At 59.4% G+C, this 57146-nt stretch carries 52 protein-coding genes and 1 pseudogene (1 of these 53 running past the window's edge); 36 read left to right on the forward strand and 17 right to left on the reverse strand.

Annotation, left to right across the window (positions count from 1 at the left end; all coding sequences use genetic code 11):
* Nucleotides 1-85 precede the first annotated feature (85 nt).
* Nucleotides 86-904: a shikimate dehydrogenase gene (gene aroE / locus ACW9IN_RS08480; protein ID WP_457365457.1), complete on the reverse strand. Its 819-nt coding sequence runs from the start codon at nucleotides 902-904 to the stop codon at nucleotides 86-88.
* Nucleotides 904-1836 carry an oxygen-dependent coproporphyrinogen oxidase gene (hemF, locus tag ACW9IN_RS08485; protein WP_457365458.1) on the reverse strand — a complete coding sequence of 311 codons (933 nt, stop codon included), beginning with the start codon at nucleotides 1834-1836 and terminating at the stop codon, nucleotides 904-906. The genes aroE and hemF overlap by 1 nt, the downstream gene beginning before the upstream one ends.
* Nucleotides 1837-1995: 159 nt before the next feature.
* Between hemF and ACW9IN_RS08490 the strand changes: the two genes are divergently transcribed.
* Nucleotides 1996-2973 (forward strand): quinone oxidoreductase family protein, encoded by a 978-nt coding sequence (locus ACW9IN_RS08490; RefSeq protein ID WP_457365459.1) that lies wholly within the window; start codon nucleotides 1996-1998, stop codon nucleotides 2971-2973.
* A 134-nt stretch (nucleotides 2974-3107) separates the two neighbouring features.
* Here ACW9IN_RS08490 and ACW9IN_RS08495 read toward each other — a convergent pair whose 3' ends face one another.
* The 3 genes from ACW9IN_RS08495 to ACW9IN_RS08505 form a co-directional block, all read right to left on the reverse strand.
* On the reverse strand, nucleotides 3108-3665 hold the full coding sequence (locus tag ACW9IN_RS08495; protein ID WP_457365460.1) for an L-threonylcarbamoyladenylate synthase: 558 nt from the start codon (nucleotides 3663-3665) through the stop codon (nucleotides 3108-3110).
* Nucleotides 3666-3723: 58 nt separating this feature from the next.
* On the reverse strand, nucleotides 3724-4827 hold the full coding sequence (gene dprA / locus ACW9IN_RS08500) for a DNA-processing protein DprA (protein WP_457365461.1): 1104 nt from the start codon (nucleotides 4825-4827) through the stop codon (nucleotides 3724-3726).
* 63 nt (nucleotides 4828-4890) lie between these two features.
* Nucleotides 4891-5667 carry a peptidoglycan-binding protein gene (locus tag ACW9IN_RS08505; protein WP_457365462.1) on the reverse strand — a complete coding sequence of 259 codons (777 nt, stop codon included), beginning with the start codon at nucleotides 5665-5667 and terminating at the stop codon, nucleotides 4891-4893.
* 135 nt (nucleotides 5668-5802) lie between these two features.
* On the opposite strand from ACW9IN_RS08505, the gene def reads away from it, so the two are divergent.
* The 5 genes from def (at nucleotide 5803) to ACW9IN_RS08530 (ending at nucleotide 10431) form a co-directional block, all read left to right on the forward strand.
* Nucleotides 5803-6309 carry a peptide deformylase gene (gene def, locus ACW9IN_RS08510; RefSeq protein WP_016978734.1) on the forward strand — a complete coding sequence of 169 codons (507 nt, stop codon included), beginning with the start codon at nucleotides 5803-5805 and terminating at the stop codon, nucleotides 6307-6309.
* 69 nt (nucleotides 6310-6378) lie between these two features.
* On the forward strand, nucleotides 6379-7332 hold the full coding sequence (gene fmt / locus ACW9IN_RS08515; RefSeq protein WP_457365463.1) for a methionyl-tRNA formyltransferase: 954 nt from the start codon (nucleotides 6379-6381) through the stop codon (nucleotides 7330-7332).
* The gene (gene rsmB / locus ACW9IN_RS08520) at nucleotides 7329-8639 is read left to right on the forward strand and encodes a 16S rRNA (cytosine(967)-C(5))-methyltransferase RsmB (protein WP_457365464.1); all 1311 of its coding nucleotides are present in this window, start codon (nucleotides 7329-7331) and stop codon (nucleotides 8637-8639) included. The genes fmt and rsmB overlap by 4 nt, the downstream gene beginning before the upstream one ends.
* 22 nt (nucleotides 8640-8661) lie before the next feature.
* On the forward strand, nucleotides 8662-10035 hold the full coding sequence (gene trkA, locus ACW9IN_RS08525) for a Trk system potassium transporter TrkA (protein ID WP_457365465.1): 1374 nt from the start codon (nucleotides 8662-8664) through the stop codon (nucleotides 10033-10035).
* An 84-nt stretch (nucleotides 10036-10119) separates the two neighbouring features.
* The gene (locus ACW9IN_RS08530) at nucleotides 10120-10431 is read left to right on the forward strand and encodes a hypothetical protein (protein WP_457365466.1); all 312 of its coding nucleotides are present in this window, start codon (nucleotides 10120-10122) and stop codon (nucleotides 10429-10431) included.
* 131 nt (nucleotides 10432-10562) lie between these two features.
* Here the strand turns inward: ACW9IN_RS08530 and ACW9IN_RS08535 are convergent, their stop codons facing one another.
* Together ACW9IN_RS08535 and ACW9IN_RS08540 are read right to left on the reverse strand one after the other, a co-directional pair.
* Nucleotides 10563-11450, reverse strand: a complete 888-nt coding sequence (locus tag ACW9IN_RS08535; RefSeq protein ID WP_457365467.1) for a lysophospholipid acyltransferase — start codon at nucleotides 11448-11450, stop codon at nucleotides 10563-10565.
* Nucleotides 11451-11490: 40 nt separating this feature from the next.
* Nucleotides 11491-12048 carry a DNA-3-methyladenine glycosylase I gene (locus ACW9IN_RS08540; RefSeq protein ID WP_457365468.1) on the reverse strand — a complete coding sequence of 186 codons (558 nt, stop codon included), beginning with the start codon at nucleotides 12046-12048 and terminating at the stop codon, nucleotides 11491-11493.
* An 81-nt stretch (nucleotides 12049-12129) separates the two neighbouring features.
* Between ACW9IN_RS08540 and glyQ the strand changes: the two genes are divergently transcribed.
* The 4 genes from glyQ to ACW9IN_RS08560 all read left to right on the forward strand — a co-directional run bounded on the left by glyQ (nucleotide 12130) and on the right by ACW9IN_RS08560 (nucleotide 16526).
* Nucleotides 12130-13083, forward strand: a complete 954-nt coding sequence (gene glyQ / locus ACW9IN_RS08545; protein ID WP_022641565.1) for a glycine--tRNA ligase subunit alpha — start codon at nucleotides 12130-12132, stop codon at nucleotides 13081-13083.
* Nucleotides 13080-15134, forward strand: coding sequence for a glycine--tRNA ligase subunit beta (gene glyS, locus ACW9IN_RS08550; RefSeq protein WP_457365469.1), 2055 nt, complete (start codon nucleotides 13080-13082; stop codon nucleotides 15132-15134). The genes glyQ and glyS overlap by 4 nt, the downstream gene beginning before the upstream one ends.
* On the forward strand, nucleotides 15134-15673 hold the full coding sequence (gene gmhB / locus ACW9IN_RS08555; RefSeq protein ID WP_457365573.1) for a D-glycero-beta-D-manno-heptose 1,7-bisphosphate 7-phosphatase: 540 nt from the start codon (nucleotides 15134-15136) through the stop codon (nucleotides 15671-15673). The genes glyS and gmhB overlap by 1 nt, the downstream gene beginning before the upstream one ends.
* Before the next feature lie 82 nt (nucleotides 15674-15755).
* The gene (locus ACW9IN_RS08560) at nucleotides 15756-16526 is read left to right on the forward strand and encodes a lysophospholipid acyltransferase family protein (RefSeq protein WP_457365470.1); all 771 of its coding nucleotides are present in this window, start codon (nucleotides 15756-15758) and stop codon (nucleotides 16524-16526) included.
* Nucleotides 16527-16708: 182 nt separating this feature from the next.
* Here ACW9IN_RS08560 and ACW9IN_RS08565 read toward each other — a convergent pair whose 3' ends face one another.
* The gene (locus ACW9IN_RS08565) at nucleotides 16709-18988 is read right to left on the reverse strand and encodes a CHASE2 domain-containing protein (RefSeq protein WP_457365471.1); all 2280 of its coding nucleotides are present in this window, start codon (nucleotides 18986-18988) and stop codon (nucleotides 16709-16711) included.
* A 3-nt stretch (nucleotides 18989-18991) separates the two neighbouring features.
* A pseudogene (locus tag ACW9IN_RS08570) lies at nucleotides 18992-19180 on the reverse strand (hypothetical protein); the annotation flags it as partial.
* Between the two features lie 317 nt (nucleotides 19181-19497).
* Between ACW9IN_RS08570 and ACW9IN_RS08575 the strand changes: the two are divergent.
* Nucleotides 19498-20220: a response regulator transcription factor gene (locus ACW9IN_RS08575; RefSeq protein ID WP_457365472.1), complete on the forward strand. Its 723-nt coding sequence runs from the start codon at nucleotides 19498-19500 to the stop codon at nucleotides 20218-20220.
* A 100-nt stretch (nucleotides 20221-20320) separates the two neighbouring features.
* On the opposite strand, the gene gyrB is transcribed toward ACW9IN_RS08575, so the two are convergent.
* From gyrB to dnaA, 4 genes are read right to left on the reverse strand one after another with little or no spacing between them, the layout of a single operon-like run.
* Nucleotides 20321-22738 carry a DNA topoisomerase (ATP-hydrolyzing) subunit B gene (gene gyrB, locus ACW9IN_RS08580; protein WP_457365473.1) on the reverse strand — a complete coding sequence of 806 codons (2418 nt, stop codon included), beginning with the start codon at nucleotides 22736-22738 and terminating at the stop codon, nucleotides 20321-20323.
* Between the two features lie 4 nt (nucleotides 22739-22742).
* On the reverse strand, nucleotides 22743-23846 hold the full coding sequence (recF, locus tag ACW9IN_RS08585) for a DNA replication/repair protein RecF (RefSeq protein ID WP_457365474.1): 1104 nt from the start codon (nucleotides 23844-23846) through the stop codon (nucleotides 22743-22745).
* 20 nt (nucleotides 23847-23866) lie between these two features.
* Nucleotides 23867-24970 carry a DNA polymerase III subunit beta gene (gene dnaN / locus ACW9IN_RS08590; protein WP_457365475.1) on the reverse strand — a complete coding sequence of 368 codons (1104 nt, stop codon included), beginning with the start codon at nucleotides 24968-24970 and terminating at the stop codon, nucleotides 23867-23869.
* A gap of 38 nt (nucleotides 24971-25008) precedes the next feature.
* The gene (dnaA, locus tag ACW9IN_RS08595; protein ID WP_457365476.1) at nucleotides 25009-26508 is read right to left on the reverse strand and encodes a chromosomal replication initiator protein DnaA; all 1500 of its coding nucleotides are present in this window, start codon (nucleotides 26506-26508) and stop codon (nucleotides 25009-25011) included.
* Between the two features lie 586 nt (nucleotides 26509-27094).
* On the opposite strand from dnaA, the gene rpmH reads away from it, so the two are divergent.
* The 5 genes from rpmH (at nucleotide 27095) to mnmE (ending at nucleotide 31023) form a co-directional block, all read left to right on the forward strand.
* Nucleotides 27095-27229: a 50S ribosomal protein L34 gene (rpmH, locus tag ACW9IN_RS08600; RefSeq protein ID WP_003213577.1), complete on the forward strand. Its 135-nt coding sequence runs from the start codon at nucleotides 27095-27097 to the stop codon at nucleotides 27227-27229.
* Between the two features lie 13 nt (nucleotides 27230-27242).
* Complete coding sequence (gene rnpA, locus ACW9IN_RS08605; RefSeq protein WP_457365574.1) at nucleotides 27243-27650, forward strand: ribonuclease P protein component; 408 nt, start codon at nucleotides 27243-27245, stop codon at nucleotides 27648-27650.
* Nucleotides 27643-27888, forward strand: coding sequence for a membrane protein insertion efficiency factor YidD (gene yidD, locus ACW9IN_RS08610; protein WP_003213574.1), 246 nt, complete (start codon nucleotides 27643-27645; stop codon nucleotides 27886-27888). Before rnpA ends, yidD begins: the two co-directional genes overlap by 8 nt.
* A gap of 2 nt (nucleotides 27889-27890) precedes the next feature.
* Nucleotides 27891-29573 (forward strand): membrane protein insertase YidC, encoded by a 1683-nt coding sequence (gene yidC / locus ACW9IN_RS08615; RefSeq protein WP_457365477.1) that lies wholly within the window; start codon nucleotides 27891-27893, stop codon nucleotides 29571-29573.
* 79 nt (nucleotides 29574-29652) lie between these two features.
* Nucleotides 29653-31023, forward strand: coding sequence for a tRNA uridine-5-carboxymethylaminomethyl(34) synthesis GTPase MnmE (gene mnmE, locus ACW9IN_RS08620; RefSeq protein WP_457365478.1), 1371 nt, complete (start codon nucleotides 29653-29655; stop codon nucleotides 31021-31023).
* A 19-nt stretch (nucleotides 31024-31042) separates the two neighbouring features.
* On the opposite strand, the gene ACW9IN_RS08625 is transcribed toward mnmE, so the two are convergent.
* From ACW9IN_RS08625 to ACW9IN_RS08635, 3 genes are all read right to left on the reverse strand, one after another.
* Complete coding sequence (locus ACW9IN_RS08625; RefSeq protein WP_457365479.1) at nucleotides 31043-33481, reverse strand: TonB-dependent siderophore receptor; 2439 nt, start codon at nucleotides 33479-33481, stop codon at nucleotides 31043-31045.
* Between the two features lie 91 nt (nucleotides 33482-33572).
* Entirely contained in the window at nucleotides 33573-34517 is a 945-nt protein-coding gene (locus ACW9IN_RS08630; RefSeq protein ID WP_457365480.1) for a FecR domain-containing protein, read from the reverse strand.
* On the reverse strand, nucleotides 34517-35023 hold the full coding sequence (locus ACW9IN_RS08635) for a sigma-70 family RNA polymerase sigma factor (protein WP_457365481.1): 507 nt from the start codon (nucleotides 35021-35023) through the stop codon (nucleotides 34517-34519). The genes ACW9IN_RS08630 and ACW9IN_RS08635 overlap by 1 nt, the downstream gene beginning before the upstream one ends.
* Nucleotides 35024-35579: 556 nt before the next feature.
* On the opposite strand from ACW9IN_RS08635, the gene mnmG reads away from it, so the two are divergent.
* The 20 genes from mnmG (at nucleotide 35580) to ACW9IN_RS08735 (ending at nucleotide 56264) form a co-directional block, all read left to right on the forward strand.
* Nucleotides 35580-37472, forward strand: a complete 1893-nt coding sequence (gene mnmG, locus ACW9IN_RS08640; protein WP_457365482.1) for a tRNA uridine-5-carboxymethylaminomethyl(34) synthesis enzyme MnmG — start codon at nucleotides 35580-35582, stop codon at nucleotides 37470-37472.
* Nucleotides 37469-38113 (forward strand): 16S rRNA (guanine(527)-N(7))-methyltransferase RsmG, encoded by a 645-nt coding sequence (gene rsmG / locus ACW9IN_RS08645; protein WP_457365483.1) that lies wholly within the window; start codon nucleotides 37469-37471, stop codon nucleotides 38111-38113. The genes mnmG and rsmG overlap by 4 nt, the downstream gene beginning before the upstream one ends.
* Nucleotides 38114-38131: 18 nt before the next feature.
* A complete protein-coding gene (locus ACW9IN_RS08650) occupies nucleotides 38132-38929 on the forward strand; it encodes a ParA family protein (RefSeq protein WP_457365484.1) in 798 nt (265 codons plus the stop codon).
* Nucleotides 38930-38938: 9 nt separating this feature from the next.
* Nucleotides 38939-39811, forward strand: coding sequence for a ParB/RepB/Spo0J family partition protein (locus tag ACW9IN_RS08655; protein ID WP_457365485.1), 873 nt, complete (start codon nucleotides 38939-38941; stop codon nucleotides 39809-39811).
* A 148-nt stretch (nucleotides 39812-39959) separates the two neighbouring features.
* On the forward strand, nucleotides 39960-40367 hold the full coding sequence (locus ACW9IN_RS08660) for a F0F1 ATP synthase subunit I (RefSeq protein ID WP_457365486.1): 408 nt from the start codon (nucleotides 39960-39962) through the stop codon (nucleotides 40365-40367).
* Between the two features lie 16 nt (nucleotides 40368-40383).
* Nucleotides 40384-41253 carry a F0F1 ATP synthase subunit A gene (gene atpB, locus ACW9IN_RS08665; RefSeq protein WP_457365487.1) on the forward strand — a complete coding sequence of 290 codons (870 nt, stop codon included), beginning with the start codon at nucleotides 40384-40386 and terminating at the stop codon, nucleotides 41251-41253.
* Nucleotides 41254-41386: 133 nt separating this feature from the next.
* On the forward strand, nucleotides 41387-41644 hold the full coding sequence (atpE, locus tag ACW9IN_RS08670; RefSeq protein ID WP_002555987.1) for a F0F1 ATP synthase subunit C: 258 nt from the start codon (nucleotides 41387-41389) through the stop codon (nucleotides 41642-41644).
* 57 nt (nucleotides 41645-41701) lie between these two features.
* Nucleotides 41702-42172 carry a F0F1 ATP synthase subunit B gene (locus ACW9IN_RS08675; protein WP_457365488.1) on the forward strand — a complete coding sequence of 157 codons (471 nt, stop codon included), beginning with the start codon at nucleotides 41702-41704 and terminating at the stop codon, nucleotides 42170-42172.
* Nucleotides 42173-42184: 12 nt separating this feature from the next.
* Complete coding sequence (locus tag ACW9IN_RS08680) at nucleotides 42185-42721, forward strand: F0F1 ATP synthase subunit delta (protein ID WP_457365489.1); 537 nt, start codon at nucleotides 42185-42187, stop codon at nucleotides 42719-42721.
* A 21-nt stretch (nucleotides 42722-42742) separates the two neighbouring features.
* Entirely contained in the window at nucleotides 42743-44287 is a 1545-nt protein-coding gene (atpA, locus tag ACW9IN_RS08685) for a F0F1 ATP synthase subunit alpha (protein ID WP_101273699.1), read from the forward strand.
* Nucleotides 44288-44337: 50 nt separating this feature from the next.
* Nucleotides 44338-45198 (forward strand): F0F1 ATP synthase subunit gamma, encoded by an 861-nt coding sequence (gene atpG, locus ACW9IN_RS08690; RefSeq protein WP_457365490.1) that lies wholly within the window; start codon nucleotides 44338-44340, stop codon nucleotides 45196-45198.
* 27 nt (nucleotides 45199-45225) lie between these two features.
* Nucleotides 45226-46602, forward strand: a complete 1377-nt coding sequence (gene atpD, locus ACW9IN_RS08695; protein ID WP_457365491.1) for a F0F1 ATP synthase subunit beta — start codon at nucleotides 45226-45228, stop codon at nucleotides 46600-46602.
* Between the two features lie 44 nt (nucleotides 46603-46646).
* Entirely contained in the window at nucleotides 46647-47063 is a 417-nt protein-coding gene (locus ACW9IN_RS08700; protein ID WP_457365492.1) for a F0F1 ATP synthase subunit epsilon, read from the forward strand.
* A gap of 122 nt (nucleotides 47064-47185) precedes the next feature.
* Nucleotides 47186-48553 carry a bifunctional UDP-N-acetylglucosamine diphosphorylase/glucosamine-1-phosphate N-acetyltransferase GlmU gene (gene glmU, locus ACW9IN_RS08705; protein WP_457365493.1) on the forward strand — a complete coding sequence of 456 codons (1368 nt, stop codon included), beginning with the start codon at nucleotides 47186-47188 and terminating at the stop codon, nucleotides 48551-48553.
* Between the two features lie 229 nt (nucleotides 48554-48782).
* Entirely contained in the window at nucleotides 48783-49550 is a 768-nt protein-coding gene (locus ACW9IN_RS08710; RefSeq protein ID WP_457365494.1) for a DeoR/GlpR family DNA-binding transcription regulator, read from the forward strand.
* A gap of 10 nt (nucleotides 49551-49560) precedes the next feature.
* Nucleotides 49561-51393 carry a glutamine--fructose-6-phosphate transaminase (isomerizing) gene (gene glmS / locus ACW9IN_RS08715; protein WP_457365495.1) on the forward strand — a complete coding sequence of 611 codons (1833 nt, stop codon included), beginning with the start codon at nucleotides 49561-49563 and terminating at the stop codon, nucleotides 51391-51393.
* 162 nt (nucleotides 51394-51555) lie between these two features.
* The gene (locus tag ACW9IN_RS08720) at nucleotides 51556-53097 is read left to right on the forward strand and encodes an AMP-binding protein (protein WP_457365496.1); all 1542 of its coding nucleotides are present in this window, start codon (nucleotides 51556-51558) and stop codon (nucleotides 53095-53097) included.
* Between the two features lie 116 nt (nucleotides 53098-53213).
* Entirely contained in the window at nucleotides 53214-54419 is a 1206-nt protein-coding gene (locus tag ACW9IN_RS08725) for a Fic family protein (RefSeq protein ID WP_457365497.1), read from the forward strand.
* Nucleotides 54420-54519: 100 nt separating this feature from the next.
* Entirely contained in the window at nucleotides 54520-55101 is a 582-nt protein-coding gene (locus ACW9IN_RS08730) for a LemA family protein (RefSeq protein ID WP_457365498.1), read from the forward strand.
* A complete protein-coding gene (locus ACW9IN_RS08735; protein ID WP_457365499.1) occupies nucleotides 55098-56264 on the forward strand; it encodes a hypothetical protein in 1167 nt (388 codons plus the stop codon). Before ACW9IN_RS08730 ends, ACW9IN_RS08735 begins: the two co-directional genes overlap by 4 nt.
* Here ACW9IN_RS08735 and pbpC read toward each other — a convergent pair whose 3' ends face one another.
* On the reverse strand, nucleotides 56265-57146 hold the final stretch of the coding sequence (gene pbpC / locus ACW9IN_RS08740; protein WP_457365500.1) for a penicillin-binding protein 1C. The gene runs 1416 nt beyond the window's last position; only the last 882 of its 2298 coding nucleotides appear in the window; its start codon lies beyond the right edge, outside the window — the gene reads right to left on this strand; its stop codon occupies nucleotides 56265-56267.

Genomic DNA, 57146 nt, shown 5'->3' on the forward strand with positions numbered 1-57146 from the left:
GTATCAGCCCGCTCATTGGGTACTGACACACCGCTATCGCAGGCAAGCCAGCTCCCACATTGACCGTGCCCACATCAGGTTGGCTTCAAGCCAACTGGCGACGCAGTTCGGCGAGCACCGGTGCCGACTCCGGGCGCACCCCCCGCCACAGGAAGAACGCTTCCGCGGCCTGCTCAACGAGCATCCCCAAACCATCCATCGCCACGGCTGCACCTTGCTCAGTGGCCCAGCGGCAAAACGCGGTGGGTTCCTTGGCGTACATCATGTCGTAGCAAAAGGTCTTGCCCGGCTCGATAAGGCTGCCGGCAATCGGCGGTACATCGCCTGACAGGCTGGCGGACGTGGCATTGATGATCAGGTCCACCGGCTCGCTCAGCCAATCGAAACCGCTGGCCGACACCGGGCCCAGGTCGTCGAACAGTCCGGCGAGCAATTCGGCCTTTTCCACCGTGCGATTGGCGATGATCAGCGAACCCGGCTGCTCGGCCAGCAGTGGCTCCAGCGCACCACGTACCGCGCCGCCCGCGCCCAGCAACAGGATGCGTTTGCCTTGCAGGTTCAATCCGGCGTTGACGGTCAGGTCGCGCACCAGGCCGGCACCGTCGGTGTTATCACCGAGCAGGCTGCCATCGGCCCGCTTGCTCAGGGTGTTCACCGCACCGGCACGTTGGGCGCGCTCCGTCAGGGTGTTGACCAGGCGATAGGCCTCCTCCTTGAACGGGACTGTGACATTGGCGCCACGGCCTTGCTGAAAGAACTCACGGGCACAGCCGGTGAAATCCTCCAGCGGCGCCAGCAGCGTGCTGTAGTCCAACTGCTCGCCGGTCTGCTGGGCAAACAGGCGGTGGATCAACGGCGACTTGCTGTGGCCGATGGGGTTGCCGAACACGACATAACGGTCCATCAGACAGCCGCCTTGGGCGCGGCGATGCCCAGCCAGTCGCGGTCCTGCAGGAAATAATCGGTGAGACGCGCCTCTTCGCTGCCGGCTTCGGCTTTCCAGTCATAGCTCCAGCGCACTTGCGGTGGCAGCGACATCAGGATCGACTCGGTACGCCCGCCCGATTGCAGGCCGAACAGGGTGCCCCGGTCGTAGACCAGATTGAACTCGACATAGCGTCCGCGCCGGAACTCCTGGAACTCGCGCTGCTGCTCGGTATAAGCCATGGCCTTGCGGCGCTGCACGATGGGCAGATAGGCGTCGATGTACGCGTCGCCAATGGCGCGGATGAAGGCGAAGCAGGTGTCGAAGTCCCATTCGTTCAAGTCATCGAAGAACAGGCCGCCGATGCCACGGGGCTCATTGCGATGCTTGATATGGAAATAGGTGTCGCACCAGGCCTTGTAGCGCGCATACACGTCCGGGCCGAACGGCGCACACGCCTGCTCGGCCACGCGGTGCCAGTGGATGCAGTCTTCTTCGTTGCCGTAGTAGGGCGTGAGGTCGAAACCGCCACCGAACCACCACACCGGCTCTTCGCCGTCTTTTTCGGCGATGAAAAAGCGCACGTTGGCGTGGGATGTCGGTACATGGGGGTTGTGCGGGTGGATCACCAGCGACACGCCCAGGGCTTCGAAGCCACGACCGGCCAGTTCAGGTCGATGGGCACTGGCGGACGGCGGAAGACCGCTGCCAAACACGTGGGAAAAGTTGACGCCGCCCTTTTCAATCACCGAACCATTCGCGATCACACGGGTGCGGCCACCGCCGCCGGCAGGCCGGGTCCAGGCGTCTTCGATAAAGCGAGTGTCCGTCTCGAAGGTTTCCAGGGCGCTGCAAATGCGGTCTTGCAGGTCAAGCAGGTAGGCCTTTACAGCCTCGGTGCGGGTAGTCATGGCATCACCTTGAATCGGGCAAAGCTACACGAGGCCATCGGGCGTCGGCGGCAAATGGGCGCACAGGATACCACCGCACCGGGCGCCACCACAGTTGACGAAGATCAAGCTTAGGAGTCCGATAGGGGGCTTCGCGACATTGACCCAAGGAGAGAGCAGATGGCCAAACGTATCCAGTTCCGTGCCCATGGCGGCCCCGAAGTGCTTGAGTACGTGGACTACACACCGGCCGAACCGGGCCCGCAGCAGGTTCGCGTGCGCAACGAGGCGATCGGCTTGAACTTCATCGACACCTATTTCCGCAGTGGCCTGTATGCACCGCCGGCGTTGCCATCGGGGTTGGGCGCAGAGGGCGCGGGTGTGGTCGATGCGGTGGGCAGTGACGTCACCCGGTTCAAGGCCGGCGATCGCGTCGCCTACGGCAGCGGTCCGCTGGGCGCATACAGCGACCTGCACGTGCTGCCCGCTGCCAACCTGGTGCACTTGCCGGACGATATCAGCTTCGAACAAGCCGCCGGCGCGATGCTCAAGGGACTGACCGTGCAGTACCTGCTGCGCCAGACCTATGAGCTCAAGGGCGGCGAGACCATCCTGTTCCACGCCGCCGCCGGTGGCGTAGGTTCCCTGGCTTGCCAATGGGCCAAGGCCCTCGGCGTGAAGCTGATCGGTACGGTGAGCTCGCCGGAAAAGGCCGCGCTGGCCAAGTCCCTCGGTGCCTGGGAAACCATCGATTACAGCAAGGAAAATGTCGCACAACGCGTGCTGGAACTGACCGACGGTAAAAAGGTACCGGTGGTGTATGACGGCGTCGGCAAGGACACCTGGCTGACCTCCCTCGACAGCGTCGCGCCACGGGGACTGGTGGTGAGCTTCGGCAACGCATCGGGTGCGGTGGACGGAGTGAACCTGGGGATTCTGGCCGCCAAGGGCTCGCTGTACGTCACCCGCCCGACGCTGGCGACTTACGCCAGCAACCCGACGGATCTGCAACGGATGGCCGACGATCTGTTCGCGATGATCCAGAGCGGCAAGGTGCGCATCGATATCAACCAGCGCTACTCGCTGGCAGACGCGGCGAAGGCGCAGACGGAGTTGTCGGGGCGGCGGACGACCGGATCGACCATTTTGTTGCCGTAAGACAATGGATATCTGGAGTCTGTAAGAGCCTCTTCGCGGGCAAGCCCGCTCCCACATTTTGATTTATGAACACAATCAAGTGTGGGAGCGGCGGTTCGACGCTTCGACTTGCCCGCGATGGCAGCGCCTCGGTCTTAAGAAGGCCGCACCACATCCCCGGTCGCCAGGTCGCGGATCAGGCTCGGGTTCTTGCGCCCGCCCAGGGCGCCGCCCAATACCAGGTCCAGTTGGCCACGGAAATATTGCTCCACCCGCAACCGAGAGCGCGCGGCGGGGCGGCCCTGGGGGTTGGCCGACGTGGAAATCAGCGGGCCGACCTCGGCGCACAAATCCCGCACCAAAGGATGATCACTGACCCGCAGGGCCACGGTGTCATGCACCCCGGTGACCCATTCCGGCAGCAGGTTCTGGTGCGGCACCAGCCAGGTATTCGGCCCTGGCCAGGTGCTGGCCATGCGGTCGATCCAGGTGTCCGGGAAGTCTTCGAACAGGAAATCGAACTGGCGGATGTTGTCGGCGACCAGAATCAGACCCTTGTCCACCGAACGGTTCTTGATCGCCAACAGACGGTCCACGGCTTCTTCATTCCAAGGGTCGCAGCCCAGGCCCCACACTGCCTCGGTTGGATAGGCAATCACCGCGCCCGCGCGAATTTCTCGCGCGGCTTCAAGCACACGCCACCTGTTGACCATTGTTCACTCTCCGGAATAAAGCTCTGCGCAGTTTACCGATCTTCTCTACAAAACCCAGTTACAAAAGCTCGCTGCGTGCAAGCCAGCGCCCACCTTCGCAGATCACCTGACCCTCCAGTTCAAGCTCGGTCAGGGTCGCCAGCACCTGGGACAAGGGTCGACCACTGGCAATCGCCAATCCTTCACTGGTGTGGGGCGCCGCGTGCAACAGCGCCACCAGCGGGTGTGTCACCGGTATCGGTGCTGGCCGGGACGCTGCTTGCCAGCCGCGCAGGCCTTCCAGAATGTGCTCGATGGTTTCCACCAGCGTGGCGCCTTCGCGGATCAATTGATGGCAGCCTTTGGCACCGGGGTGGTGGATCGAGCCCGGGATGGCATACACCTCGCGCCCTTGTTCGGCCGCAAGCTTGGCCGTGATCAGCGAGCCACTGGCCATGCTGGCCTCGACCACCAGCACCCCCAACGACAAACCACTGATGATGCGGTTGCGCCGGGGAAAGTTGCCGGCCTGGGGCGGAGCATCCAGTGGAAACTCGGAAACCACGGCGCTGCCTTGGTCGATCATCGCCGCCGCAAGCCGTCGATGGCGTTGTGGATAAAAATTTTCCAGCCCGGTGCCGAGTACGCCAATTGTCTGGCCACCCACGTCGAGTGCCGCCTGGTGTGCCGCGCCATCGATGCCCAAGGCGAGGCCGCTGGTAATGACAAAACCGGCGCTTGCCAGGCTGCGGGAAAAGGCCGCGGCGGTGTCCATGCCAGGGCGTGATGCACGACGGCTGCCGACCATCGCCAGTTGGGGTTTTTCCAGGATATCTGGCGCGCCGGCGACGAACAAAAGCGGTGGCGCGTCGTCGATCTGGGCGAGCAACGCGGGGTACTCCGGTTGGTCCCACATCAGCAAATGCTGGGCCGGACGGGCCAGCCATGCCAGTGCCTGACCGGCACCCTCGCGCACTTCATGACTGCGCCGCGCCTCTGCACTGATGGCAGGCAACCCAAGGGAGCGCCAGGCTCTGGCGGGTGCGCTGATGGCCTTCGACGCGCTGCCGAACGCCTCGATCAGCAGACGAAAACGCTTCGGACCCAACTCCGGCAGCCTGTGCAAGCGTAGTCGCGCTTCCAGCTCTGCCGGGGAAATTTCACTGCTGTTTATCGGATACATCGGATCATCCTTGACCGGAACAAGCTGTGGATAACTCTGTTGGTAACTTGTTTAGCCACCTACTTATTGCGTTTGATGGGCGGTCTCGAATCGGTCCATCACCGCCAGCGGCTGTGAGGCGCTGAGGACCAGGCCGTAACTGAGCTTTTCGTAGGTGCGAAACACCAGCAGCGTGCCCGCACGCACGTCCGGAAATTTCACCGGGACGCCGGTGAGGGTGTCGCGAACGCTGGCGCCCGCCTTGATGACCGCCAATAACTGGCCTTCGACAAGGCCGTCGCGGCGTCCTTTGTTCAAGGTCACGGCGTCCAGCACGCCGATCTGGGTGACGCCCTTGGGAATATCGATGATGTGGCCCGAGAGCGCAGGCGTGACGTTCGCGGTTGCCGGCTCTGCCAGCGTCACAGGTGGCTCGGCTCGCAACAGGCGGTCGCCAGGGCGTATTTCCTGGGTGACCCGCTGCACCGCCAGGGTGGTGACGTCGCCAGCCATGACGAAGCGCGCGGTACCGATGTCGTCGACGTTGATGCCGAGCAGCTCGCGGGTTTGCGGGTCAACGTAGGCCTTGCCCCGGCGGAAGATCCCGTAACTCGCTTGTACCGGGTCCAGGTTGCCCCGCGCGTGTACGCGGTCGCCGTTGGCGCCCAGCACGCGGCCTGTATCGGCCGCAACGATGTAGGGCGCGTGGTCCAGGTCCTGGGGGCTATCGAGAATACGGTTGTGCAGTAAAAAACGCTGGATGGCGTGTTGCGTCGGTTGATCCAGACGCTGAAGGGGTGGGGGTAGCAGGGCCGAGGCGAGCGGCGCCCACAACAGCAAGACGAGTAGCGATTTCCTCATGGGGTGAATCTCCTTTATTATGTGCGTTCGCGTGAAATGCCCGTGCCTTCGTGGCTTTTAGGCGTTTCACACCGGCTGTCTGGGTCCATCCCAACGCCGATTTGCCTCTACCTCACATGTGCAGCAATTACGCTTATGGCTATTTTGAACATCCTCGAATTCCCCGACTCGCGCCTGCGCACGATCGCCAAACCGGTGGCCGTAGTGGACGACAAGGTTCGTCAGTTGGTCGATGACATGTTTGAAACAATGTATGAAGCCCCGGGCATTGGCCTCGCCGCCACCCAGGTCAACGTGCATCAGCGCGTCGTGGTCATGGACCTTTCGGAAGATCGCAGCGAGCCGATGGTGTACATCAACCCCGAGTTCGAACCGCTGACCGACGAGATGGGCGAATACCAGGAAGGCTGCCTGTCGGTGCCGGAGTTCTACGAGAACGTCGAACGTCCGCTGCGCGTGAAGATCAAGGCCCTGGACCGCGACGGCAAACCGTTCGAACTGATCGCCGAAGGCCTGCTGGCGGTGTGCATCCAGCACGAGTGCGACCACCTCAACGGCAAGCTGTTTGTCGATTACCTGTCCACGCTCAAACGTGACCGGATCAAGAAGAAGCTGGAAAAAAAGCATCGCCAGCAAGCTTGATGCCCTCCTTCCAAAGGCTTGCTGCGGCAAGCCTTTTTCTTTTGTGACTGCTTTTAACCGAGACCTCCCATGACCGAGCCACTGCGCATTGTTTTTGCCGGCACTCCCGAATTCGCTGCCGAACACCTCAAGGCGCTGCTTGCCAGCCCTTATGACATCGTCGCGGTGTACACCCAGCCGGATCGCCCGGCCGGTCGCGGGCAAAAACTGATTCCAAGCCCGGTCAAGCAGTTGGCGCTGGAGCACAACCTCCCCGTGCTGCAACCGCCGACCCTGCGCAACGCCGAAGCTCAGGCCGAACTGGCGGCCTTGAAGCCGGACCTGCTGGTGGTGGTGGCCTACGGCTTGATCCTGCCGCAAGCCGTGTTGGATATTCCGCGTCTGGGTTGCATCAACAGCCATGCTTCGCTGCTGCCACGCTGGCGGGGCGCGGCGCCGATCCAGCGCGCCGTGGAAGCCGGCGACCACGAAAGCGGCGTGACCGTGATGCGCATGGAAGCGGGCCTGGACACTGGCCCGATGCTGCTCAAAGTCACCACCCCAATTACCGTCGACGACACCGGCGGCAGCCTGCACGACCGTCTCGCCGAACTCGGCCCGCCTGCCGTGGTACAGGCCATCGCCGGCCTGGCCGCCGGTACCCTGGAAGGCGAAGTGCAGGACGACAGCCTGGCCACCTATGCGCACAAGCTGAACAAGGACGAAGCGCGCATCGACTGGCAGCGCCCGGCCGTGGACCTGGAACGTTTGGTGCGTGCTTTCAATCCATGGCCGATCTGCCACAGCACCCTCGACGGCGAAGCCTTGAAGGTACTCGCCGCCGCCCTGGCAGAAGGCACAGGTGCCCCGGGTGAAATCATCGGCGCCAGCAAGGAGGGCCTGGTGGTCGCCTGCGGTGAGCAGGCGCTGTGTCTGACCCGTCTGCAATTGCCCGGCGGCAAGGCGCTTAATTTCAGCGACCTGTTCAACAGCCGCCGTGAGAAATTTGCCTTGGGCACAGTTCTCGGAGCACCCGCTCAATGAATCCACGTCTGGCCGCCGCCAAGGCCCTCGCCGCAGTCCTCAACGGCAAGGCGTCGCTGAACAGTTCGTTGCCCACGCAGTTGGACAAGGTCGAAGACCGCGACCGCGGCTTTACCCAGGACCTGGCGTTCGGCACCGCGCGCTGGCAGCCGCGGTTGTCGGCGCTGGCGGCCAAGCTGCTGCAAAAACCATTCAAAGCCGCCGATGCGGATGTGGAAGCGCTGTTGCTGGTGGGCCTCTATCAACTGCTCTACACCCGCGTACCGGCCCACGCAGCCATCGGTGAGACCGTCGGTTGCGCCGACAAGCTGAAAAAGCCCTGGGCCAAGGCCTTGATCAACGCCGTACTGCGCCGCGCCCAACGTGAAAACGAAGCGCTGCTGGCCGAGTTGGAACGCGATCCGGTGGTGCGTACCGCTCACCCGCGTTGGCTGCAGAAGTCGTTGAAAGCGTTCTGGCCCGAGCAATGGGAAGCCATCTGCGCCGCCAACAACGCGCACCCGCCGATGATTTTGCGGGTCAACCGCCGCCATCACCGCCGCGACGCCTACCTGCAACTGCTCACTGACGCTGGCATCCAGGCCACGCCCTGCGTGTACAGCGTCGACGGCATCGTGCTCGAATCCGCCACCGACGTGCGCAGCCTGCCGGGCTTTGCCGAAGGCTGGATCAGCGTGCAGGACGAGGCTGCGCAACTGGCTGCCGACCTGCTCGACCTCGCCCCTGGCCAGCGCGTGCTCGACGCGTGCTGCGCACCCGGCGGCAAGACATGTCACATTCTGGAAGTCGAAAAAGACCTGGCCGGTGTGGTCGCCGTCGACCTCGAAGCCAAGCGCCTGGTGCGCGTGCGCGAGAACCTGGCGCGCCTGGGCCTCAGTGCGGAGCTGATCGCTGCCGATGGTCGTGACACTGCCACCTGGTGGGACGGCAAGCCGTTCCAGCGCATCCTGCTCGACGCGCCGTGCTCGGCCACCGGCGTGATCCGCCGCCACCCGGACATCAAACTCACGCGCCAGCCCGATGACATTGCGGCCCTGGCCACACTGCAAGGCGAACTGCTCGACGCAATGTGGCAGACCCTGGAAGTGGGCGGCATCCTGCTGTACGCCACCTGCTCGACCTTGCCCACCGAAAACACCGAGGTCATCGACGCCTTCCTCGCCCGCACCAGCGGCGCACGGGAGCTGGACCTCGCCACGCAAGCCGGTATCAAGCAGCCCCACGGTCGCCAGTTGCTCGCACAGGAAGGCGGACACGATGGCTTCTACTACGCCAAACTGATCAAGATCGCCGCTGCGCGCGGCTGAACGGGTTTAAGGGAGTGACCGGATGAAAATCATCATCCTTGGGGCAGGGCAAGTCGGTGGCACCCTGGCCGAACACTTGGCCAGCGAAGCCAACGACATCACGGTGGTCGACACCGACAGCGAGCGCCTGCGCGACCTCGGTGACCGCCTGGACATCCGTACGGTTCAAGGCCGTGCGTCATTCCCGACCGTGCTGCGCCAGGCCGGCGCCGACGATGCCGACATGCTGGTAGCCGTGACCAACAGTGACGAAACCAACATGGTCGCCTGTCAGGTCGCGCACACTTTGTTTCATACCCCGACCAAAATCGCCCGCGTGCGCGAAGCGGCCTACCTGACCCGCGCCGGCCTGTTCGACAACGACGCCATCCCGGTGGATGTACTGATCAGTCCCGAGCAGGTGGTCACTCACTACATCAAGCGCCTGATCGAAATCCCCGGTGCCTTGCAGGTGATCGACTTCGCCGACAGCAAGGCGCAACTGGTCGCGGTCAAGGCCTATTACGGCGGCCCGCTGGTGGGCCAGCAACTGCGCCAACTGCGCGAACACATGCCCAATGTGGAGACCCGCGTCGCGGCGATTTTCCGACGCGATCGGCCGATCCTGCCCCAGGGCGACACCGTGATCGAGGCTGACGACGAAGTGTTTTTCATCGCCGCCAAAGCCAACATTCGCGCGGTGATGAGTGAAATGCGCCGGCTCGACGAAAACTACAAACGTATCGTGATCGCCGGTGGCGGGCAGATTGGCGAGCGCCTGGCCGAGGCCATCGAGAGCCGTTACCAAGTGAAGATCATCGAGATGAACCCGGCGCGCTGCCGGTATTTGTCCGACAACCTCGACAGCACCGTCGTACTTCAAGGCAGCGCCTCGGACCGCGATTTGCTGCTGGAAGAAAACATCGCCGACGCCGATATCTTCCTGGCCCTGACCAACGACGACGAGGCCAACATCATGTCTTCGCTGCTGGCCAAGCGGCTGGGGGCAAAGAAGGTGATGACCATCATCAACAACCCGGCCTACGTGGATCTCATCCAGGGCGGTGATATCGACATCGCCATCAGCCCGCAACTCGCCACCATCGGCACCTTGCTGGCCCACGTGCGCCGTGGCGATATCGTCAGCGTACACTCCCTGCGCCGGGGCGCGGCGGAAGCCATCGAGGCGATTGCCCACGGTGACGCCAAGTCGAGCAAGGTGATCGGCAAAGCCATCCGCGACATCGGCCTGCCACCGGGCACCACGATTGGCGCGATCATCCGCGATGAGGAGGTGATCATTGCGCATGACGACACGGTCATCGCTACCGGAGACCATGTGATCCTGTTCCTGGTGGACAAGAAACATATCCGCGATGTGGAGAAGTTGTTCCACGTGGGGCTGAGTTTTTTCTGATCGAAGCTCTTGAGTGCCTGTGCGGATCTCATCGCGGGCAAGCCCGCTCCCACAGGGGATCGTATTTCAGAGGGAGGGCTGACGATGCTGGAATCGCTGGAAAAAATGCTCGCCAAGGGTGTGGATAATTCGCTGCTGCGCTTTGGCCTGGGCAAGGGTTATCTGGACCTGAAGGACAACGCCAGGGCGGCGGAGCATTTGCGCAAGTGCGTGGAATTCGATCCAAAGTATTCGGCGGCCTGGAAGCTCTTGGGCAAGGCGCAGTTGGGGCTGGAAGACCGCGCAGCAGCGCGGTTGGCGTGGGAGCAGGGCATTGAAGCGGCCCAGGCCCACGGCGACAAGCAGGCCGAAAAAGAGATGACGGTGTTCCTGAAGAAACTCGACCGCCAGCCCTGAGCGGATCCCCTGTGGGAGCTGGCTTGCCTGCGATGGCATCACCTCGGTATGAATGAAACACCGAGTTGCCCGCATCGCAGGCAAGCCAGCTCCCACATTTGACCTCCGTTGTCAGGGAGATCAGCGGTCAATCAATACCAGCGCGCCTCGCCCGGCGGGCGTTTCTTGAAGCGCTTCATGCTCCACATGTACTGGCTCGGGTAGGCGCCGACGTAGCGCTCGACCACCTTGCTCATCGCCGCGCAGGACGTGGCGGTGTCGGTGCTGTACATATCTTCCGGCGCCGCTTCCAGGATCACTTTGTAACCCGAACCGTCCGGCAGCCGCAGCGCATGCAAAAACACGCCCACCGCCTTGCCACCTGCGAGCATGTTCGGCACGAACTTGCTGGTGAGCGCCTGGGTGGCGAAGAACGGCACGAAGATCCCCGCCGATTCAGCCGGCTCAGGGTCAGCCGGGATGCCCACTTGGCCACCTTTACGCACTTCCTTGATGACGCTGAGGATGCCTTCTTTGGTGGACGCCGCCACGCGGTTACCCAATTGCACGCGCTGTTTTTGCAACAGCTCATCCACCGCCTTGAGCTTGGGCGGGCGGTAGAAAATGATCGGTTTGCATTGGTTGCAATAGAAGTGGTTCAACACTTCCCAGTTGCCCAGGTGGCTGGTGATGCCGACCACGCCTTTGCCTGAGGCCAGCGCTTCGTGCAGCACTTCCAGGCCTTCGACTTCGCGCACCAGGTCGATGGAGCGCTGCGCCGGCCAGATCCAGGCGCAGGCGCTTTCGGTGAGGGACTTGCCGATGTCCATCAGGCTCTGGCCGACCAGACGCTCGCGCGCAGTCGGGTCCATGTCCGGGAAGCACTTGGAGAGGTTGATCCGCACCGTGTCGCGTGAACGGTTGGGGGTTTTCCACATGATCCAGCCGATGGCCGAACCCACTGCTTGCACCGCGCGCCAAGGCAACAGGGCAAACAACCGGAGAGCGCCTACCAGCAAGGCGCCTTTAAACTTTTCCACAGGTCACTCCTGATCGTGTGTGGTGCGCAAAGCCGGCATTCTAACCGGCGTGGGCCAGGTCCGCGTAACGGTCGCAGTCCTGAGTGTGATCCATGACCATGCCGGAGGCCTGCATGAAGGCGTAGCAAATGGTCGGGCCGACAAAGGTGAAACCGGCTTTTTTCAGCGCCTTGCTCATGGCTTCGGCCTCGGACGTGATCGCCGGGACTTCGCTGCGGTCCTTGAAGTGATTGATCTTCGGTACACCGCCTACGAACGACCAGAGCAACCCCACCGGATCCTCCAGCGCCAGCCAGGCAGCCGCGTTGCGACGGGTGGCGTTGAGTTTCAAGCGATTGCGCACGATGCCCGGGTCGAGCATCAGCGCGTCGATCTCGGCGTCGGTCAGGCGCGCCAGGCGCTGGGCGTCGAAACCGAACAGGACCTTTCGGTAATGCTCGCGTTTGCGTAAAACGGTGATCCAGGAAAGGCCCGCCTGGAACCCTTCAAGCAAAAGCAACTCGAACAAACCCTGCGCGTCGCGCAGCGGCGTTCCCCACTCCTGATCGTGATAAGCCATGTACAGCGGATCTTCAGAACACCAAAAGCAGCGTGGCATAAGGCTCCAGGGGATGGTGGCGCGGCCGAATCGGGTATACTCCCGCTCTTTAAATCGCAGCCCAAGTAACAGGTGAATTTCGTGAGCCAGCCTACGCCAGCCGTGCGTACCTTCCAAGACTTGATCCTCGCCCTCCAGCAATACTGGGCCGAGCAAGGTTGTGTGGTACTTCAGCCCTACGATATGGAAGTAGGCGCCGGCACTTTCCACACCGCGACCTTCCTGCGGGCCATCGGTCCGGAAACCTGGAACGCCGCCTATGTGCAGCCAAGCCGCCGCCCAACCGACGGCCGCTACGGCGAAAACCCCAACCGCCTGCAGCACTACTACCAGTTCCAGGTGGTATTGAAGCCGAACCCGGAAAACTTCCAGGAGCTGTACCTGGGCTCGTTGAAACACGTCGGCCTGGACCCGCTGGTCCACGACATCCGTTTCGTCGAAGACAACTGGGAATCGCCGACACTGGGCGCCTGGGGCCTGGGTTGGGAAGTGTGGCTCAACGGCATGGAAGTGACGCAGTTCACTTACTTCCAGCAGGCGGGCGGCATCGAGTGCTACCCGGTGACCGGCGAAATCACCTACGGCCTGGAACGCCTGGCCATGTACCTGCAAGGCGTGGACTCGGTCTACGACCTGGTGTGGGCTGACGGCCCGTTCGGCAAAGTCACCTATGGCGATGTGTTCCACCAGAACGAAGTGGAACAGTCCACCTACAACTTCGAACATGCCAACGTCGACAAACTGTTCGAACTGTTCGACTTCTATGAAAGCGAAGCCAAGCGCCTGATCGAACTCGACCAGCCGCTGCCGTTGCCAAGCTATGAAATGGTGTTGAAGGCCTCCCATACCTTCAACCTGCTGGACGCCCGCCGCGCCATCTCGGTGACTGCGCGTCAGCAATACATCCTGCGTGTGCGCACCCTGGCGCGTTCCGTTGCGCAAGCCTACCTGCTGGCGCGCGCCAAGCTGGGCTTCCCGATGGCGACCCCGGACCTGCGTGATGAAGTGTTGGCTAAGCTGGAGGCTGCACAATGAGTGCTCAAGATTTCCTGGTTGAACTGGGCACCGAAGAGCTGCCACCCAAGGCACTGAACACCCTGGCCGATGCGTTCCTGGCCGGTATCGAAAAAGGCCTGCAGACCGCCGGCGTGAAATTCGCCGCCAAGAAAGTCTATGCCGCGCCACGTCGTCTGGCGGTGTTGCTGACCGCGCTGGAAACCCAGCAGCCGGACCGCAGCATCAACCTCGACGGCCCGCCGCGTCAGGCGGCTTTCGATGCCGAAGGCAATCCGACCCAAGCCGCGCTGGGCTTCGCCAAGAAGTGCGGCGTGGAACTGAGCGAAATCGACCAGAGCGGCCCGAAACTGCGCTTCAGCCAGGTGATCCAGGGCAAGCCGACCGCGAGCCTGCTGCCGACCATCGTTGAAGATTCCCTGAACGACCTGCCGATCCCCAAGCGCATGCGCTGGGCCGCGCGCAAGGAAGAGTTCGTGCGCCCAACCCAATGGTTGGTGATGCTGCTCGGCGACCAGGTGGTGGACTGCACCATCCTCGCTCAGAAGGCCGGTCGCGATTCCCGTGGCCACCGCTTCCATCATCCGCAAAGCGTGCGCATCACGTCGCCCGCCAACTACCTCAGCGACCTGCGCGCCGCCTATGTACTGGCCGACGCCAATGAGCGTCGCGAGCTGATCAGCAAGCGCACCGAAGAACTGGCGCGCATGCAGGAAGGCACCGCGATCGTGCCACCCAGCCTGCTGGACGAAGTGGCCGCGTTGGTGGAATGGCCGGTGCCGTTGGTGTGCTCGTTCGAAGAGCGTTTCCTCGACGTGCCGCAAGAAGCCCTGATCACCACCATGCAGGACAACCAGAAGTACTTCTGCCTGCTGGACGTGGACGGCAAGCTGCTGCCGCGCTTCATCACCGTGGCCAACATCGAGAGCAAGGACCCGCAGCAAATCATCGCCGGTAACGAGAAAGTCGTGCGCCCGCGTCTGACCGACGCCGAGTTCTTCTTCAAGCAGGACAAGAAGCAGAAGCTGGAAGACTTCAACCTGCGCCTGCAGAACGTGGTGTTCCAGGAAAAACTCGGCAGCGTCTACGACAAGGCCGTGCGGGTATCCAAGCTGGCCGCCTACATTGCCCCGCGCATTGGCGGCGACGCGGCCTGGGCGGCACGTGCGGGCCTGCTGTCCAAGTGCGACCTGGCCACCGAGATGGTCGGCGAGTTCCCGGAAATGCAGGGTGTTGCGGGCTACTACTACGCTCTCAACGACGGTGAGCCGGACGATGTGGCCCTGGCGCTGAACGAGCAGTACATGCCGCGCGGTGCCGGTGCTGAATTGCCGAGCACCTTGACCGGCGCAGCCGTAGCCATCGCCGACAAGCTGGATACCCTGGTGGGTATCTTCGGTATCGGCATGTTGCCTACCGGCAGCAAAGACCCCTACGCGCTGCGTCGTGCCGCGCTGGGCGTGCTGCGTATCCTGATCGACAAACAGCTGGACCTCGACCTGACCCAGGCCGTGGTGTTCGCAGTCGGCCAGTTCGGTGCCAAGGTCAAGCAAGCCGGCCTGGCCGAGCAAGTGCTGGAATTCATCTTCGACCGCCTGCGTGCGCGTTACGAAGACGAGGGCGTGGACGTGTCGGTGTACCTGTCGGTACGTGCCCTGCAACCGGGGTCGGCACTGGACTTCGATCAGCGTGTGCAGGCCGTACAGGCTTTCCGCAAGCTGCCGGAAGCCGAAGCCCTGGCCGCAGTGAACAAGCGTGTGTCGAACCTGCTGAGCAAGGCTGAAGGCCTGGGCAATGCCGAAGTCGACCCGGGCCTGTTTGCCGATGCCAAGGAGTTTTCGCTGAACTCGGCCATCGCCAAAGCTGAAAACGCGGTGAAGCCGCTGATCGCCGAACGTAACTATGCCGAGGCGCTCGCACGTCTGGCCACCCTGCGTGAACCGGTGGATGCGTTCTTCGAAGCGGTGATGATCAATGCCGAAGATGCCGGCGTGCGGAAAAACCGCTACGCCATGCTGGCGCGTCTGCGCGGCCTGTTCATCAATATCGCTGACATTTCCGTACTGGGCTGATCATGTTGAAACTGCTGATTCTCGATCGGGACGGGGTGATCAATTACGACTCCGACGCGTATATCAAGTCAGTGGCGGAGTGGGTGCCACTGCCCGGCTCGATCGAGGCCATCGCGCAGTTGAGCAAAGCCGGCTGGACGGTGGCCATCGCCACCAACCAGTCCGGCATCGCCCGCGGCTATTACGACATCGCTACCCTGGAGGCCATGCACGCGCGTCTGCGCACGTTGGTGGCCGAGCAGGGCGGCGAAGTGGGGCTGGTGGTGTATTGCCCTCACGGACCGGATGAAGGCTGCGATTGCCGCAAACCCAAGCCTGGCATGTTGAAAACCATTGCAGAACATTACAAGGTGCCGTTAGCTGGGATATGGTTCGTCGGGGACAGCCTCGGTGACCTGGAAGCGGCCAAAGCCGTCGACTCTCAGCCCGTTTTGGTAAAGACCGGAAAAGGCGAAAAGACCCAGGCGAAAAACCTGCCGGTTGGCACTTTGATTTTTGACGATCTGGCGGCGGTTGCCGCAGAACTTATCAACAACTAGCCGCCCTCGACTTCCTGAACAAGGATTGCTCGGGAGTGCGCTTTTAGCAGGCGGGCCGTGTCCCGCAACGGTAAATGCCGCCATGTCGATCTTGCAGGCCATCAGAACCTTTTTCTTTTACCTGCTGCTGGGCACCAGTTCGTTTCTCTGGTGCACCCTGAGCTTTTTTATTGCGCCGTTCCTGCCGTTCAAGGCGCGATATCGTTTTATCAACGTCTATTGGTGCCGCTGCGCGTTGTGGCTGACCAAGGTATTCCTCAACATTCGTTTCGAGGTCAAGGGCGCAGAAAACGTGCCTGAACAACCCTGCGTGATTCTGTCGAACCACCAGAGCACCTGGGAAACGTTCTTTCTGTCGGCGTACTTCTCGCCCTTGAGCCAGGTGCTAAAGCGCGAGCTGCTGTACGTGCCGTTCTTCGGCTGGGCGATGGCCATGCTGCGTCCGATCGCCATCGACCGCGACAACCCCAAGGCAGCCCTCAAGCATGTGGCCAAGAAAGGCGACGAGCTGCTCAAGGACAATGTCTGGGTGCTGATCTTCCCGGAAGGAACACGCGTGCCTTACGGCAGCATCGGCAAATTCTCACGCGGCGGCACGGCCTTGGCGGTCAATGCCCACTTGCCTGTGTTGCCGATTGCCCATAACGCCGGCAAGTTCTGGCCAAAGACAGGTTGGGCCAAACGTGAAGGTGTTATCACGGTGGTGATTGGTGAGCCCATGTACGCCGACGGTGATGGGCCGCGCGCCATTGCTGCGCTCAATGACCGGGCTGCGGCCTGGAACGAAGCGCAACAACGGGCTATGGGTTCGTTGCCACCACAACCCGTGGTGGTGGACACACCGGTGGTTTGAGCATCTGTGGATAACCTGTGTACGGTTTGTTGGCGAATTGCCGTTTTTGATCCATAAGAAGCTGATTTACTTACATATTTCCCAAGTTCATAAATTTCCGGAAAAGGTGCATAAGTTTTTTCCGCATAAAAAAACCGGTCTTTGTGACCGGTTTTTTGTGCACTGTGCAAACGTCGACTTTTTCAGTCATCCAACAGAGGCAATTCGAGCGTAAATGTCGTGCCTTTGCCCACGACACTCTTGCAACTGATACGCCCCGCATGGCGTTCGACCACCGCCTTGACCATGGTCAGCCCCAATCCCAATCCTTCACTGCCCTGAGCGGAGTCAAAGCGCCGATACTGGCTGAACAGCTCCGGCAAGTCTTGCGCGGCGATGCCAGGGCCCTGATCGCTGATATGGCACTCCAGCCATCCTTGTACGCTCGCGTGTCGCAAGCGCACGGTGGTACCGGACGCTGAATACTTGATCGCATTCTCCAGCACGTTGAACAACGCCCGCGTCAGCAGCGATTGATCTGCCGAGACCATGGCTTCATCGGCCTCATCCAGGTCATGCACCAGATGGATACCCTTGAGTTGGGCCAGCACCGCGACCTGGTCGAACGCATCCATCACCAGCATGGCGAACAGCGTGGGCTGGAAGCGATAACCGTCGGCCTCGGCCTTGGCCAGTTGCACGAAGGATTCGGTCAGGCTCAAGGCACGCCGTACCTGTTGCTCGATCTGGGCAAACACCGGTGATTCGCCGCTGTGCACGTCCAGCAGCGCCAGAATCGCTGAATGGGGTGCACGCAGGTCGTGGGACAGGAAGCGCAGCATGGTTTCACGGTGCTGCTGGGCATCACGCTCCTTGCTCAGGTCGGTGAGGCTTAGCAGCCAGCCGAGCGCGACATCGCCTTCGGCCGGCAGCAGGGGAGCGAGCTCCATGCGCAGGCTGCGTTGGTGGATGTCACGGAACTCAACCAGCTCCAGCGCCGAGAGAGTAGGGCGCACGCCGTTGTGCAGCGGCGGGTAACCCAGGTCAGCGAGTTGCTCCAGCAGGTTTTGCGCTACCAGCTCATTGCCAAATACCTCGCGGGCAATGCGGTTGGCCAGCAGGACATTGCCCTGAGGGTCAGTGATCAAGGTCGCCACCGGCAGACATTCCAGACCATCGGCCATGAAGCGTCGGGTGTCACGGGTGCGGCTGACGGCCTGCTCCAGGGCGAAGATGCGTCCCTGCAGAATATCGCCCTTGCTGGCAGGCGCACGGCGGCGTTCCGGGAGCACTTTGGGTTCGTTATCCAGGCGGGCCAGCTCCCAGCCGAAGTAGGACAGAATCACGCTCAGGCGGCGCCAGTTCCAGATCAGGTAACTGAGCAACAAACCGATCAGGCAGGCTGCCGGCGACCACCAGTGACCCAGCCGTAACAACGCCCATGAGCCCAATAGCGCGGCCACCATGCAGCTCAAGGTCATCCACAACGCGTAACGCGGACGGTACAGCAGTAAACCGAGCAGCAAGGCCACCAGGGACGTTGCCATTAATGCGGCCAGCCAGCCGGGCAGGTCGACAATCGTGCGACCTTGCAGCAGGCCGTTGAGCACGTTGGCCAGGATCTCGACCCCCGCCGTCGTACCCGCAAAGGAGGAGAGTGGCGTGACGGAACGGTCACCCATGCCGGATGCCGTAGCCCCCACCAGAATCAAGCGGTCGCGCAAGGCTGAGGGAGGTACCTCACCGCGTAATACGCTGACGTACGACACACTGGGAAAATGCGTGTGGGCGGCGATAAAGGGAATGCGAATAGCGTGCTCTCGATGCCATTGCGCGCCTGACGACTCCAGGGGCTCTCCCGGCATTGGCGATGGCTGATCTGTCATCTCATAGGCCAGCCAGGCCAGCTGGGGAGCCGGAGCGTCGGCAGGCCCTTCGCGCATGTAGAGGCTGCGTACGACGCCGTCGCTGTCTGCTTCAACGTTGATATGCCCCATACCTTTGGCACATTTGAGCAGCGCCGCCATTTGCGCACCGGGTTGGCTGTAGCTTGCAGAGCCTTCACGCAACAGAGGTAACAGCACGTTGCCGGCATTGCAGACCGAGTCGGCCAGGCGTTTGTCATTGGCCGGATCACCGGGCTCGCTGAAGATCACATCGAACAGGATGCCAGCCGGTTGGGCAGCGCTAAGACGGTCGATGAGGTCGGCGTGCAAGCTGCGCGGCCACGGCCATTGCCCGAGCTTCTTGAGGCTGGGATCGTCGATGGTCACCAGCAGGATGCGCGGGTCGACCGGAAGGGGAGTGAGGCGGCGAAGGCTGTCGTACAGCGGGTTGTTCAGGGCCAGGCCCGGGCTCAGGGACATGTAAGCGGTAATGGGCAGCAACAGCAAACCGATCCACAGCCATTCGCGCACGAGGCCATGGAACAGGCGCTGGGCGTGGGTGGGTTGGCGTTTCTCGGTCTTGCGCCAGAGCGTCATCGGTCAACCACCGCTCGCCTGCGCCTGGGTTGCAGGCGGGTAGTAGAAAATGTCATAGACCCCGTTTTTTTCCTCCAGACCCTGCTCGTCGCATGCAGACAGCCGCACGTGATAGAACGACGCCTTCAGCCCAGTGAAGCTCATTTTGGGCTCGCTGGAAAAGTTTTCCTGTTTGATGTTCATAAAGGCCGCCGAGTCCGAGTTTATTGCGACCAGGGAGCGATGCGGAGGAGATGTCATGGGGTTCATCAAGGCAGTGGATTCCAGAGGGCTTCTGACATCACCGCGCATGCATTTACGTCAGCATGCGTCGACTGATCCTTTTCCTTACGCGCGGGAGCCGGTATCTTTCCCACATAGTTTCCCACACAGGTATCGAGGACTTTCAACGGGCCATTGCCCTTGAGCATCAGCGTACCGAGAGAACCAGGGAGTCACTGATTCTGCGCACAATTCTTCAGAATCGATGACTGATGGCTGTCGTACTCTTCAAGTAGAAGGACCCACTCATGCGTGTCGCAATACTGGATGACGAACCCGCTGAACTGCGACGGGTGGAACAGACACTGCGACAAATCCCCAGCACCGCAGAGCAGCCCTGGACCCTGCATTGCTTTGAGCGCGGTGAAGACCTGCTGCGTCAATTGCGCCGCGAAACCTTCGACCTGTTGATCCTTGATTGGCAACTGCCCGACATTACCGGCATCGCCCTGCTGCGCTGGACTCGCGAACACATGGAGGTTCCGCCTGCGGTCATCATGCTCACGAGTCGGGATGCCGAGAGCGACATCGTCACCGCACTGAACAGCGGCGCCGATGATTACGTCAGCAAACCCTTTCGTCCCAACGAACTCAAAGCACGGGTAGCTGCCGTGCTACGACGTCACGGCCTGCAGAAATCGGCCACCCACGACGTGCAGAGTTTTAATGACCTGACCTTTGATGATGCCGAACTGACCGTAACCCGCGCAGGCAAACCCATCAACCTGACAGAGCGCGAATACCGCTTGGCCAGTTGTTTGTTTGCCAATCTGGCGCGCCCGTTGTCGCGTGAGTATCTGTATGAGCGGTTCTGGACCCACGAAGAAATGGTGTCATCACGCCCGCTGGATACGCATATCTATCGACTGCGCAACAAGCTTGGGCTGACGGCGGATCGGGGTTGGCAGTTGCTGACGATCTATGGATATGGGTATCGGTTGGAGAGTGTGGCAGTGCCCTCTTCCAACTGAAATCGATGATGTTCCACGTGGAGCATTTAGAAATTCGAGCAGTACACCCATAAAAAAGGCCAACGTTAACGTTGGCCTTTTTGTGCGGCGGGTTCCGGGATCAGAAGTCCAGGTTGGACACCGCCAGGGCATTGCTTTCGATGAAGTCACGGCGAGGCTCGACCGCATCACCCATCAGGGTGTTGAAGATCTGGTCTGCGCCAATGGCGTCTTCGATGGTCACACGCAGCATGCGACGCTGGTCTGGATCCATGGTGGTTTCCCACAGCTGGTCAGGGTTCATTTCACCCAAACCTTTGTATCGCTGGATGGTGTGGCGCTTGGTACTTTCGGCCATCAGCCAGTCGAGGGCTTCCTTGAACTCCTTGACCTGCTTCTTGCGTTCGCCACGCTGGATGTAAGCACCTTCACCAAGCAGGGTGCTCAGTTGAGCGCCCAGGGTGACGACAGTTTTGTAGTCATTGCTGCCGAAGAAGTCGCGGTTGAAGGTGACGTAGTTCGACAGGCCGTGGGAGATCAGTTCGACCTCTGGCAGCCACACGTTACGTTCACGGTCTTCACGCAGGCTGGCTTTGTAAACCAGACCAGACTTTTCAACAGTGCGCAGGCGTGCATCGTACTGGGCCAACCAATCCTGCATTGCGGCGTGATCGCTCAGTTGTTCCAGGCTGACAGCCGGCAGGTAGATGAAGTGCTCGGTCAGCTCCTGAGGGTACAGGCGCGACAGACGCTTGAGGGTCTTCATGACCATGCGGAAGTCGTTCACCAGACGCTCCAACGCTTCGCCGGAAATGCCCGGCGCTTCGTCGTTCAGGTGCAGGCTGGCGTCTTCCAGGGCCGACTGCGTCATGTACTCTTCCATGGCGTCGTCGTCTTTGATGTATTGCTCTTGCTTGCCCTTTTTAACTTTGTACAACGGCGGCTGGGCGATATAGATGTAGCCACGCTCGATCAGCTCGGGCAACTGACGGAAGAAGAAGGTCAGCAGCAGCGTACGAATGTGCGAACCGTCGACGTCAGCATCGGTCATGATGATGATGTTGTGATAACGCAACTTGTCGATGTTGTACTCTTCGCGGCCGATACCGCAGCCCAGCGCCGTGATCAAGGTGCCGACTTCCTGAGAGGAAATCATCTTGTCGAAGCGTGCCTTTTCAACGTTGAGGATCTTGCCCTTCAACGGCAGGATGGCTTGGGTGCGACGGTTACGACCCTGCTTGGCGGAACCGCCAGCAGAGTCACCTTCCACCAGGTACAGTTCGGAGAGGGCAGGGTCCTTCTCCTGGCAGTCCGCCAGTTTGCCCGGCAGGCCTGCGATATCCAGTGCGCCCTTGCGGCGGGTCATCTCACGCGCTTTACGCGCCGCTTCACGGGCACGGGCGGCGTCGATCATCTTGCCGACCACCAGCTTGGCTTCGTTGGGGTTCTCCAGCAGGAAGTCGGAGAAATACTTGCCCATTTCCTGTTCGACAGCAGTCTTCACTTCGGAAGACACCAGCTTGTCTTTGGTCTGGGAGCTGAACTTCGGATCCGGCACCTTCACCGAAATAATGGCAGTCAGGCCTTCACGGGCATCGTCACCGGTGGTGGCGACCTTGTGCTTCTTGGCCAGACCTTCAGCTTCGATGTAGTTGTTCAGGTTTCGGGTCAATGCAGAACGGAAGCCCACCAAGTGAGTGCCGCCGTCCCGTTGTGGAATGTTGTTGGTGAAGCACAACAGGTTCTCGTTGAAGCTGTCGTTCCACTGCAGGGCGATTTCCACACCGATGCCATCTTCACGCTGGATGTTGAAGTGGAACACCTGGTTGACCGCGGTCTTGTTGGTGTTCAGGTATTCAACGAACGCGCGTAGGCCACCTTCGTACTTGAACAGCTCTTCCTTGCCGCTGCGTTCATCTTTCAGGAAGATGCCGACGCCGGAGTTGAGGAAGGAGAGTTCACGAATCCGCTTGGCCAGGATGTCCCAGCTGAAGTGGATGTTCTTGAAGGTTTCGGCAGATGCCTTGAAGTGGATCTGGGTACCGGTGGTTTCACTGTCACCCACGATCGCCATCGGTGCCTGAGGCACGCCATGAACGTAGGTTTGCTCCCAGATCTTTCCGCTGCGACGCACGGTCAGAACCAGCTCTTCCGACAGGGCGTTCACTACCGACACACCTACGCCGTGCAAACCGCCGGATACTTTATAGGAGTTGTCATCGAACTTACCGCCGGCGTGGAGCACGGTCATGATGACCTCTGCTGCCGAAACGCCTTCTTCTTTATGCACATCTACCGGAATACCGCGACCGTTGTCGCGCACGGTGATGGATTCATCCGGGTGGATGATGATGCTGATGTCGTCGCAGTAACCGGCCAGCGCTTCGTCGATAGAGTTATCGACCACCTCAAACACCATGTGGTGCAGACCGCTGCCGTCATCGGTATCGCCGATGTACATACCGGGACGTTTGCGTACGGCATCCAAACCTTTCAGCACCTTGATGCTGTTTGAGTCGTACGTTTGTTCTTCGCTCATGCCTTCACTCCCGATGGTCGTGGGTCTGGGTGATACGGCCCTGTTCCACGTGGAACAAAGCGACTGGCGTTTCCGTCTGCCAGCCTTCCCTCAATAATTCGTGGTCTACACAGGTAATGAACACCTGGCAGCGTAAGTCTTCCAACAAGCGGCATAGCGCCCGGCGATGTTGATCGTCCAACTCGGACGGCAGGTCATCCACCAGATAAATACATTGACCGCGGCGGGCCTGGCTAACCAGATGCCCCTGCGCGATACGCAACGCACACACCACCAACTTCTGTTGGCCTCGGGACAAAATATCCGCGGCGTTGTGCGCACCCAGTCTTAGACGCAAGTCCGCTCGCTGGGGGCCGACCTGGGTATGACCCATCTGCTGATCCCGTTGCAAGGAAGCGGCGAGTACTGCACTCAGTTCCCGGTCCTTGTCCCAACCACGGTAATAACTCAGCGTCAGCCCCTCGAGGTCCAATAACTCACTCAAGGTCTGCTCAAAGACTGGTTTCAAGGCTTTGATGTAAGCGCGGCGGTATTCATCTATCTCATCGCTGGCGAGGCACAGTTCCCGGTCCCAAGCCGCTTGCGAAGCGGCGTCAAGTGTACCATGCCGTAGCCACGAGTTCCGCTGCCGCAGGGCCTTCTGCAACCGCTGCCAAGTGGCCATGAACCGTGGTTCCACGTGGAACACTCCCCAATCGAGGAATTGCCTGCGAATTTTTGGAGCACCTTCCAACAGCCGGAAACTGTCGGGGTTGATCAGTTGCAATGGCAGGATTTCGGCCAATTGCGCAGCACTGCGGGCGTTCTGCCCGTCGATGCGAATTTGAAATTCCCCGCCGCGATCACGGGATATCCCCAGATTACTGTGCCCTCCCTCGGCCAACTCGACCTGGCCAAATACCGTGCATGCCAGCTGTTCGTACTGAATCACCGGCAAAAGACGAGTACTACGGAAGGAGCGGGCAAGACCCAGCAGATGAATGGCTTCCAGCACGCTGGTTTTGCCACTGCCATTGGCGCCATGGAGGATATTGATGCGGGGGGAGGGGGAGAAGGTCACCGGGTGCAGATTGCGCACCGCGGTGACCGAGACGCGACTAAGGGACATCTAGGTTCTGCTGAGCATGATTACAGGCGCATCGGCATGACAACGTACGCCGAATCATCGTTGTCGGATTCCTGCACCAGGGCGCTGCTGTTGGAGTCGGACAGAATCAGGCGAACCTGCTCGGTAGTCATCACACCCAGTACGTCCAACAGATAGCTCACGTTAAAGCCGATCTCCAGCGAGCCGCCGTTATAATCGACACCCACTTCTTCCTCAGCTTCTTCCTGCTCCGGGTTATTCGCCTGGATCTTCAACTGACCGTTGGCCAGTTGCAGACGGATGCCACGGTACTTTTCGTTGGACAAAATTGCGGTGCGGCTGAAGGCTTCGCGCAACGCTTGGCGATCGCCCAGCACCAGCTTGTCACCACCTTTTGGCAGAACACGCTCGTAATCCGGGAATTTGCCGTCGACCAATTTGGAAGTGAACGTGAATTCACCGGTGGTCGCGCGGATATGGTGCTGGCCCAACACGATGCTGACGTTGCCATCGGGCTCGGTCAGCAAACGCGCCAGTTCCAAAATACCCTTACGTGGAACGATCACCTGGTGACGATCAGGCTGACCGATATCGGCCTGCATCGCACACATCGCCAAGCGGTGCCCATCGGTGGCCACGGCGCGAATTACACCGGCGGACACTTCCAACAGCATGCCGTTGAGGTAGTAACGGACGTCCTGTTGCGCCATGGCAAAGCTGGTGCGCTCGATCAAACGACGCAGTTTGCTCTGCTCCAGGCTGCAGGTCAGCGAGCCAGGACCTTCTTCCACGGTAGGGAAGTCATTGGCCGGCAAGGTGGAGAGGGTAAAACGGCTACGACCCGCCTTGACCACCAGCTTCTGCTCGTCAACCTTGATGTCGATCAGTGCATCATTCGGCAAGCTCTTGCAGATGTCCATCAGCTTGCGCGCGGGCACGGTGATCTCGCCAGGCTCGGCGGGCTCTTCCAACTGCACACGACCGACCAGTTCGACTTCGAGGTCGGTACCGGTCAAGGACAACTGCTGGCCTTCGACAACCAGCAATACGTTGGAAAGCACCGGCAAGGTCTGTCGGCGCTCGACGACGCCTGCGACCAGTTGCAGGGGTTTCAACAGGGCTTCGCGTTGAATGGTGAAATGCATGGTCTAGTCCCTTGCCTTAATAAGCTGCGCTGGTGTCATCACGTAGTCAGAGTACGCAGCAGGTTCTTGTAGTCCTCGCGAATATCCGCGTCGGATTCCTTAAGTTCGCTGATCTTGCGGCATGCGTGCAAGACCGTGGTGTGGTCACGGCCACCAAAGACATCGCCGATCTCCGGCAGGCTATGGTTGGTGAGTTCCTTGGAAAGCGCCATGGCCACCTGACGCGGACGAGCCACCGAGCGCGAACGGCGCTTGGACAGCAGGTCGGAAATCTTGATCTTGTAGTATTCGGCAACAGTGCGTTGGATGTTATCCACACTCACCAGCTTGTCTTGCAGTGCCAGCAAATCTTTCAAGGATTCGCGAATCAACTCGATGGTGATGTCGCGGCCCATGAAGTGTGAGTGCGCGATGACCCGCTTGAGTGCGCCTTCCAGCTCACGCACGTTGGAGCGAATGCGCTGGGCAATAAAGAACGCCGCATCGTGTGGCAGCTCGACTTTTGCCTGGTCGGCCTTTTTCATCAGGATCGCGACGCGAGTTTCCAGCTCCGGAGGTTCCACCGCGACGGTCAGACCCCAGCCGAAACGCGACTTCAGGCGCTCTTCCAGGCCTTCGATTTCCTTCGGATAGCGGTCACTGGTCAAGATGACCTGCTGGCCGCCTTCGAGCAGAGCGTTGAAGGTGTGGAAAAATTCTTCCTGGGAACGCTCCTTGCGAGCGAAGAACTGAATGTCATCGATCAGCAGCGCATCAACCGAGCGGTAGAACCGCTTGAATTCGTTGATGGCGTTGAGCTGCAGTGCCTTGACCATGTCGGCCACGAAGCGCTCCGAGTGCAGGTACACAACCTTGGCATTCGGGTTCTTCTTCAAGAGATGGTTACCCACAGCGTGCATCAAGTGGGTTTTACCCAAGCCAACGCCGCCATACAGGAAGAGTGGGTTGTAACCGTGCTTGGGGTTGTCGGCGACCTGCCAGGCGGCCGCACGAGCCAGTTGGTTGGATTTACCTTCGACGAAGTTTTCAAAGGTAAAGGTGCGGTTGAGGTAGCTGGTGTGCTTGAGGGCACCTTCAACCTGCACGGTGCGCTGTTCGGCGCGTACCGGGGCCTGCTGGGAGCTGGCCCCGGCCATTGGGTCGAAGCTATCGCGGGACGGCTCTTCACTCTCGGGCGTGCTGTTCTGTGGCGTGGGCGCAGGCGCGGCAACCACCGGAGCTGCAGCAACCTGGGCTTGGGACGCCGCCGCGGCCGCCAACGGTGCGTTGGGTGCGGCACGAGGTGCCGAGCTGCGTTTGCTGCCTATTAATAAGGAGAGTACCGGGGCGAGACCGTTGCCATGCTCATCAAGCAATTCGAGAACGCGGCTCAGGTACTTTTCGTTAACCCAGTCGAGAACAAAACGGTTGGGCGCATAGACACGCAACTCGTCGCCTTCGGCTTCGACCTGTAGCGGACGGATCCAGGTGTTGAATTGCTGGGCAGGCAGCTCATCGCGCAATAGCTCCACGCACTGCTGCCAAAGTTCCACTGACACGGATATCCCCTAAGTTGAAAGCCGGTGAGGCAAAAACAAGCCGCCATTGTAGCGGCCAAGCGGCCACTTATCCACATGTAGGTTGCTGACAGACCACCCAAAATCAATGCTTTAACCGCTAAAAAAGCGACCGATGGTCTGTGCATAAGCTCTGTGGATAAACGTGCATGAGCTCATTGTACAAGTGGACTCGAAAGTCTGTGGGTAACCTGGCTGTGGATAAACAGCCCTTCCACACACAGGTTATCCGACAGTGCAGCACAGGCAAGACACCGTTTCTCCCCGAGGTTGTCATTCTCTGTACAGTATGTGAAACAAGGCCTTCAGCTACTTATCCACAGATTGATGGCTGTATAGCTTTTATAAGCTTTACAGAAAAGCTTTAAATAAGGTTTTTCTTTATTTTTATATCTGCGTCCGGATTCATGGAAAGACGGCGAACAGAAAAAGTACCGGCGTCTATAGAAGAGCGTTCAAAGGAAAAGCTGGTTGGAAATTGACCTAGAGGCTTGCTTTCTCTAGAATCGCCGGTCTCTTAAAACGGGGGCCATTCCGGCCCGTTGTCGACGAACCAGGTAACAACGCCATGAAACGTACTTTCCAACCCAGCACCATCAAACGCGCCCGCACCCACGGCTTCCGTGCTCGCATGGCTACCAAGAACGGCCGTGCCGTCCTGTCGCGTCGTCGCGCCAAAGGTCGTGCGCGTCTGGCAGTTTGATAATCCGGCACTGGTGGTGAGTCAGGACTTCAGTCGGGAAAAGCGTCTGCTAACCCCCCGGCATTTCAAGGCAGTCTTTGACTCCCCCACCGGCAAGGTTCCGGGGAAAAATCTCCTGCTCCTTGCGCGTAACAACGATCTGGATCACCCCCGTCTAGGGTTGGTGATCGGCAAGAAGAGCGTAAAGCTCTCCGTTGAGCGCAATCGCCTCAAGCGTCTTATGCGCGAATCGTTTCGCCTCCACCAGGACACTCTGGTCGGCTGGGATATTGTTATCGTCGCGCGCAAAGGCTTGGGTGATGTAGAAAACCCCGAATTGATTCAGCATTTCGGCAAACTCTGGAAACGTTTGGCGCGTACCCACAAGCCAGCACCAGCAGTGAGTCCCGAAACTGTAGGGGTAGACAGCCTTGATGCGTAAACTGGCCCTCGTTCCGATCCAGTTTTACCGCTATGCCATTAGCCCTCTGATGGCCAATCACTGTCGTTTCTACCCCAGTTGTTCCTGCTACGCGTTAGAGGCCATAGAAAATCATGGTCTTCTGCGCGGTGGCTGGCTGACCTTTCGTCGTTTAGGTCGCTGTCATCCGTGGAATCCCGGTGGTTATGACCCGGTTCCGCCTATCCCTACCTCCCGTTCTTCTTCGATGGCCGAGTAATCATGGATATTAAACGCACGATCCTGATCGTCGCCCTGGCAATCGTGTCCTACGTCATGGTCCTTAAGTGGAACCAGGACTACGGCCAGGCTGCCCTGCCGACTCAGAATGTTGCTACCAACCAGGCCGCGCCGGCCATTCCGGACGCGCCGCTGGGCACCAATGGTTCTGCCAGTGCCGATGTGCCTAGCGCGAATGCCGATACCAGCGCCCCTGTAGAAACCCCGGTGGTCACCAATAAAGACCTCATCCATGTAAAAACGGATGTGCTCGACTTGGCTATCGACCCGCAAGGTGGTGATATCGCGCAACTGAAACTGCCGCTGTATCCACGTCGCCAGGACCATCCGGATGTACCGTTCCAACTGTTCGATAACGGTGGTGAACGTACTTATCTGGCGCAAAGCGGCCTGACCGGAACCAATGGTCCGGATGCGCGTGCTACCGGTCGTCCGGTTTACTCGACCGAACAGAAGGTTTATCAACTGGCTGATGGCCAGAACCAGTTGAATGTCGACCTGAAATTCAGCCTCGACGGCGTCAATTACATCAAGCGCTTCAGCTTTACCCGTGGCTTGTACGACTTGAAGGTCACTTACCTGATCGACAACGAAAGCGACAAACCCTGGACTGGCAACCTGTTTGCCCAGCTCAAGCGTGATAACAGCTCCGATCCTTCTTCCAGCACTGCTACCGGTACCGCGACTTACCTGGGCGCCGCCCTGTGGACAAGTAGCGAGCCGTACAAAAAAGTGTCGATGAAAGATATCGACAAGGGCTCGCTGAAAGAAACGGTACAGGGTGGCTGGGTTGCCTGGCTGCAGCACTACTTCGTGACCGCCTGGATCCCCGCGAAAGGTGACGCGAACCTGGTGCAGACCCGCAAGGACAACCAAGGTAACTACATCATTGGTTTCACGGGTCCATCGCTGACTGTAGCGCCGGGTGCCAAGGCTGAAACCAGCGCTACCCTGTACGCCGGTCCGAAAAGCCAGGCTGTTCTCAAAGAGTTGTCCCCAGGCCTGGAACTGACCGTTGATTACGGCTTCCTGTGGTTCATTGCCCAGCCGATTTTCTGGCTGCTGCAACATATCCACAGCATCGTCGGTAACTGGGGCTGGTCGATCATCTTCCTGACCATGCTGATCAAAGGCTTGTTCTTCCCCCTGTCGGCTGCAAGCTACAAGTCGATGGCACGTATGCGTGCGGTGGCGCCAAAACTGGCCGCCCTGAAAGAACAGCATGGTGATGACCGGCAGAAAATGTCGCAGGCCATGATGGAGTTGTACAAGAAAGAGAAGATCAACCCGCTGGGTGGATGCTTGCCGATTCTTGTACAGATGCCGGTTTTCCTGTCGCTCTACTGGGTACTCCTGGAAAGCGTGGAAATGCGTCAGGCACCGTTCATGCTGTGGATAACTGACCTGTCGATCAAAGACCCGTTCTTTATCCTGCCGATCATCATGGGCGCGACCATGTTCATTCAGCAGCGCCTGAACCCAACGCCTCCGGATCCGATGCAAGCCAAGGTGATGAAAATGATGCCAATCATCTTCACCTTCTTCTTCCTGTGGTTCCCGGCAGGTCTGGTGCTGTACTGGGTGGTCAACAACGTCTTGTCGATCTCTCAACAGTGGTACATCACACGTAAGATCGAAGCGGCTACCGCAAAAGCCGCTGCGTAATTTACTCTGTGGATAACCACTCAAAACGCCCCTTCGTGGGGCGTTTTGCTTTCCGCCACCTTTGTTCTGGAACCTGCTGATGAGTGCTCCCCGTGAAACCATCGCTGCTGTCGCTACCGCTCAAGGTCGCGGCGGTGTCGGTATCGTTCGTATCTCCGGACCGCTTGCCGGTAAGGCTGCCGAGGTCATCAGCGGTCGTACTTTGAAGCCACGTTACGCCCACTACGGGCCATTTCTGGATACCGATAACAGCGTGCTGGATGAAGGGCTGGCGATCTATTTCCCTGGGCCGAATTCATTCACCGGCGAAGATGTCCTGGAACTACAGGGACATGGCGGTCCTGTCGTCCTGGACATGTTGCTGCAGCGGTGCCTGCAATTGGGCTGTCGTCTGGCACGCCCGGGAGAGTTCAGCGAACGGGCATTCTTGAATGACAAGCTCGACCTCGCCCAGGCCGAAGCCATCGCTGACTTGATCGAGGCCAGTTCAGCACAGGCGGCGCGCAATGCATTGCGTTCGCTGCAGGGGGCGTTCTCCCAGCGTGTGCATCATTTGACCGAGCAATTGATCAGCCTGCGCATCTATGTCGAAGCGGCCATTGACTTCCCGGAGGAAGAAATCGACTTTCTTGCCGACGGGCATGTGCTGGCGATGCTCGACAACGTACGCAATGAGTTATCCACAGTGCTGCGCGAAGCCGGCCAGGGGGCATTATTGCGGGATGGCATGACTGTGGTGATAGCCGGTCGACCCAACGCCGGTAAATCCAGCCTGCTCAATGCACTCGCCGGGCGCGAAGCCGCCATTGTGACCGAGATCGCCGGTACGACCCGGGATATCCTGCGCGAACATATCCACATCGATGGTATGCCGCTGCATGTGGTGGATACGGCCGGTTTGCGTGATACCGACGACCAGGTGGAAAAAATCGGCGTGGAACGTGCGCTCAAAGCCATCGGTGAAGCTGATCGGGTGCTGTTGGTCGTGGATGCCACCGCACCCGAGGCTGTGGATCCTTTTGCGCTGTGGCCGGAATTCCTCGAGCAGCGACCTGACCCGGCCAAAGTGACCTTGATCCGCAACAAAGCCGACCTTACGGGTGAAACCATCGCGATGGAAACCAGCGCGGATGGCCATGTCACCATCAGCCTGAGTGCCAAGGCGGCGGGAGAAGGCTTGGAGTTGCTGCGCGAACACCTCAAGGACTGCATGGGCTATGAGCAGACCTCGGAAAGCAGCTTCAGTGCACGTCGCAGGCACCTTGAGGCACTGCGTCATGCAAGCGCGGCATTGGAGCACGGCCGCGCGCAGCTGACCCTGGCGGGCGCAGGGGAGCTGCTGGCTGAGGATTTACGTCAGGCCCAGCAGCTGTTGGGTGAAATCACCGGCGCGTTCAGCTCCGATGATTTGTTGGGACGCATCTTTTCCAGCTTCTGCATTGGTAAATAAGCGAGTTATCCACAGCGTGTTACCAGTTATAGGACACCGTACCCAGCAGGGTACGGCTATCGCCCCAGTAGCAACGGCCTGCGTCGTTGCAGCCTGATACGTATTCCTTGTCGAACAGGTTTTTGGCGTTCAGGTCGACTGACCAGTGCGTGTCGATCTGATAGCCAACAGCTGCATCCACCAAGGTGACGCTACCTGCATCCAACTTCCCGTATAGCGTTGGCGCGGTGTAGGAAAAGGTACTGTCGAAATAGCGGACCCCCCCGCCAACGGACAAACCTTTGAGATGGCCATCGAGGAAGCGGTACTTGCCCCACACCGAAGCTTGATTGCGGGGAACACCTGTCATCTGATGCCCCTCGACCAGTGAGGTCGCCGAATCCTTGGTAATCCGCGCATCGGTGTAGGTATAAGCCGCAGTCACATTCAAGTTGGGTGTGAGGTTGCTGTTTATCTCGAGTTCCGCACCCTTGGCTCGGCTTTCACCTACCTGGCGGTAACTGTTGGTGGTGGCATCGAGGTAGGTGTCGTCTTCCTTGCGCAGGTCGTATACAGACACAGTCATCGCGGTATCCCACCCGACCGGCTCGTACTTCACACCCACTTCGTACTGGCTGCTGGTGATCGGTTTCAACGGTGAACCGGCATTGGAGATCTGCTGAACCGGAACAAACGCGGTGGAGTAGCTGACATATGGCGTGAGGCCGTTGTCGAACTGGTACATCACACCGCCCTGATAGGTGAACTTGCGGTCTTCGGAGCCTGTGTTGCTGGCCTTGTTCACCTTGTCGCGGAAGTCACTGTCAACCCAGTCCTGACGGCCTCCCAGCAGGAACAACCAATGGTCGTACTTGCTCTGGATCTGTGCATAAACCCCCTTCATCTGCTGCTCCAGCAAGGTGTTTTGCACTGCCACCGGGGTGAGCGGGTCCCGCAGGTATACGGGGTTATACACGTTGATGGTGCCGGCAAAACCTGCGTTCCAATCCTGGTTGAATGAGGTCCGGTCATAGCTGGCGCCAAAGAGAACGGTGTTTTCCAGGCCACCCACCTGGAATTTGCCTTCCAGTTGGTTATCCAGGGAGTAGACCATCGACTTGTTGTAGCGGTCGTAGGCCGTCATGTTCAGTTGAGTACCAAAACCGCCGTTATTGAGCGCACTCGGCCAGGTTTCATGACGGTTGATCCGCGACTGCATGTAGCGCGAGTTTTGGCGGAACTGCCAGTCGTCATTGAAGCTGTGGCTGAACTCATAACCAGCGCTCCAGGCCTCCCGCTCAAAGGTGTTCCAATCCGGGTCGCCGAGCATTGTGTGTTTGGATAGCTTGCCATTGGGGTTTGTAAGCAAGGTACCGGCAGCGGGTAGGCCGAGCTCCAGATTGGTGTGGTCTTTCTGGTAGTTGGCCAACAGGGTGAGCGTGTTGTAGTCGTCGAAATTCAGGGTCAGGGAGGGGGCGAGGTATAGACGGTCGTCCGGGACGTGATCGGTCTGTGTATCGGACTTGCGGCCAAGCATCACTACACGTCCAAGGACAGTGCCACCGTCATTGAGCGGACCCGAGATATCCACACCCATCTGGCGTCGATTGTTCGAGCCATAGCCCAACTGGACTTCACCTTGAGGCGCAGCCGTCGGATGTTTGCTGACCAGGTTGACCAAGCCCCCCGGGGCGTTTTCGCCGTAAAGCAGGGAAGAGGGACCACGGAAGATTTCGACGCGTTCCAGGCCATAGGGCTCACTGGTGGTGTCGTACCGATTACCTTGTACACGCAGGCCATCACGCAGCAGGCCGTAGCCGTAATCTGTGGCATTGAAACCGCGAATGAAGAACAGATCACCCGCAAGGCCATCGCCGGCGGCGAAGGGGGGCGCGAAGATACCGGGCACATAGCCCAGCACTTCAGTCAGGGTCTGGGACTTTTGATCCTTGATGCGCTGGTTCGTAACGATCGATACCGAACGCGGGGTTTCCGACAACGGCGTGCTGGTTTTAGTACCGATGCGGCTGTTTTGCGCCTTGTAACCCACATCGCCGGCGATCTCCTGGTTGAAGCCTCCCTGTTGATAAGTACTGACAGTGGTCGGCGCGAGCGTCAGTTGTCCGGTGGGTGCAGCCTGCAACACATAACTGCCCGGCGCCTGGACCACAGCCTGTAGCCCGGAGCTTTGCAGCAGCAACGCAAAGCCCTGGTCCACTGAATAGTCCCCCTCCAGCCCTGGTGTATTCAACCGTGCGGTTTGCTGGGGAGAGAAAGACAGAATCACATTCGCCTTGGCAGCAAACTGGCTCAACGCACTGTCCAGCGGCCCGGCCGCAATGGAGTAATGCTGCTCCGCACTGGCCGCGATCGCGTGGGTCGATAACAGGACACTGGCGGTGGCTGCCGTGCCAAGCAGTAGGCTGCAGGTCATACCGTGGTAGGAAAATCGCTGGCGAAGCTTGTTGGAAAGGCGCATAGATGGGGAAGCCCTGAAGGTTGCATCGTGATTACCTGTAGGGCCGCGCCAGGCAAAAAAAAGATAACCTCTGCATGTGGAATTTTTGCGATCAACCGATTCGTTTCACCGATACCCAATAACGCGTGAAATACTTCACTTGAATCGGCAGCGTCGCCTGCAAGTTGGCCAGTACCGCGTCGGAAGCATCCAGGCGGAAGGTTCCAGAAACACGCAAGCGCGCCGACGCCAGATCACACTGCAGAACACCAGGACGATAACGGGCCAATTCGTCTATCACATCCCCGAGTCGAGCATCCAACACGACCAATTGCCCTTCGACCCAAGCCACCTGAGCGTTTCGATACACGTGGTTGGGGCCCACCTTTTGACGATCGAAATCAGCGCTTTCACCTGCACCCAGCAACCGTATCTGAGTGGGCTGGTCACCCGGCGATACGCTCACCACGTCCTCCAGCACACCGACACGCGTGGTGTCCGGCAATTGGCGCACAGTAAACCGAGTTCCCAATGCCTGAACGCGGCCCTGGCGTGTTTCGACATAAAAAGGCGTGTGTCCACCTGACGTGCCGGTGTGGATAAGTACTTCACCTTCGCGCAGACGAACGAGACGTTGGTGCCCGTCGAACACTACATCGATCGCCGTGCTGGTATTCAGGTCAATCCGTGTACCGTCAGCCAACTCGACGCGCCGACGTTCGCCTACCGACGTTCGGTAGTCCGCCCATACAGTGCCCAGGCGTGTGTGTTGCTGAACATTCCAGCCCAGGTAGCCGGTACTGCCCATCATCAGCATCCACTTGAGTACCTGGCGACGCTGCTGCGTGGTCGATAACGCGCGCCGGGTCAAATCCCGGGGCAGGGCGCCAAGGCTACGTTGCAGTTGTTCCATCTGGTTCCATGCGGCCTGATGGGACGGATCCCCATCGAGCCATTGTTGCCAGGCCTGGCGTTGGGCAATCGTCGGCGTACAGGACTGAAACTGCACATACCAACTGGCAGCCGCTTCGAATGTCTTGCGATCTGGCATCGCCATTACAGACTGGCCATGATCAGCGAGCATTCAGTCAACGCGCGAATCATGTGCTTCTTCACCGTGGTCAGGGACACTTTCAGTTGATTGGCGATCTGTTGATAAGTCAGGCCGTCGATTTGCGACAACATAAAGATACTGCGCGCGCGCTCCCCCAAGCCTGACAGGGCTTTATCCACAGCCACCAGCGTTTCAATGATGATTGCCTTGTCTTCTTCGCTGACGGCTACCGGTTCAGGCCGCTCGGCCAAGGTTTGTTTATAAGCCTGTTCAATGGCGTGCCGGCGGTAACGATCGATCACCAGGCCCCTGGCGATGGTCGCCAGATAATCCCGTGGCTCAACGATCTGCGCTGCATGCCGTCCCCCAAGAATACGGACGAACGTATCGTGCGCCACATCGGCCGCATCGCTGGCGTTATTCAACCTGCCTTTTAGCCAACCGTGCAGCCAGGAATGGTGTTGCTCGTAAATGATCTGGACTGCAGCCATGTGGGAGGGAGGAGGCATAGGGAATGACAAGGCTGGTTAATGATAATCGCTATTATTAACTACCCTATGGATTTCCCACAACACCTCTCTTTTTTGCCGTACTCATGAGCGAGCAGAAGGATTTTCCATTCCCAGCTCATCGGGAAAACTCACGTTTCTGTGGATTAAGCCCTGTGAATAAACAGCCCTGTGCCCCGTTGATAACAGGGCCTTAAACCTGAGCAAAAACACCTCTGTGGATAACCATTACTTTAATCCACAGGCTTAAAGCACTTATCCAATGGCCTCATCCGCAGATGGCCACAGACTTTTGAAACGCTGTACACAACGTAAAATATGGCTTACAGAACGTTATCCACAGATAGGGGCCTGCCTAAGAATAAACATAAAAACAAAGATTTAATAAATTTCTCTCTTTTTAATTTCTATTGTCCGCAAGTCATCCACAACTGGTTAAATTTTGTGCAAAGGGTTCTTTAGGAGGGGCGAAGTCCCTATACTTGCCCGCAAAGCTGTAAAACCCTTTTCTACAATCAATTCCTGACTACCTACATAAGCAGGCACGAGGTGCGTGGTGGATTTCCCTTCCCGTTTTGAAGTGATCGTCATCGGCGGCGGTCATGCCGGTACCGAGGCAGCACTGGCGTCAGCACGCATGGGTGTAAAAACCCTGTTGCTGACGCACAACGTGGAAACCCTCGGTGCCATGAGTTGCAACCCCGCCATTGGCGGGATCGGCAAAAGCCATCTGGTGAAAGAAATCGATGCCCTGGGCGGCGCGATGGCCATGGCTACCGACAAAGGTGGTATCCAGTTTCGCGTCTTGAACAGCCGCAAGGGCCCGGCCGTACGCGCTACCCGTGCACAGGCCGATCGCATTCTTTACAAAGCGGCCATCCGCGAAACCCTGGAAAACCAGCCGAACCTGTGGATATTTCAACAAGCTGCGGATGACTTGATCGTCGAGCAGGACCAGGTGCGCGGTGTCGTCACCCAAATGGGCCTGCGGTTCCTGGCGGAATCCGTGGTGTTGACCACCGGTACATTCCTCGGTGGACTTATCCACATCGGTCTGCAGAATTTTTCCGGCGGCCGTGCTGGTGATCCGCCGTCAATCGCGCTGGCTCATCGCTTGCGTGAACTGCCTTTGCGAGTGGGCCGCCTGAAAACCGGGACTCCGCCGCGTATCGATGCCCGCTCCGTGGATTTTTCGGTCATGACGGAGCAGGCCGGCGATACGCCGATCCCCGTGATGTCGTTCATGGGTTCCAAAGAACAGCACCCCCGGCAGATCAGTTGCTGGATTACCCATACCAACGCGCGTACCCACGAAATCATCGCCGCGAACCTCGATCGTTCGCCGATGTATTCCGGGGTGATCGAAGGTATTGGTCCACGTTATTGCCCATCGATCGAAGACAAGATTCACCGCTTTGCCGACAAGGAAAGCCACCAGGTCTTCATCGAACCCGAAGGGCTGACCACTCACGAGCTGTACCCCAACGGAATTTCCACGTCCTTGCCGTTCGACGTGCAACTGCAGATCGTGCAATCAATGCGCGGCATGGAAAACGCCCATATCGTGCGGCCCGGTTATGCCATCGAATATGATTACTTCGACCCGCGTGACCTGAAGTACAGCCTGGAAACCAAAGTGATCGGTGGTTTGTTCTTCGCCGGGCAAATCAACGGCACCACCGGTTACGAAGAAGCCGGCGCCCAGGGTTTGCTGGCTGGAACCAACGCAGCACTGCGCGCGCAGGGCAAAGACAGCTGGTGTCCGCGCCGCGACGAAGCGTATATCGGCGTGTTGGTTGACGACCTGATTACCCTGGGCACCCAGGAACCGTACCGGATGTTCACGTCACGTGCCGAATACCGCCTGATTCTGCGCGAAGACAACGCCGACCTGCGCTTGACCGAAAAAGGTCGCGAGTTGGGGCTGGTCGATGATGCGCGCTGGGCTGCGTTCTGCAAAAAACGTGAAGGCATCACGCTGGAAGAACAGCGCCTGAAAAGTACCTGGGTCCGTCCGGGTACCGAGCAGGGCGACGCGATTGCCGAAAAATTCGGCACGCCACTGACCCACGAATACAACTTGTTGAACCTGCTGTCCCGTCCGGAAATCGACTACGCTGGTCTGGTCGAAGTGACCGGCGGCGGCGCAGAAGATCCACAGGTTGCCGAACAGGTCGAAATCAAGACCAAGTACGCGGGCTACATCGACCGTCAGCAAGATGAGATCGCTCGTCTGCGCGCCAGTGAAGACACTCGGTTGCCTGTGGATATCGATTACACCGCGATTTCCGGCCTGTCGAAGGAAATCCAGAGCAAGTTGGGGATAACTCGCCCCGAAACCCTGGGCCAGGCATCCCGTATTCCGGGTGTCACACCGGCGGCCATTTCGCTGTTGATGATTCATTTGAAAAAACGCGGCGCGGGCCGTCAGTTGGAGCAAAGCGCTTGAGTTCGTTGGTCACCTCGCAACACGCCGAAGAGTTATCCACAGGTGCACGCCAGTTGGGCGTCGACCTGACCCCGGTCCAGCACGAATTGCTGCTGGGTTACCTGGCCCTGTTGATCAAGTGGAACAAGGCTTACAACCTGACGGCGGTGCGTGACCCGGACGAAATGGTGTCCCGTCACCTGCTCGATAGTTTGAGTGTGATGCCATTCATCGAAAACGGTCGCTGGCTTGACGTAGGCAGTGGCGGTGGCATGCCGGGCATTCCGTTGGCGATCCTGTTTCCCGAGTCCCAGGTCACTTGCCTGGACAGCAATGGCAAGAAGACCCGCTTCCTGACCCAAGTCAAACTCGAACTCAAGTTGGATAATCTGCAAGTTATCCACAGTCGCGTCGAAGCCTTCACGCCTGAGCAGCCCTTCAACGGAATTGTTTCCCGGGCGTTCAGCAGCATGGAGAACTTCAGTAACTGGACACGCCATCTGGGCGACCACGACACCCGCTGGCTGGCAATGAAGGGCGTCCATCCAAGCGATGAGCTGTTAGCATTGCCGGCAGACTTCCACCTCGATAGCGAACACGCCTTGGCCGTACCCGGTTGCCAAGGCCAACGCCATCTGCTGATACTGCGCCGCACGGCATGATTGGGAACACAAGCAAGAATGGCTAAGGTATTCGCGATAGCGAACCAAAAGGGTGGCGTGGGCAAGACCACCACCTGCATCAACCTCGCAGCATCCCTGGTCGCTACCAAGCGTCGGGTGCTGTTGATCGATCTCGATCCACAGGGCAACGCCACCATGGGGAGCGGTGTGGATAAACACGGCCTGGAAAACTCGGTCTACGACTTGCTGATTGGCGAGTGCGACCTGGCTCAGGCAATGCACTTTTCCGAGCACGGCGGTTATCAACTGCTGCCGGCCAACCGCGATTTGACCGCCGCCGAAGTCGTGCTGCTGGAAATGCAGATGAAAGAAAGCCGCCTGCGCAGTGCGCTGGCGCCGGTCCGCGAAAATTACGACTACATCCTGATCGACTGCCCGCCGTCGTTGTCGATGCTTACGCTAAACGCACTGGTGGCCGCCGACGGGGTGATTATCCCCATGCAGTGCGAGTATTACGCGCTGGAAGGGCTGAGCGACCTTGTGGATAACATCAAGCGTATCGCCGAGTTGCTGAACCCGAACCTGCAAATCGAAGGTCTGCTGCGAACCATGTTCGATCCGCGCCTGAGCCTGATGAACGATGTATCGGTGCAACTCAAGGAACACTTTGGCGACAAGCTCTACGACACCGTGATCCCGCGCAATATCCGCCTGGCGGAAGCCCCCAGCTACGGCATGCCCGCGCTGGCCTACGACAAGCAATCCCGTGGTGCCCTGGCGTACCTGGCATTGGCCGGCGAGATGGTTCGCCGTCAGCGCCGTCCTTCACGCACCGCTGCAGCCCAGCCAACTTAAGGAACCCCCATGGCCGTCAAGAAACGAGGTCTCGGACGTGGACTGGATGCACTGTTGAGTGGTCCGACTGTCACTTCGCTTGAAGAACAAGCGGTGCAGGCTGACGAGCGCGAGTTGCAACACTTGCCCCTGGACCTGATCCAGCGCGGCAAATACCAGCCGCGTCGGGACATGGATCCCCAGGCGCTGGAAGAACTGGCCAACTCGATCAAGACACAGGGCGTGATGCAGCCGATCGTGGTTCGCCCGATCGGCAGTGGACGTTTTGAAATCATCGCCGGCGAACGCCGCTGGCGCGCCAGCCAGCAGGCTGGCAAAGACACTATCCCCGCGATGGTGCGCGATGTACCGGATGAAACCGCCATCGCCATGGCGCTGATCGAGAACATTCAGCGTGAAGACCTCAACCCGATCGAAGAAGCCATTGCCTTGCAGCGTCTGCAGCAAGAGTTTCAGCTGACTCAGCAGCAGGTGGCGGAGGCCGTGGGCAAGTCCCGCGTGACGGTGTCCAACTTGCTGCGCCTGATCGCGCTGCCGGAAGTCATCAAGACGATGTTGTCCCATGGCGATCTGGAGATGGGACACGCCCGTGCTTTGCTCGGTTTGCCGGAAAATCAACAGGTTGAAGGGGCGCGACACGTTGTCGCACGGGGGCTGACCGTTCGTCAGACCGAGGCTCTGGTTCGCCAGTGGCTGAGTGGCAAACCTGCACCGGTCGAAGCGGCCAAACCTGATCCGGATATCGCACGCCTCGAGCAGCGCCTGGCCGAGCGGCTGGGCTCTGCGGTACAAATTCGTCACGGCAAGAAAGGCAAAGGGCAATTGGTTATCGGCTATAACTCATTGGATGAGCTTCAGGGCGTCCTTGCCCACATCCGCTGAAACATTTGCTTATGTAGCGTGCGATCGGAAAAGACTACCCGACAGTTGAATAGGGGCTGAACCGCCCCTATACTCTGCGCGCATTTTGTCGGCACAAATTATGCCAAGTTATTGATTTCCGGCAGCCGACCATTGAGGAGCAAGAGTGATGGAAACCCGCACGCCAAACACGTTGCCGTTCCATCGCTTGGCCGTTTTTCCGGTTTTATTGGCCCAGTTAGTCATTTTACTCATCGCGGCATTGGCGCTTTGGTATTGGCATGGAGTCGTTGCCGGATATTCAGGACTCTGCGGAGGCCTGATAGCCTTGCTGCCCAATATGTATTTTGCTCACAGGGCCTTTCGGTTTTCCGGCGCCCGAGCAGCCCAGGCTATCGTCCGGTCCTTTTATGCCGGCGAAGCGGGGAAACTGATTTTGACGGCAGTGCTGTTTGCACTGACCTTTGCAGGTGTGAAGCCACTGGCACCGCTGGCGGTATTCGGCGTGTTCGTGCTGACCCAACTGGTCAGCTGGTTCGCTCCCCTGCTTATGAAAACAAGACTTTCGAGACCTTAGGGCGTTTGAGGCAACCATGGCAGAAACAACCGCTTCGGGCTATATCCAGCACCACTTGCAGAACCTGACCTTCGGTCAGCTACCCAATGGCGGCTGGGGCTTTGCCCACTCCGCAGCAGAGGCCAAAGAAATGGGCTTCTGGGCATTCCACCTGGATACTCTGGGCTGGTCTGTCGCACTGGGCCTGATCTTCGTCTTCCTTTTCCGCCTGGCGGCAAAGAAGGCCACCTCCGGTCAACCGGGTGCCCTGCAGAACTTCGTTGAAGTACTGGTCGAATTCGTCGATGGCAGCGTGAAAGACAGCTTCCATGGCCGTAGCCCGGTGATTGCGCCGCTGGCACTGACCATCTTCGTCTGGGTGTTCCTGATGAACGCCGTCGACCTGATCCCGGTCGACTGGATTCCTCAGCTGGCCATCCTGATCTCCGGCGATCACCACATTCCTTTCCGTGCGGTTTCCACCACGGACCCTAACGCCACCCTGGGCATGGCCCTGTCGGTGTTCGCGTTGATCATTTTCTACAGCATCAAGGTCAAGGGCATCGGCGGCTTCATCGGCGAACTGACCCTGCACCCGTTCGGCAGCAAGAACATCTTCGTTCAAGCCCTGCTGATCCCGGTGAACTTCCTGCTGGAGTTCGTGACCCTCGTTGCAAAGCCTATCTCCCTGGCCCTGCGACTGTTCGGCAACATGTATGCCGGCGAACTGGTGTTCATTCTGATCGCTGTGATGTTCGGCAGCGGTCTGCTCTGGCTTAGCGGCCTGGGCGTTGTCCTGCAGTGGGCGTGGGCTGTGTTCCACATCCTGATCATCACCCTGCAGGCCTTCATCTTCATGATGCTGACCATTGTCTACCTGTCGATGGCGCACGAAGAGAACCATTAAGACCAGTCTCGACTAGTCTGATGTCCTTCCCGGTGAAACGGGAAGGTGGCCCTTCAGGGCTATGAAACGATTTGTTTTACCGCTTTAAAATCTAAAAAACCTAAACCATACGACGTAAAAGTCGGGAGGAAAGATGGAAACTGTAGTTGGTCTAACCGCTATCGCTGTTGCACTGTTGATCGGCCTGGGTGCTCTGGGTACTGCCATTGGTTTCGGCCTGCTGGGCGGCAAGTTCCTGGAAGGCGCTGCGCGTCAGCCAGAAATGGTTCCAATGCTGCAAGTTAAAATGTTCATCGTCGCCGGCCTGCTCGACGCCGTGACCATGATCGGCGTTGGTATCGCTCTGTTCTTCACCTTCGCGAACCCCTTCGTTGGTCAACTCGCTGGCTAATCACTCGAATTTTCGAGTTGATTGGTGTGATGGACAACGAACGAGCGAGGTGTTGGCGTGAACATTAATGCAACCCTGATCGGCCAGTCCGTTGCGTTCTTAATCTTTGTACTGTTTTGCATGAAGTTCGTATGGCCTCCGGTCATCACTGCCTTGCACGAACGTCAGAAGAAGATCGCGGACGGATTGGACGCTGCCAACCGTGCAGCTCGCGACCTGGAACTGGCCCAAGAGAAAGCGGGTCAGCAACTGCGCGAAGCGAAAGCTCAGGCGGCTGAAATCATCGAGCAGGCCAAGAAACGCGGTAACCAGATCGTCGAAGAGGCCGTTGAAAAAGCCCGTGTCGACGCTGACCGTGTGAAGGTCCAGGCTCAAGCCGAGATCGAACAGGAACTCAACAGTGTCAAAGACGCGCTGCGTGCCCAAGTGGGCTTGCTGGCAGTCGGCGGCGCCGAGAAGATCCTGGGTGCCACAATCGATCAAAACGCGCACGCAGAGCTGGTTAACAAACTGGCTGCTGAAATTTAAGCGAGGGCGATCATGGCAGAACTGACCACGTTGGCCCGACCTTACGCTAAGGCGGCCTTCGAGCACGCTCAGGCCCACCAGCAACTGGCCAATTGGTCAGCCATGCTCGGCCTGGCTGCAGCGGTGTCACAAGATGACACCATGCAGCGCGTGCTCAAGGCCCCGCGACTGACGAGCGCAGACAAGGCCGCCACGTTTATTGACGTGTGCGGCGACAAGTTCGATGCCAAGGCACAGAATTTCATCCACGTCGTTGCTGAAAACGACCGTCTCCTGCTGTTGCCGGAGATCGCCGCTCTGTTCGACCTGTACAAGGCCGAGCAAGAGAAATCGGTAGATGTGGAAGTCACCAGTGCATTTGCATTGAACCAAGAACAGCAAGACAAACTCGCCAAGGTTCTCAGTGCACGACTCAACCGGGAAGTGCGCCTGCAAGCTACGGAGGACGCATCCCTGATTGGTGGTGTTGTTATCCGTGCCGGCGACCTGGTTATCGATGGCTCGATTCGCGGCAAAATCGCGAAACTTGCCGAAGCATTGAAATCTTGAGTTTGAAGGGGCAGCAGAGCAATGCAGCAACTCAATCCTTCCGAAATTAGTGAAATTATCAAGGGCCGCATCGACAAGCTCGATGTGACCTCCCAAGCCCGTAACGAAGGCACCGTCGTCAGCGTGTCTGACGGTATCGTGCGGATTCACGGTCTGGCCGACGTAATGTACGGCGAAATGATCGAGTTTCCGGGCGGCGTCTACGGTATGGCCCTCAACCTGGAGCAAGACTCCGTAGGTGCCGTTGTACTGGGCTCCTACCAGTCTCTGGCTGAAGGCATGAGCGCCAAGTGCACCGGCCGCATCCTGGAAGTTCCTGTTGGTAAGGAACTGCTGGGTCGCGTAGTCGACGCACTGGGTAACCCTGTAGACGGCAAAGGTCCACTGGGCAACACCGAGACCGACGCGGTCGAGAAAGTTGCTCCGGGCGTGATCTGGCGTAAGTCGGTAGACCAGCCTGTACAGACTGGCTACAAGGCTGTCGATGCCATGATCCCTGTCGGCCGTGGCCAGCGTGAGCTGATCATCGGTGACCGTCAGATCGGTAAAACCGCTCTGGCGATCGACGCGATCATCAACCAGAAGAACAGCGGCATTTTCTGCGTCTACGTAGCTATCGGTCAGAAGCAATCGACCATCGCCAACGTGGTTCGCAAGCTGGAAGAAAACGGCGCCCTGGCCAACACGATCATCGTGGCTGCCAGTGCTTCGGAATCGCCTGCGCTGCAATTCCTGGCACCGTACTCCGGTTGCACCATGGGTGAATTCTTCCGCGACCGCGGTGAAGACGCGCTGATCGTTTATGACGATCTGTCCAAGCAAGCAGTGGCTTACCGCCAGATTTCCCTGCTGCTGCGCCGTCCACCAGGCCGTGAAGCTTACCCAGGCGACGTGTTCTATCTCCACTCCCGTCTGTTGGAGCGCGCATCCCGCGTTTCGGAAGAGTACGTAGAGAAGTTCACCAACGGCGCAGTGACCGGCAAAACCGGTTCCCTGACCGCACTGCCGATCATCGAAACCCAGGCTGGCGACGTTTCCGCGTTCGTTCCGACCAACGTGATTTCCATCACCGACGGTCAGATCTTCCTGGAATCGGCCATGTTCAACTCGGGCATCCGCCCAGCAGTGAACGCCGGTGTTTCGGTATCCCGTGTGGGTGGTGCCGCTCAGACCAAGATCATCAAGAAGCTGTCCGGTGGTATCCGTACCGCTCTGGCTCAGTACCGTGAACTGGCGGCATTCGCCCAGTTCGCTTCTGACCTGGACGAAGCGACCCGTAAGCAACTTGAGCATGGTCAGCGCGTTACCGAGCTGATGAAGCAGAAGCAATACGCCCCGATGTCGATCGCTGACATGGCGTTGTCGCTGTATGCCGCTGAGCGTGGGTTCCTGACCGACGTTGAAATCGCCAAGGTCGGCAGCTTTGAACAAGCGCTGATTGCTTACTTCAACCGCGATCACGCCGAACTGATGGCGAAGATCAACGTGAAGGGTGACTTCAATGACGATATCGACGCTGGCATGAAAGCCGGTATCGAGAAGTTCAAGGCCACCCAAACCTGGTAAGCCGCAGCGGGAGCCGCAAGGTTCCCGCTTGCTAACCTGATAGGTGTTACATGGCAGGCGCAAAAGAGATTCGCAGTAAGATTGCGAGCATCAAAAGCACGCAAAAAATTACCAGCGCCATGGAAAAAGTGGCGGTCAGCAAAATGCGCAAGGCACAAATGCGCATGGCTGCTAGCCGTCCTTATGCGGAGCGTATCCGCCAGGTAATTGGGCATTTGGCTAACGCCAACCCGGAATACCGCCACCCGTTCATGATCGACCGCGAAGTGAAGCGCGTTGGTTATGTGGTTGTGAGCAGTGACCGTGGTTTGTGCGGTGGTCTGAATACCAACCTGTTCAAGGCCCTGGTCAAGGACATGGCGGTAAACCGCGAAAAAGGCGTCGAGATCGATCTGTGTGTGATTGGTAGCAAGGGTGCGGCCTTCTTCCGCAACTTCGGCGGTAACGTCGTTGCAGCTATCAGCCACCTGGGTGAAGAACCGTCGATCAATGATTTGATCGGCAGCGTCAAGGTGATGCTGGATGCGTACCTGGAAGGCCGGATCGACCGCCTGTCCGTGGTATCCAACAAGTTCATCAACACCATGACCCAGCAACCTACCGTGGAACAGTTGGTTCCATTGGTTGCGACCCCGGATCAGGAACTCAAGCACCACTGGGACTACCTCTACGAACCGGACGCCAAAGAGCTGCTTGACGGCTTGATGGTGCGCTACGTGGAGTCGCAGGTGTACCAGGCGGTGGTCGAGAACAACGCAGCTGAACAAGCGGCGCGGATGATCGCAATGAAGAACGCTACCGACAACGCCGGTGATCTGATCAGCGATTTGCAGCTGATCTACAACAAGGCGCGTCAGGCTGCGATCACCCAAGAGATCTCGGAAATCGTCGGCGGCGCTGCCGCGGTTTAACGGTTCAAATATTCAGAGGATCCAGCTATGAGTAGCGGACGTATCGTTCAAATCATCGGCGCCGTTATCGACGTGGAATTTCCACGCGACAGCGTACCGAGCATCTACAACGCGCTGAAAGTACAAGGCGCGGAAACCACTCTGGAAGTTCAGCAGCAGCTGGGCGACGGCGTGGTGCGTACCATTGCGATGGGTTCGACCGAAGGCTTGAAGCGCGGTCTGGACGTTATCGACACCAACGCAGCCATCTCCGTACCGGTCGGTAAAGCGACCCTGGGCCGGATCATGGACGTGCTGGGCAACCCGATTGACGAAGCTGGCCCGATCGAGACCGAAGAGCGTTGGGGTATCCACCGCGCTGCGCCATCGTTCGCTGACCAGGCAGGCGGCAACGACCTGCTGGAAACCGGCATCAAGGTTATCGACCTGGTTTGCCCGTTCGCCAAGGGCGGTAAAGTCGGTCTGTTCGGTGGTGCCGGTGTAGGCAAGACCGTAAACATGATGGAACTGATCCGTAACATCGCCATCGAGCACAGCGGTTATTCCGTGTTCGCCGGTGTGGGTGAGCGTACTCGTGAGGGTAACGACTTCTACCACGAGATGAAGGATTCCAACGTACTGGACAAGGTTGCTCTGGTATACGGCCAAATGAACGAGCCACCAGGAAACCGTCTGCGCGTAGCGCTGACCGGCCTGACCATGGCCGAGAAGTTCCGTGACGAAGGTAACGACGTTCTGCTGTTCGTCGACAACATCTATCGTTACACCCTGGCCGGTACCGAAGTATCCGCACTGCTGGGCCGTATGCCTTCGGCAGTAGGTTACCAGCCGACCCTGGCTGAAGAGATGGGCGTTCTGCAAGAACGTATCACTTCGACCAAGGAAGGTTCGATCACCTCGATCCAGGCCGTATACGTACCTGCGGACGACTTGACCGACCCGTCGCCAGCGACCACCTTCGCCCACTTGGACGCCACCGTCGTTCTGTCCCGTGACATCGCTTCCCTGGGTATCTACCCAGCGGTAGACCCACTGGACTCGACTTCCCGTCAGCTGGACCCGAACGTGATCGGCAACGAGCACTACGAAACCGCTCGCGGCGTTCAGTACGTGCTGCAGCGCTACAAAGAGCTGAAGGACATCATTGCGATCCTGGGTATGGACGAGCTGTCGGAAACCGACAAGCAGTTGGTAGCCCGTGCTCGTAAGATCCAGCGCTTCTTGTCGCAGCCGTTCTTCGTGGCTGAAGTCTTCACCGGTGCTTCGGGTAAATACGTTTCCCTGAAAGACACCATTGCTGGCTTCAAAGGCATCCTCAACGGTGACTACGACCACCTGCCAGAACAAGCGTTCTACATGGTCGGCGGCATCGAAGAAGCGATCGAGAAAGCCAAAAAACTGTAATCCAGGCGCCCGGAAACGGGCGCTCATCAGGTTGAGGCAATCAGATGGCTATGACAGTCCATTGCGATATCGTCAGCGCGGAAGGGGAAATCTTCTCCGGTCTGGTCGAGTTTGTAACAGCGCACGGCGACCTCGGTGATCTCGGTATCGCCTTCGGTCACGCCCCGCTGATCACCAGCTTGAAGCCAGGTCCGATCACGCTGACCAAGCAGGGCGGGGAAAAGGAGGTGTTCTACATCTCTGGCGGTTTCCTCGAAGTTCAGCCGAACATGGTCAAGGTTCTTGCCGACACCGTGCAACGTGCTGGCGACCTGGATGAAGCCTCCGCTCAGGAAGCCGTCAAGGCTGCCGAGAAGGCCCTGCACGAAAAAGGTGCGGACTTCGACTACAGCGCTGCTGCTGTACGTCTGGCCGAGGCTGCAGCTCAGCTGCGCACGCTCCAGCAGATCCGCAAGAAGTAAGCGGCCAAGCCGTCGTACGTCATGCGCGATTGATTAAAAAGGGTAGCCTCGGCTACCCTTTTTTCTTTTTGCAAAACACTTCTCTGGTCTGAATCCGGACCGCCCAGGATTGGTAGCCATTCATGTCTCTCGAAATCGTAATTCTTGCCGCCGGCCAAGGCACCCGCATGCGTTCTGCCCTGCCAAAGGTCCTGCACCCGGTGGCTGGCAACTCCATGCTGGGCCATGTTATCCACAGCGCCCGGCAACTGGCACCCGAGCGTATCCATGTGGTGATCGGTCACGGCGCCGATGCTGTGCGTGAGCGCCTGGCCGCGGATGACCTGAATTTCGTATTGCAAGACAAGCAACTGGGTACCGGCCACGCCACTGCGCAAGCGGTGCCGTTCATCACGGCTGACACCGTGCTGATCCTGTATGGCGACGTGCCGCTGATCGAGGTGGACACCCTCCAGCGCCTGCTCAAGCATGTGGTGCCGGGCCAGATGGGCCTGCTCACCGTCGAGCTGGACGACCCCACCGGTTATGGACGCATCGTGCGCAACGCCGATGGCAAGGTTGCCGCCATCGTTGAGCACAAGGATGCCAGCGAAGCCCAGCGCGCCATCACCGAAGGCAATACCGGCATTCTTGCGGTGCCTGCCAACAAGCTTGGCGATTGGATGAGCCGCCTGTCCAATAACAACGCTCAGGGCGAGTACTACCTTACCGACGTCATCGAGATGGCCGTCAGTGATGGCCTGCTGGTCGCCACCGAGCAGCCCCACGACCCGATGGAAGTGCAGGGCGCCAACGACCGCAAGCAACTCGCCGAGCTGGAGCGTCACTACCAGCTGCGCGAAGGTCGCCGCCTGATGGCGCAAGGCGTGACCCTGCGTGACCCGGCACGCTTCGATGTACGCGGTGAAATCACCGTGGGCCGCGATGTACTGATCGACATCAACGTGATCCTCGAAGGCCGCGTCATCATCGAGGACGACGTAGTGATCGGCCCGAACTGTGTGATCAAGGACAGCACCCTGCGCAAAGGCGTAGTGGTCAAGGCCAACAGTCACCTGGACGGCGCGGTGATGGGCGAGGGCAGCGATGCCGGCCCGTTTGCGCGTCTGCGTCCGGGCACCGTAATGGAGGCCGGTGCCCATGTGGGTAACTTTGTCGAACTGAAAAACGCCCACCTGGGCGAGGGCGCCAAGGCCGGTCATTTGACTTACCTGGGGGATGCCGTGATTGGCGCACGTACCAACATCGGCGCGGGCACCATCACCTGCAACTACGATGGGGCCAACAAGCACCAGACCGTATTGGGCGAAGATGTGTTCATCGGCTCCAACAACTCGTTGGTCGCTCCGGTAAAAGTCGGGGATGGCGCCACCACGGCCGCCGGCTCGACCATCAACGTGGATGTGGATAACTTGCAGCTCGGCGTGGCCCGCGCCCGCCAGCGCAACATCGACGGCTGGAAGCGCCCGGTCAAAATCAAAAAGAGCTGAGTTATCCACAGCTCCATGGCCTCGTGCGGTTCCCTGTGGGAGCTGGCTTGCCTGCGATAGCGGTCTGACATCCAAGATGGATGTCGCCTGACACTCCGCTATCGCAGGTAAGCCGGCTCCCACATTTGGTTTGTGATGACCCAAAAAATTTGCTCGCCCCGCTTGACGATCTTTCGCCAATAGGTTTTGATTGCCTTCGTTATCTTTCGAAACGAAACTTATCATCACCATGTCGAAACGAAATACCCCCCAACGACGCCACAACATCCTGACCTTGCTCAATGAATTGGGCGAAGTCAGCGTGGACGACTTGGCCAAGCGTTTCGAAACTTCAGAGGTAACGATCCGCAAGGATCTGGCCGCCCTGGAGAGCAACGGCCTGTTGCTGCGTCGCTACGGCGGCGCCATCACCATGCCTCAGGAACTGGTAGGCGACGCCGCCCAGCCCATCTCGGTGTATAAGCGCGCCATCGCCCGGGCCGCCGTGATGCGCCTGCGCGAACATGCCCGCATCATCATCGACAGCGGCAGCACCACCGCCGCCATGATCCCGGAACTGGGCCACCAGCCCGGCCTGGTGGTGATGACCAACTCCCTGCACGTGGCCAGCGCCTTGAGCGAACTGGAGCACGAGCCGGTGCTGCTGATGACCGGCGGTACCTGGGACCCACATTCGGACTCGTTCCAGGGCCAGGTCGCCGAGCAAGTGCTGCGCTCTTACGACTTCGATCAACTGTTCATCGGTGCCGATGGCATCGACCTGGAGCGCGGCACCACCACCTTCAACGAATTGCTGGGCCTGAGCCGCGTCATGGCCGAGGTCGCGCGTGAAGTGGTGGTGATGGTCGAGTCTGACAAGATCGGCCGCAAGATTCCCAACCTGGAACTGCCCTGGAGCAGCGTCCATACCCTGATCACCGATGATCGCCTGCCGCTCGAGGCCCGCGACCAGATCCAAGCCCGCGGCATTACGCTGATATGCGCGGCAATCATCTAGGAGAAACACCATGTGTGGCATCGTAGGCGCAGTCGCTGAACGCAACATTACCCCTATCCTCCTCGAAGGCCTCAAGCGCCTGGAATACCGTGGCTATGACAGCGCCGGTGTGGCGGTTGTCACCAATGCGGGCAAGCTGGAGCGCATGCGTCGTCCAGGCAAGGTCAGCGAGCTGGAACAGGCCCTGGCCGGCGAGCCGCTGCTCGGACGCCTGGGCATCGCCCATACCCGTTGGGCCACCCACGGGGCGCCGTGCGAGCGCAACGCCCACCCGCATTTCTCCGGTGACCTGGCGGTGGTGCACAACGGCATCATCGAAAATCACGAGGTGCTGCGCGAACAGCTCAAGGCCCAAGGTTATGTGTTCACCTCGGATACCGACACCGAAGTCATCGCCCACCTGCTCAACCACAAGCTCAAGGACCTCGGCGACCTGACCGTGGCCCTCAAGGCCACCGTCAAGGAACTGCACGGCGCGTACGGCCTGGCCGTGGTCAGCGCCAGCCAACCCGACCGCGTGGTCGCCGCCCGCAGTGGCAGCCCATTGGTGATCGGCCTGGGCCTGGGTGAAAACTTCCTGGCGTCGGACCAGCTGGCCCTGCGCCAGGTCACCGACCGCTTCATGTACCTGGAAGAAGGCGATATTGCCGACATCCGCCGTGAAAGCGTGCAGATCTGGGACGTCAACGGCCAGGCCGTCGAGCGCGAAGCTGTGCAATACCGTGACGGCGCCGAAGCCGCCGACAAGGGCGAATATCGCCACTTCATGCTCAAGGAAATCCACGAGCAGCCAGCGGTAGTGCAACGCACCCTCGAAGGTCGCCTGAGCCAGAACCAGGTCTTGGTCAACGCATTTGGCCCGCAGGCGGCCGAGTTGTTCGCCAAGGTGCGCAATGTGCAGATCGTCGCCTGCGGCACCAGCTACCACGCCGGCATGGTTGCCCGTTACTGGCTGGAAGAACTGGCCGGCATCCCGTGCCAGGTCGAAGTGGCCAGCGAGTTCCGCTACCGCAAAGTGGTGGTGCAGCCCGACACCCTGTTCGTGACCATCTCCCAATCCGGCGAAACCGCCGACACCCTGGCCGCGCTGCGCAACGCCAAGGAGCTGGGCTTCCTCGCCAGCCTGGCCATCTGCAACGTCAGCATCAGCTCGCTGGTGCGTGAGTCCGACCTGACCCTGCTGACCCAGGCCGGTCGCGAAATCGGCGTGGCGTCCACCAAAGCCTTCACCACTCAATTGGTCAGCCTGTTGCTGCTCACCCTGGCCCTGGGCCAAGTGCGCGGCACCCTGGCCGCTGGCGTCGAAGCCACCCTGGTGGAAGAGCTCCGCCGTCTGCCAACCCGCCTGGGCGAAGCGCTGGCGATGGACAGCACCGTGGAAAAAGTCGCTGAACTGTTCGCCGACAAAAACCACACCCTGTTCCTCGGTCGTGGCGCGCAGTACCCGGTGGCGATGGAAGGGTCGCTCAAACTCAAAGAGATTTCGTACATCCACGCCGAAGCCTACCCGGCCGGCGAACTGAAACACGGCCCGCTGGCGCTGGTGGATGACGACATGCCCGTCGTCACCGTGGCGCCCAACAACGAACTGCTGGAAAAGCTCAAATCCAACCTGCAGGAAGTCCGCGCCCGTGGCGGCCAACTGGTGGTGTTCGCCGACGAAAAAGCCGGCATGACCAACGGCGAAGGCACCCACGTCATCAACATGCCGCACATCAACGACACCCTGTCGCCGATCCTCTACACCATCCCGCTGCAACTGCTGTCTTACTACGTCGCCGTGCTCAAGGGCACCGATGTCGACCAGCCGCGCAACCTGGCGAAGTCGGTGACGGTGGAATAAGGCGGTCAAGACGATGAGAAAAACCCCCGGCCCTCCGGGGGTTTTTCATATCCACCGCTTGATCGATAAACCAATTTTCACGAAATAAACCACCCGGCTCGGGTGTTCCCTTGGGGAGAGCGCGCCATGGCGCGCGTCGTTTCAGCCCCTTGGAAGATACCCATGCTGACCTGTTTTGAAACACTCGACCCGCTGGCCCCTACCCAAACGCCGCTGCAGGCGCTGTTGCGTCATGCCGCCGAACGGCCCAATGCCATTGCGCTGATTGCCGACGGTGATGTCTGGTCCTATCACCGCCTGGCCACTGAAGTGGTGCGGTTGAGCAACGGGCTCAAGCAGGCCGGTGTCGAGCCGGGCGATCGCATCGTGATGCTGGTGCGCACGTCGCCGGTGTACGCGGTGTTCCTGTTCGCCGCGATGATGAGCGGCGCGATCCTGGTACCGTTGAAAACCGAATTCACCGCTCGCGAGCTCAATGAGTTCCTGAGTTGGCTGCGACCGGCGTTGTTTATCCATGAGTCGGATTTGCAAGGCGTCGTTGCGCAGATGGATGCCGAAACACTCGCGTGCACGCGCACGTTTGTGTGTGCCGACGAGGCGCAACACAGCTGGCGTCAACTGCTGGGCGATACCCGTCGTGCACCCGTACCGGTGGATATCGACGCGGTCTTCCTGCTGCTCGCGACCTCCGGCACCACCGGCATGCCCAAGCTGGTGGCCTATAACCAGCGTGCCATTGCCCACGCTGTGGGTGCCCTGGAAATGTGGTCCATCAAGCCGGGTTCCTGCACCATCGGCAGCACGCCGGTGGCCCATGTGTCGGGTTCGCTGGTGTTGCTGGCGACGATTGTCCATGGTTGCCAGGAAGTGATGTTCAGTGGTTTTGATCCCGACGCCATCCTCGGTGCCATCGAGCAGGAAGGCGGTACCACGATGTTTGTCGCGCCGTTTATCTGCATGCCGTTGGTGGAGGCGCAGCGCAAGCGTGCGCGTGATCTCAGCTCAATGCGCGTGTGCGGTATCGGCGGCGACGCCTGCCGGCCCCACATTGCCGAAACCTTCCAGGAGACCTTCGGTTTCCCGCTGCACAATGCCTACGGTCTGACCGAATGCCTGGGCAGCATGGCGTTCGGCTCGGCCTGGGACACCATGAGCGCCGTGCCCGGGCGTGCCCGTCTCGTCGATGCCAACGGCGTCGAAGTCGCCCGCGGCGAAATCGGCGAGTTGCAGATGAGCGGCCCCAACCTCAGCCTCGGCTACTGGACCGGCCCCGGCGACATCATCAGCCACAGCCGTGATGGCTGGTTCGCCAGTGGCGACCTGATGCTGCAAGAACCCAATGGTGATTTCCGTTTTGTGGGGCGCAGCAAAGACCAGATCGTTTTCTTCACCGACAAGATCTCTCCGGTGGAAGTGGAGAACCAACTGGTTCTGCACCCCGCCGTGGCCGATGCCGCCGTGGCTGGCGCGCCGGACGGCGAAGCGGGGCAGCGCGTGGTGGCGCTGGTCCGCCTGAAAGACGAGGCCGCCGACACCACGGCGGACGACATCCTCGCCTGGCTGAGCACCCGTCTGGCCCCCTTCAAATGCCCGCAACGCATCGTGCTGAGTACGACTATTCCGCGTAATGCGCTGGGCAAGGTGGATAGGAATGAGGTGGTGAGAATGGTGCTGACGGATGAAAATTCTTACGCAAAAAAGTAGGAAAAAAAATCAGAAAAAATATCAGTGAAGAAAATCGCAAAGCGCTCTTTAAACACGACTAGTATTGGACCTTATGGAAAAACAGATCAGAAAATAAATCGGAAAAGGTCACGCAAATGGCACAGGCGTTTATTTCTGGAAATCACTGGCTTGAGCCTATTTGGCCTTCTCCGGGATTCCCCGCGTCAGTGGTGCGCACGGCGGAGTCCCTGGGGTTTCGCGCAGGTAAGCTGACGGGCCTGTTGCCCAAAGAGACGGCCAGCCGTATAGGCGGCTTGATGCGGATCACCAACAGCTATTACAGCAATCTGATCGAAGGCCAATTCACCGAGCCCGCAACGTTGTCAGCCCGTGTGCCGAGGCGTGATCCTAAAGAGTTGCGGGCTTTGGCGCAGAGCCATATCGGCGTGCAGCAGTTACTGGAACGAGCATTGCGGCGCCCCAAGTCTATCGACGCACCTTGGGATCTGTTCTTTGCGCCGGAACTGGTATCCGTTGTTCATCGCCGCTTGTTCGCGGGCGCAAGCGATGAAGATTTGCAACTGAGTGACGGGCGCTTGTTGGTTCCAGGCCAACTGCGGGATAACGCACAGCGCAATGTTCTAGTGGGCGACCATGCCGCGCCGGCGTGGGAGTCTGTTACTCCCATGCTGACCCGGCTTCAACAGGTCTATGGCAAACAGGCCGATCTGACCTCTCGCATTCTCGGGGCGCTGGCCTATCACCATCGCCTTGCGTTTGTGCATCCTTTTGAAGATGGCAATGGCCGCGTCGTGCGCATGATGACCCATTTGCAACTCATGCGGCTTGGGCTGGCTTCTCCGCTCTGGTCACTGTCCCGGGGGCTGGCACGCAAGCAAGACGAATATTACGGGCATCTGCGGGAGGCTGATCAACCGCGTCGAGGTGCTCTCGACGGTCGTGGCCAACTGACTCAGGCCGGTTTGATCGGCTTTGTGGAGTTCATGCTGCAGGTGTGCATTGACCAGATGGACTACATCGAGCGCAGTATGGACCTTGTAAACCTGCGGGGCCGGCTCGAAAGGATGATCGGGCTTGAGCCTCGATTCATTCAGGTTGGAGTCAAGCAGGAGACAGCCAAGGCAATTCATATCCTGCTGACTCAGGGCGAGGTCTCGCGAGCCGACTTCAAGATTTTCTCAGGTCTTCATGATCGCGTCGCGAGTGAACAGCTCAGAAAATTGATTGAGTTGGGGGTAGTCGAAGTGCCCTCTGCAAAGTCGCGTTCAATTTTTCCGGGGTTACCGGTCTGGTTCGCCGAGCTTGTATTTCCTGATCTGCACCGACGTTTTTGGGCGTAGGCCACGCTCTTCTCGTTTCTGTGCACTAAGTCCGAGTGTCACGTGCTGTTTTACCCCTAAAATGCGTCCCTGTGGATAACTCAGTCAGGGACGCTTCACCATGAATATCGAATTGCTTATCGCCGGCATCGTTGCGCTGATCCTTGTCGTCGGGCTGGTCGGCTGGATGGTGGGGGTCTACAACGGCCTGGTGATGCGGCGTAACGATGTGGACAAGGCCTTTGCCAACATCGATGTGCTGCTCAAGCAGCGTGCCGATCAGATTCCCGACCTGATGCGGGTGGTGCAGACCGCCATGAACCATGAGCACGCCCTGTTCACCCGTCTCAGTGATGCGCGTCAGCAGTACCTCAAGGCCGGCAGCCTCAACGACAAGGTCGAGGCCTCCAACCAATTGAATGCAGCGCTCAAGTCGGTGATTGCGGTGGCGGAGGGTTATCCCACGCTGATCTCCGGGCCGAATATGGTCGAGTTGCAGCAGGCCATTTCCGCCGTGGAGGAGCGCATCGCCGACCGTCGCGAGTTCTTCAACGAGTCGGTGAACCTGTACAACATCGCCATCGCGGTGTTTCCCGATCTGTTCTTTGCGCGGATGCTCGGCTACGTGCGCATCCCGTTGCTGGCCATCAGTGCCGAAGAAACCCGTTACGAAGGCGTGAAGCTTGAGGTGCCGGGAGCATGAAAACCACCCAGGGCGATGCGGTAAAGAAAAAATCGCGCTGGAAAACCGTGCTGGCGCTGGTGTTCCTCGCGGCCTTTATCGGCGCGATGATCTACATGCCGATGACGGTGGTGGCGCTGTTCTTCCCGGTGTTCATCCTGGTCTGCCTGCTGACCAGCTTCGGGCCGGACTTCTATAAGACCGAAGCACGCCTGGCCACCAGCCAGATCCGTTCACTGGCCATGGGCCTGGTGGAAGTCCGTGGCAAGGTGATCGTGGATGAACCCCTGCTGTCACCCATTTTCGGCAAGCCGTGTGCCGGCTATGTGTGGGTCATGGAAGACGGCAAGCAGGATGATGACGGGCGCTGGGACTGGAGTCGGGTCAAGGGTGAGGCCCGCTGCAATGACTTTCGCGTCCAGGATGCGACGGGCGAGATCCGCGTGATCGCCGAAGGCATCGACCTGTTCGGCAGCAAGAACCCGGACGATTACCAGTCGATCAACCTCACGCGTCGTCAGGGTGAGCTGCTGCTGACCCAGGACATGGACATCATGCTGATCGGCGATGCCTGCGAACGGGACGGCCATATCGTGATCGCCCAGGGCCGTGACCCCAAGGCAGTGTTCGGCCTGGCACTCACCCGGGACGTAGAGGATCGCCGTGTGCTGGCGCCGTTGTGGCGGGCAGGTGGTTTCTACGGGGCGGTGGCAGGGATACTCGGCGTGGGCATCATGGCCATGACCCCGGAGCATGTCGCCCAATTGCATTTGCCGGGCCCCGACACGTATCAACAGATGGAATCGCTGGGCCCTGCGTATCAACTGCTGGCCTGGCTGTACCGTGAGGGTGGGTTTCCGATTCCCTTCATGGCGGCGTTCGGCTTCATGCTGACGATCTTCGTGGTGATGATGTGGATCCGGCTGCTCACGCCCAAAGGTATCCGCATGGCCCTGGGCCGGGTCCTCGGGGCCTGGATGGGGTTGGGCATGGTCATCGGCGGCGTGGTGACGTTGTTGATGTACGTGGCCCACGTGGATGTGCTCAAACAGTTTCTGGTGTGGATGCTGGTGCTGCTCGGCACGCTGGTCTTTTCGCTGTTCGAGCAACGCAAGATGGGTGTCGCATACCGGCATTTTTCCAAGCGCATCAGTCAGCAACGTTCAGCCAGCAACGACGGCTGATCAGGGCACGAATTCCACCTTCAGCCCCCGGCTGGCGCTGCGCCCCTGATCGTCGCTGACCCGCAGCCGATACTCGCCCGATTTGCCCGGCCGCCAGTTCAGTGGAGTGTGCGGCGTGCCCTGGCCGATCAGGGTCTGGTCGGCAAACCAATACAGGGTCGTCGCATCGCTGGCCGCGTTGGCGCTCAGCGCGATGCTTTCCTGGGGTTGGGATAGGCGCAACTGATAGCTCACCTGGGTCAACGGCGAGCGAATCTGCGGCGCCTCGCTCTGGTCGCTGATGCGGTTGGGCTGGCAGTTCTTCATCACCGTGGGCGGTGTGCGCCGGGGCAAACCGGCGGCGCGGTATAGGCGCTGTACGTCGCTGGGCCAGAACTCGAAGACTTCCTCGCGGGTATATTGCGCTTCGAACGGCGGGCACGCCGCCTTGCCGGTGCGGGTGTCGATCAGCACCGGGCGGTGCAGGTTGGACACGCGAATCGGCGACACGCCGGGGATGTACCAGGTCTTGCGGGTTTGCGGGCACCAGCGGTTGGGCAACTCACCCGATGCGGCGCAGATGTCGATGCGTACCAGCCCGGCGGGCGGCTTGTCGGGTTTGATCACCACAGTGGGCAACGCCAGGGGCAGGGCGTCGGCGATGCGAAAGAACAACGGCGCGGCGGTCTTGGCGCCGATGAACGCGGGATTGGGTCGGCCATCGAAGTTGCCCACCCACACCACCAGCACGTAGGGCCCGACCAGGCCCGCGCTCCAGGCATCGTGAAACCCCCAGGAAGTGCCGGTTTTCCACGCGGTGCGCCAATGACGGCCGGGCAAGCCATCCGGACGCGGGTTGCGGCGCAGCATGTCGCGCACCATGAACGCAGCCTGCGGCGAGAG

Source organism: Pseudomonas sp. SDO5271_S396 (genome assembly GCF_054071795.1).

What these genes read in the sequence shown, in the direction of transcription:
- aroE (WP_457365457.1), bottom strand. Translation starts at nt 904, where the DNA reads ATGGACCGTTATGTCGTGTTCGGCAACCCCATCGGCCACAGCAAGTCG.
- hemF (WP_457365458.1), bottom strand. Translation starts at nt 1,836, where the DNA reads ATGACTACCCGCACCGAGGCTGTAAAGGCCTACCTGCTTGACCTGCAA.
- ACW9IN_RS08490 (WP_457365459.1), top strand. Translation starts at nt 1,996, where the DNA reads ATGGCCAAACGTATCCAGTTCCGTGCCCATGGCGGCCCCGAAGTGCTT.
- ACW9IN_RS08495 (WP_457365460.1), bottom strand. Translation starts at nt 3,665, where the DNA reads ATGGTCAACAGGTGGCGTGTGCTTGAAGCCGCGCGAGAAATTCGCGCG.
- dprA (WP_457365461.1), bottom strand. Translation starts at nt 4,827, where the DNA reads ATGTATCCGATAAACAGCAGTGAAATTTCCCCGGCAGAGCTGGAAGCG.
- ACW9IN_RS08505 (WP_457365462.1), bottom strand. Translation starts at nt 5,667, where the DNA reads ATGAGGAAATCGCTACTCGTCTTGCTGTTGTGGGCGCCGCTCGCCTCG.
- def (WP_016978734.1), top strand. Translation starts at nt 5,803, where the DNA reads ATGGCTATTTTGAACATCCTCGAATTCCCCGACTCGCGCCTGCGCACG.
- fmt (WP_457365463.1), top strand. Translation starts at nt 6,379, where the DNA reads ATGACCGAGCCACTGCGCATTGTTTTTGCCGGCACTCCCGAATTCGCT.
- rsmB (WP_457365464.1), top strand. Translation starts at nt 7,329, where the DNA reads ATGAATCCACGTCTGGCCGCCGCCAAGGCCCTCGCCGCAGTCCTCAAC.
- trkA (WP_457365465.1), top strand. Translation starts at nt 8,662, where the DNA reads ATGAAAATCATCATCCTTGGGGCAGGGCAAGTCGGTGGCACCCTGGCC.
- ACW9IN_RS08530 (WP_457365466.1), top strand. Translation starts at nt 10,120, where the DNA reads ATGCTGGAATCGCTGGAAAAAATGCTCGCCAAGGGTGTGGATAATTCG.
- ACW9IN_RS08540 (WP_457365468.1), bottom strand. Translation starts at nt 12,048, where the DNA reads ATGCCACGCTGCTTTTGGTGTTCTGAAGATCCGCTGTACATGGCTTAT.
- glyS (WP_457365469.1), top strand. Translation starts at nt 13,080, where the DNA reads ATGAGTGCTCAAGATTTCCTGGTTGAACTGGGCACCGAAGAGCTGCCA.
- ACW9IN_RS08560 (WP_457365470.1), top strand. Translation starts at nt 15,756, where the DNA reads ATGTCGATCTTGCAGGCCATCAGAACCTTTTTCTTTTACCTGCTGCTG.
- ACW9IN_RS08565 (WP_457365471.1), bottom strand. Translation starts at nt 18,988, where the DNA reads ATGACGCTCTGGCGCAAGACCGAGAAACGCCAACCCACCCACGCCCAG.
- ACW9IN_RS08575 (WP_457365472.1), top strand. Translation starts at nt 19,498, where the DNA reads ATGCGTGTCGCAATACTGGATGACGAACCCGCTGAACTGCGACGGGTG.
- gyrB (WP_457365473.1), bottom strand. Translation starts at nt 22,738, where the DNA reads ATGAGCGAAGAACAAACGTACGACTCAAACAGCATCAAGGTGCTGAAA.
- recF (WP_457365474.1), bottom strand. Translation starts at nt 23,846, where the DNA reads ATGTCCCTTAGTCGCGTCTCGGTCACCGCGGTGCGCAATCTGCACCCG.
- dnaN (WP_457365475.1), bottom strand. Translation starts at nt 24,970, where the DNA reads ATGCATTTCACCATTCAACGCGAAGCCCTGTTGAAACCCCTGCAACTG.
- rpmH (WP_003213577.1), top strand. Translation starts at nt 27,095, where the DNA reads ATGAAACGTACTTTCCAACCCAGCACCATCAAACGCGCCCGCACCCAC.
- yidD (WP_003213574.1), top strand. Translation starts at nt 27,643, where the DNA reads ATGCGTAAACTGGCCCTCGTTCCGATCCAGTTTTACCGCTATGCCATT.
- yidC (WP_457365477.1), top strand. Translation starts at nt 27,891, where the DNA reads ATGGATATTAAACGCACGATCCTGATCGTCGCCCTGGCAATCGTGTCC.
- mnmE (WP_457365478.1), top strand. Translation starts at nt 29,653, where the DNA reads ATGAGTGCTCCCCGTGAAACCATCGCTGCTGTCGCTACCGCTCAAGGT.
- ACW9IN_RS08625 (WP_457365479.1), bottom strand. Translation starts at nt 33,481, where the DNA reads ATGCGCCTTTCCAACAAGCTTCGCCAGCGATTTTCCTACCACGGTATG.
- ACW9IN_RS08630 (WP_457365480.1), bottom strand. Translation starts at nt 34,517, where the DNA reads ATGGCGATGCCAGATCGCAAGACATTCGAAGCGGCTGCCAGTTGGTAT.
- ACW9IN_RS08635 (WP_457365481.1), bottom strand. Translation starts at nt 35,023, where the DNA reads ATGCCTCCTCCCTCCCACATGGCTGCAGTCCAGATCATTTACGAGCAA.
- ACW9IN_RS08650 (WP_457365484.1), top strand. Translation starts at nt 38,132, where the DNA reads ATGGCTAAGGTATTCGCGATAGCGAACCAAAAGGGTGGCGTGGGCAAG.
- ACW9IN_RS08655 (WP_457365485.1), top strand. Translation starts at nt 38,939, where the DNA reads ATGGCCGTCAAGAAACGAGGTCTCGGACGTGGACTGGATGCACTGTTG.
- ACW9IN_RS08660 (WP_457365486.1), top strand. Translation starts at nt 39,960, where the DNA reads ATGGAAACCCGCACGCCAAACACGTTGCCGTTCCATCGCTTGGCCGTT.
- atpB (WP_457365487.1), top strand. Translation starts at nt 40,384, where the DNA reads ATGGCAGAAACAACCGCTTCGGGCTATATCCAGCACCACTTGCAGAAC.
- atpE (WP_002555987.1), top strand. Translation starts at nt 41,387, where the DNA reads ATGGAAACTGTAGTTGGTCTAACCGCTATCGCTGTTGCACTGTTGATC.
- ACW9IN_RS08680 (WP_457365489.1), top strand. Translation starts at nt 42,185, where the DNA reads ATGGCAGAACTGACCACGTTGGCCCGACCTTACGCTAAGGCGGCCTTC.
- atpA (WP_101273699.1), top strand. Translation starts at nt 42,743, where the DNA reads ATGCAGCAACTCAATCCTTCCGAAATTAGTGAAATTATCAAGGGCCGC.
- atpG (WP_457365490.1), top strand. Translation starts at nt 44,338, where the DNA reads ATGGCAGGCGCAAAAGAGATTCGCAGTAAGATTGCGAGCATCAAAAGC.
- atpD (WP_457365491.1), top strand. Translation starts at nt 45,226, where the DNA reads ATGAGTAGCGGACGTATCGTTCAAATCATCGGCGCCGTTATCGACGTG.
- ACW9IN_RS08700 (WP_457365492.1), top strand. Translation starts at nt 46,647, where the DNA reads ATGGCTATGACAGTCCATTGCGATATCGTCAGCGCGGAAGGGGAAATC.
- glmU (WP_457365493.1), top strand. Translation starts at nt 47,186, where the DNA reads ATGTCTCTCGAAATCGTAATTCTTGCCGCCGGCCAAGGCACCCGCATG.
- ACW9IN_RS08710 (WP_457365494.1), top strand. Translation starts at nt 48,783, where the DNA reads ATGTCGAAACGAAATACCCCCCAACGACGCCACAACATCCTGACCTTG.
- glmS (WP_457365495.1), top strand. Translation starts at nt 49,561, where the DNA reads ATGTGTGGCATCGTAGGCGCAGTCGCTGAACGCAACATTACCCCTATC.
- ACW9IN_RS08720 (WP_457365496.1), top strand. Translation starts at nt 51,556, where the DNA reads ATGCTGACCTGTTTTGAAACACTCGACCCGCTGGCCCCTACCCAAACG.
- ACW9IN_RS08725 (WP_457365497.1), top strand. Translation starts at nt 53,214, where the DNA reads ATGGCACAGGCGTTTATTTCTGGAAATCACTGGCTTGAGCCTATTTGG.
- ACW9IN_RS08730 (WP_457365498.1), top strand. Translation starts at nt 54,520, where the DNA reads ATGAATATCGAATTGCTTATCGCCGGCATCGTTGCGCTGATCCTTGTC.
- ACW9IN_RS08735 (WP_457365499.1), top strand. Translation starts at nt 55,098, where the DNA reads ATGAAAACCACCCAGGGCGATGCGGTAAAGAAAAAATCGCGCTGGAAA.